This window comes from Glaciimonas sp. OK215 (genome assembly GCF_057787885.1).
The window spans coordinates 227,711-284,392 of record NZ_JBYMEG010000004.1; the positions used below are offsets into that span (position 1 = coordinate 227,711).

Annotated in this window: 55 protein-coding genes and 3 pseudogenes (2 of these 58 only partly in view); 21 read left to right on the forward strand and 37 right to left on the reverse strand. The window is 56.4% G+C overall.

From position 1 onward, the window contains the following. Positions 1-1,782: the 3' portion of an ATP-binding protein gene (locus tag AC3CHX_RS31715; RefSeq protein ID WP_488645168.1), read on the forward strand. Its footprint begins 276 nt before the window's first position; the window shows 1,782 of its 2,058 coding nt (coding positions 277-2,058); the start codon falls outside the window, past its left edge; the stop codon is at positions 1,780-1,782. A 243-nt stretch (positions 1,783-2,025) separates the two neighbouring features. Here AC3CHX_RS31715 and AC3CHX_RS31720 read toward each other — a convergent pair. Continuing rightward, positions 2,026-2,310: pseudogene (locus AC3CHX_RS31720) on the reverse strand (DDE-type integrase/transposase/recombinase); the annotation flags it as partial. A 121-nt stretch (positions 2,311-2,431) separates the two neighbouring features. On the opposite strand from AC3CHX_RS31720, the gene AC3CHX_RS31725 reads away from it, so the two are divergent. Further along, a complete protein-coding gene (locus AC3CHX_RS31725; protein ID WP_488645169.1) occupies positions 2,432-3,862 on the forward strand; it encodes an ISKra4 family transposase in 1,431 nt (476 codons plus the stop codon). On the opposite strand, the gene AC3CHX_RS31730 is transcribed toward AC3CHX_RS31725, so the two are convergent. The 10 genes from AC3CHX_RS31730 to AC3CHX_RS31775 all read right to left on the reverse strand — a co-directional run bounded on the left by AC3CHX_RS31730 (position 3,824) and on the right by AC3CHX_RS31775 (position 13,186). Beyond that, positions 3,824-4,351: an amidohydrolase family protein gene (locus AC3CHX_RS31730; RefSeq protein ID WP_488645170.1), complete on the reverse strand. Its 528-nt coding sequence runs from the start codon at positions 4,349-4,351 to the stop codon at positions 3,824-3,826. The two genes, AC3CHX_RS31725 and AC3CHX_RS31730, sit on opposite strands and share 39 nt — an antisense overlap. A 208-nt stretch (positions 4,352-4,559) precedes the next feature. Further along, positions 4,560-5,450, reverse strand: a complete 891-nt coding sequence (locus AC3CHX_RS31735; RefSeq protein WP_488645171.1) for an alpha/beta fold hydrolase — start codon at positions 5,448-5,450, stop codon at positions 4,560-4,562. A gap of 86 nt (positions 5,451-5,536) precedes the next feature. Beyond that, positions 5,537-6,421 carry an alpha/beta fold hydrolase gene (locus tag AC3CHX_RS31740; protein WP_488645172.1) on the reverse strand — a complete coding sequence of 295 codons (885 nt, stop codon included), beginning with the start codon at positions 6,419-6,421 and terminating at the stop codon, positions 5,537-5,539. A gap of 112 nt (positions 6,422-6,533) precedes the next feature. Further along, on the reverse strand, positions 6,534-7,328 hold the full coding sequence (locus tag AC3CHX_RS31745) for a substrate-binding domain-containing protein (protein ID WP_488645173.1): 795 nt from the start codon (positions 7,326-7,328) through the stop codon (positions 6,534-6,536). A 42-nt stretch (positions 7,329-7,370) separates the two neighbouring features. Then, positions 7,371-8,312, reverse strand: coding sequence for an SMP-30/gluconolactonase/LRE family protein (locus tag AC3CHX_RS31750; RefSeq protein ID WP_488645174.1), 942 nt, complete (start codon positions 8,310-8,312; stop codon positions 7,371-7,373). A 3-nt stretch (positions 8,313-8,315) separates the two neighbouring features. Then, complete coding sequence (locus tag AC3CHX_RS31755) at positions 8,316-9,608, reverse strand: MFS transporter (protein WP_488645175.1); 1,293 nt, start codon at positions 9,606-9,608, stop codon at positions 8,316-8,318. Between the two features lie 13 nt (positions 9,609-9,621). Then, a complete protein-coding gene (locus AC3CHX_RS31760; protein ID WP_488645176.1) occupies positions 9,622-10,446 on the reverse strand; it encodes an amidohydrolase family protein in 825 nt (274 codons plus the stop codon). 2 nt (positions 10,447-10,448) lie between these two features. Further along, positions 10,449-11,285 (reverse strand): SDR family NAD(P)-dependent oxidoreductase, encoded by an 837-nt coding sequence (locus AC3CHX_RS31765; protein ID WP_488645177.1) that lies wholly within the window; start codon positions 11,283-11,285, stop codon positions 10,449-10,451. A gap of 10 nt (positions 11,286-11,295) precedes the next feature. Then, positions 11,296-11,856 (reverse strand): carboxymuconolactone decarboxylase family protein, encoded by a 561-nt coding sequence (locus AC3CHX_RS31770; protein WP_488645178.1) that lies wholly within the window; start codon positions 11,854-11,856, stop codon positions 11,296-11,298. Between the two features lie 22 nt (positions 11,857-11,878). Beyond that, positions 11,879-13,186, reverse strand: a complete 1,308-nt coding sequence (locus AC3CHX_RS31775) for a cation:dicarboxylate symporter family transporter (protein WP_488645179.1) — start codon at positions 13,184-13,186, stop codon at positions 11,879-11,881. 475 nt (positions 13,187-13,661) lie between these two features. Here AC3CHX_RS31775 and AC3CHX_RS31780 point away from each other — a divergent pair, with 475 nt between their 5' ends. Further along, entirely contained in the window at positions 13,662-14,609 is a 948-nt protein-coding gene (locus AC3CHX_RS31780; protein WP_488645180.1) for a LysR family transcriptional regulator, read from the forward strand. 301 nt (positions 14,610-14,910) lie between these two features. Here AC3CHX_RS31780 and dctA read toward each other — a convergent pair whose 3' ends face one another. The 6 genes from dctA to AC3CHX_RS31810 form a co-directional block, all read right to left on the reverse strand. Beyond that, positions 14,911-16,263, reverse strand: a complete 1,353-nt coding sequence (gene dctA, locus AC3CHX_RS31785; RefSeq protein WP_488645181.1) for a C4-dicarboxylate transporter DctA — start codon at positions 16,261-16,263, stop codon at positions 14,911-14,913. Between the two features lie 201 nt (positions 16,264-16,464). Beyond that, positions 16,465-17,442, reverse strand: coding sequence for a porin (locus tag AC3CHX_RS31790; RefSeq protein WP_488645419.1), 978 nt, complete (start codon positions 17,440-17,442; stop codon positions 16,465-16,467). A gap of 199 nt (positions 17,443-17,641) precedes the next feature. Beyond that, positions 17,642-19,009, reverse strand: coding sequence for a class-II fumarase/aspartase family protein (locus AC3CHX_RS31795; RefSeq protein ID WP_488645182.1), 1,368 nt, complete (start codon positions 19,007-19,009; stop codon positions 17,642-17,644). 34 nt (positions 19,010-19,043) lie between these two features. After that, the gene (locus AC3CHX_RS31800) at positions 19,044-19,910 is read right to left on the reverse strand and encodes an HpcH/HpaI aldolase/citrate lyase family protein (RefSeq protein WP_488645183.1); all 867 of its coding nucleotides are present in this window, start codon (positions 19,908-19,910) and stop codon (positions 19,044-19,046) included. Beyond that, the gene (locus AC3CHX_RS31805) at positions 19,907-21,088 is read right to left on the reverse strand and encodes a CaiB/BaiF CoA transferase family protein (protein WP_488645184.1); all 1,182 of its coding nucleotides are present in this window, start codon (positions 21,086-21,088) and stop codon (positions 19,907-19,909) included. Before AC3CHX_RS31805 ends, AC3CHX_RS31800 begins: the two co-directional genes overlap by 4 nt. Before the next feature lie 10 nt (positions 21,089-21,098). Further along, positions 21,099-21,944: an HTD2 family dehydratase gene (locus AC3CHX_RS31810; RefSeq protein ID WP_488645185.1), complete on the reverse strand. Its 846-nt coding sequence runs from the start codon at positions 21,942-21,944 to the stop codon at positions 21,099-21,101. 151 nt (positions 21,945-22,095) lie between these two features. Here AC3CHX_RS31810 and AC3CHX_RS31815 point away from each other — a divergent pair, with 151 nt between their 5' ends. Beyond that, positions 22,096-23,004, forward strand: a complete 909-nt coding sequence (locus AC3CHX_RS31815; RefSeq protein WP_488645186.1) for a LysR family transcriptional regulator — start codon at positions 22,096-22,098, stop codon at positions 23,002-23,004. 72 nt (positions 23,005-23,076) lie between these two features. Here AC3CHX_RS31815 and AC3CHX_RS31820 read toward each other — a convergent pair whose 3' ends face one another. Beyond that, complete coding sequence (locus AC3CHX_RS31820) at positions 23,077-23,217, reverse strand: helix-turn-helix domain-containing protein (RefSeq protein ID WP_488645187.1); 141 nt, start codon at positions 23,215-23,217, stop codon at positions 23,077-23,079. A gap of 183 nt (positions 23,218-23,400) precedes the next feature. On the opposite strand from AC3CHX_RS31820, the gene AC3CHX_RS31825 reads away from it, so the two are divergent. From AC3CHX_RS31825 to AC3CHX_RS31835, 3 genes are all read left to right on the forward strand, one after another. Beyond that, the gene (locus AC3CHX_RS31825; RefSeq protein ID WP_488645420.1) at positions 23,401-24,165 is read left to right on the forward strand and encodes a substrate-binding domain-containing protein; all 765 of its coding nucleotides are present in this window, start codon (positions 23,401-23,403) and stop codon (positions 24,163-24,165) included. Positions 24,166-24,253: 88 nt separating this feature from the next. Then, positions 24,254-25,573, forward strand: coding sequence for a tricarballylate/proton symporter TcuC (gene tcuC / locus AC3CHX_RS31830; protein ID WP_488645188.1), 1,320 nt, complete (start codon positions 24,254-24,256; stop codon positions 25,571-25,573). 168 nt (positions 25,574-25,741) lie between these two features. Further along, positions 25,742-25,882 (forward strand): hypothetical protein, encoded by a 141-nt coding sequence (locus AC3CHX_RS31835; RefSeq protein ID WP_488645189.1) that lies wholly within the window; start codon positions 25,742-25,744, stop codon positions 25,880-25,882. Positions 25,883-26,395: 513 nt separating this feature from the next. Here the strand turns inward: AC3CHX_RS31835 and AC3CHX_RS31840 are convergent. The 5 genes and pseudogenes from AC3CHX_RS31840 to AC3CHX_RS31860 all read right to left on the reverse strand — a co-directional run bounded on the left by AC3CHX_RS31840 (position 26,396) and on the right by AC3CHX_RS31860 (position 29,571). Next, the gene (locus tag AC3CHX_RS31840) at positions 26,396-26,644 is read right to left on the reverse strand and encodes a hypothetical protein (protein ID WP_488645190.1); all 249 of its coding nucleotides are present in this window, start codon (positions 26,642-26,644) and stop codon (positions 26,396-26,398) included. A 308-nt stretch (positions 26,645-26,952) separates the two neighbouring features. After that, a complete protein-coding gene (locus tag AC3CHX_RS31845; RefSeq protein WP_488645191.1) occupies positions 26,953-27,210 on the reverse strand; it encodes a DUF1488 family protein in 258 nt (85 codons plus the stop codon). A gap of 488 nt (positions 27,211-27,698) precedes the next feature. Next, positions 27,699-27,821: pseudogene (locus AC3CHX_RS31850) on the reverse strand (IS5/IS1182 family transposase); the annotation flags it as partial. A 16-nt stretch (positions 27,822-27,837) separates the two neighbouring features. Further along, entirely contained in the window at positions 27,838-28,566 is a 729-nt protein-coding gene (locus AC3CHX_RS31855; protein ID WP_488645421.1) for an ROK family protein, read from the reverse strand. An 81-nt stretch (positions 28,567-28,647) separates the two neighbouring features. After that, complete coding sequence (locus AC3CHX_RS31860) at positions 28,648-29,571, reverse strand: LysR family transcriptional regulator (RefSeq protein ID WP_488645192.1); 924 nt, start codon at positions 29,569-29,571, stop codon at positions 28,648-28,650. A gap of 228 nt (positions 29,572-29,799) precedes the next feature. Here AC3CHX_RS31860 and AC3CHX_RS31865 point away from each other — a divergent pair, with 228 nt between their 5' ends. The 8 genes and pseudogenes from AC3CHX_RS31865 to AC3CHX_RS31900 form a co-directional block, all read left to right on the forward strand. Beyond that, the gene (locus AC3CHX_RS31865; protein WP_488645193.1) at positions 29,800-30,363 is read left to right on the forward strand and encodes a cytochrome b; all 564 of its coding nucleotides are present in this window, start codon (positions 29,800-29,802) and stop codon (positions 30,361-30,363) included. 34 nt (positions 30,364-30,397) lie between these two features. Next, positions 30,398-30,973 carry a YceI family protein gene (locus AC3CHX_RS31870; RefSeq protein ID WP_488645194.1) on the forward strand — a complete coding sequence of 192 codons (576 nt, stop codon included), beginning with the start codon at positions 30,398-30,400 and terminating at the stop codon, positions 30,971-30,973. Between the two features lie 45 nt (positions 30,974-31,018). Continuing rightward, positions 31,019-31,594, forward strand: coding sequence for a YceI family protein (locus tag AC3CHX_RS31875; RefSeq protein WP_488645195.1), 576 nt, complete (start codon positions 31,019-31,021; stop codon positions 31,592-31,594). Between the two features lie 145 nt (positions 31,595-31,739). Continuing rightward, the gene (locus AC3CHX_RS31880; RefSeq protein ID WP_488645196.1) at positions 31,740-32,348 is read left to right on the forward strand and encodes an FMN-dependent NADH-azoreductase; all 609 of its coding nucleotides are present in this window, start codon (positions 31,740-31,742) and stop codon (positions 32,346-32,348) included. 46 nt (positions 32,349-32,394) lie between these two features. Further along, positions 32,395-32,982 carry an NADPH-dependent F420 reductase gene (locus AC3CHX_RS31885; protein ID WP_488645197.1) on the forward strand — a complete coding sequence of 196 codons (588 nt, stop codon included), beginning with the start codon at positions 32,395-32,397 and terminating at the stop codon, positions 32,980-32,982. Between the two features lie 128 nt (positions 32,983-33,110). Further along, positions 33,111-33,701 carry an NADPH-dependent F420 reductase gene (locus AC3CHX_RS31890; RefSeq protein ID WP_488645198.1) on the forward strand — a complete coding sequence of 197 codons (591 nt, stop codon included), beginning with the start codon at positions 33,111-33,113 and terminating at the stop codon, positions 33,699-33,701. An 83-nt stretch (positions 33,702-33,784) separates the two neighbouring features. Then, on the forward strand, positions 33,785-34,798 hold the full coding sequence (locus AC3CHX_RS31895) for a pirin family protein (protein WP_488645199.1): 1,014 nt from the start codon (positions 33,785-33,787) through the stop codon (positions 34,796-34,798). A 385-nt stretch (positions 34,799-35,183) separates the two neighbouring features. Next, positions 35,184-35,396: pseudogene (locus tag AC3CHX_RS31900) on the forward strand (recombinase family protein); the annotation flags it as partial. Between the two features lie 108 nt (positions 35,397-35,504). On the opposite strand, the gene prs reads toward AC3CHX_RS31900, so the two are convergent. Together prs and AC3CHX_RS31910 are read right to left on the reverse strand one after the other, a co-directional pair. After that, complete coding sequence (gene prs, locus AC3CHX_RS31905) at positions 35,505-36,131, reverse strand: ribose-phosphate diphosphokinase (protein ID WP_488645200.1); 627 nt, start codon at positions 36,129-36,131, stop codon at positions 35,505-35,507. After that, positions 36,131-37,612, reverse strand: a complete 1,482-nt coding sequence (locus AC3CHX_RS31910) for a thymidine phosphorylase family protein (RefSeq protein ID WP_488645422.1) — start codon at positions 37,610-37,612, stop codon at positions 36,131-36,133. The genes prs and AC3CHX_RS31910 overlap by 1 nt, the downstream gene beginning before the upstream one ends. Positions 37,613-37,828: 216 nt before the next feature. Here AC3CHX_RS31910 and AC3CHX_RS31915 point away from each other — a divergent pair, with 216 nt between their 5' ends. Beyond that, entirely contained in the window at positions 37,829-38,341 is a 513-nt protein-coding gene (locus AC3CHX_RS31915; protein WP_488645201.1) for a hypothetical protein, read from the forward strand. A gap of 90 nt (positions 38,342-38,431) precedes the next feature. On the opposite strand, the gene AC3CHX_RS31920 is transcribed toward AC3CHX_RS31915, so the two are convergent. Next, positions 38,432-38,782, reverse strand: coding sequence for a DUF5335 family protein (locus AC3CHX_RS31920; protein ID WP_488645202.1), 351 nt, complete (start codon positions 38,780-38,782; stop codon positions 38,432-38,434). A 502-nt stretch (positions 38,783-39,284) separates the two neighbouring features. Here AC3CHX_RS31920 and AC3CHX_RS31925 point away from each other — a divergent pair. The 4 genes from AC3CHX_RS31925 to AC3CHX_RS31940 all read left to right on the forward strand — a co-directional run bounded on the left by AC3CHX_RS31925 (position 39,285) and on the right by AC3CHX_RS31940 (position 40,904). After that, positions 39,285-39,623 carry a metalloregulator ArsR/SmtB family transcription factor gene (locus tag AC3CHX_RS31925; RefSeq protein WP_488645203.1) on the forward strand — a complete coding sequence of 113 codons (339 nt, stop codon included), beginning with the start codon at positions 39,285-39,287 and terminating at the stop codon, positions 39,621-39,623. Further along, positions 39,617-40,051: a YeeE/YedE family protein gene (locus AC3CHX_RS31930; RefSeq protein ID WP_488645204.1), complete on the forward strand. Its 435-nt coding sequence runs from the start codon at positions 39,617-39,619 to the stop codon at positions 40,049-40,051. Before AC3CHX_RS31925 ends, AC3CHX_RS31930 begins: the two co-directional genes overlap by 7 nt. A 1-nt stretch (position 40,052) precedes the next feature. After that, the gene (locus AC3CHX_RS31935) at positions 40,053-40,484 is read left to right on the forward strand and encodes a DUF6691 family protein (RefSeq protein WP_488645205.1); all 432 of its coding nucleotides are present in this window, start codon (positions 40,053-40,055) and stop codon (positions 40,482-40,484) included. A gap of 72 nt (positions 40,485-40,556) precedes the next feature. Then, positions 40,557-40,904 (forward strand): carboxymuconolactone decarboxylase family protein, encoded by a 348-nt coding sequence (locus tag AC3CHX_RS31940; protein ID WP_488645206.1) that lies wholly within the window; start codon positions 40,557-40,559, stop codon positions 40,902-40,904. 314 nt (positions 40,905-41,218) lie between these two features. Here AC3CHX_RS31940 and AC3CHX_RS31945 read toward each other — a convergent pair whose 3' ends face one another. From AC3CHX_RS31945 to AC3CHX_RS31980, 8 genes are all read right to left on the reverse strand, one after another. Then, on the reverse strand, positions 41,219-42,916 hold the full coding sequence (locus AC3CHX_RS31945; protein WP_488645423.1) for a cation:proton antiporter domain-containing protein: 1,698 nt from the start codon (positions 42,914-42,916) through the stop codon (positions 41,219-41,221). A gap of 119 nt (positions 42,917-43,035) precedes the next feature. Further along, positions 43,036-43,476, reverse strand: coding sequence for a CBS domain-containing protein (locus AC3CHX_RS31950; RefSeq protein ID WP_488645207.1), 441 nt, complete (start codon positions 43,474-43,476; stop codon positions 43,036-43,038). Positions 43,477-43,525: 49 nt separating this feature from the next. Further along, on the reverse strand, positions 43,526-44,581 hold the full coding sequence (locus AC3CHX_RS31955) for a 2-oxoacid:ferredoxin oxidoreductase subunit beta (protein ID WP_488645208.1): 1,056 nt from the start codon (positions 44,579-44,581) through the stop codon (positions 43,526-43,528). Beyond that, the gene (locus AC3CHX_RS31960) at positions 44,578-46,419 is read right to left on the reverse strand and encodes a 2-oxoacid:acceptor oxidoreductase subunit alpha (protein WP_488645209.1); all 1,842 of its coding nucleotides are present in this window, start codon (positions 46,417-46,419) and stop codon (positions 44,578-44,580) included. The genes AC3CHX_RS31955 and AC3CHX_RS31960 overlap by 4 nt, the downstream gene beginning before the upstream one ends. Next, the gene (locus AC3CHX_RS31965; RefSeq protein ID WP_488645210.1) at positions 46,416-48,248 is read right to left on the reverse strand and encodes an FAD-dependent oxidoreductase; all 1,833 of its coding nucleotides are present in this window, start codon (positions 48,246-48,248) and stop codon (positions 46,416-46,418) included. The genes AC3CHX_RS31960 and AC3CHX_RS31965 overlap by 4 nt, the downstream gene beginning before the upstream one ends. A gap of 438 nt (positions 48,249-48,686) precedes the next feature. Beyond that, the gene (locus AC3CHX_RS31970) at positions 48,687-49,763 is read right to left on the reverse strand and encodes an alpha/beta fold hydrolase (RefSeq protein ID WP_488645211.1); all 1,077 of its coding nucleotides are present in this window, start codon (positions 49,761-49,763) and stop codon (positions 48,687-48,689) included. A 135-nt stretch (positions 49,764-49,898) separates the two neighbouring features. Further along, positions 49,899-52,472, reverse strand: a complete 2,574-nt coding sequence (gene mgtA / locus AC3CHX_RS31975) for a magnesium-translocating P-type ATPase (protein ID WP_488645212.1) — start codon at positions 52,470-52,472, stop codon at positions 49,899-49,901. A 135-nt stretch (positions 52,473-52,607) separates the two neighbouring features. Beyond that, positions 52,608-53,006, reverse strand: coding sequence for a hypothetical protein (locus AC3CHX_RS31980; protein WP_488645213.1), 399 nt, complete (start codon positions 53,004-53,006; stop codon positions 52,608-52,610). Positions 53,007-53,558: 552 nt separating this feature from the next. Between AC3CHX_RS31980 and AC3CHX_RS31985 the strand changes: the two genes are divergently transcribed. After that, positions 53,559-53,900, forward strand: coding sequence for a DUF3307 domain-containing protein (locus AC3CHX_RS31985; protein WP_488645214.1), 342 nt, complete (start codon positions 53,559-53,561; stop codon positions 53,898-53,900). Between the two features lie 281 nt (positions 53,901-54,181). On the opposite strand, the gene AC3CHX_RS31990 is transcribed toward AC3CHX_RS31985, so the two are convergent. The 3 genes in view from AC3CHX_RS31990 to AC3CHX_RS32000 are tightly spaced (each overlapping or abutting the next) and all read right to left on the reverse strand, a layout consistent with a single transcriptional unit that may run on beyond the window. Next, on the reverse strand, positions 54,182-54,694 hold the full coding sequence (locus AC3CHX_RS31990) for an NADH-quinone oxidoreductase subunit B family protein (protein ID WP_488645215.1): 513 nt from the start codon (positions 54,692-54,694) through the stop codon (positions 54,182-54,184). Beyond that, the gene (locus AC3CHX_RS31995) at positions 54,694-56,250 is read right to left on the reverse strand and encodes a hydrogenase large subunit (RefSeq protein WP_488645216.1); all 1,557 of its coding nucleotides are present in this window, start codon (positions 56,248-56,250) and stop codon (positions 54,694-54,696) included. Before AC3CHX_RS31995 ends, AC3CHX_RS31990 begins: the two co-directional genes overlap by 1 nt. Then, on the reverse strand, positions 56,251-56,682 hold the 3' end of the coding sequence (locus AC3CHX_RS32000) for a hydrogenase 4 subunit F (protein ID WP_488645217.1). Its footprint extends 1,026 nt past the window's final position; the window shows 432 of its 1,458 coding nt (coding positions 1,027-1,458); its start codon lies off the right edge, out of view; the stop codon is at positions 56,251-56,253.

Below are 56,682 nucleotides of genomic sequence, written 5' to 3' on the forward strand. Positions count from 1 at the left end.
GAAGTCGTGCAGACGCTGATCGAGGAGCAGGTGCTGCGCGGCGAACGCGGGCATTACCGTATCGAGCAGAGCCCGACCGCCCTGCACATCCCGACCACCGTGCAGGGGGTGCTCGCCGCCCGCATCGACCGGCTGGGGGCGGCCGAGAAGGCGCTGCTGCAGACCCTGTCGGTAATCGGCAAGGCATTTCCCTGGAGCTTGCTCGTGCGCGTCGCCCTGCAGCCCGAAGACACACTGAAGAGCCTGCTGACGCGGCTGCAGGCCGGGGAGTTCATCTACGAGCAACCGGCGTTTCCGGAGGTGGAGTACAGCTTCAAGCATGCGCTGACCCAGGAGGTGGCCTACGGCGCGCTGCTGAGCGAGCGGCGCTGTGCGCTGCATGAACGCACGGCGCAGGCGATCGAGGCCATGTTCAGCACCCAGCTCGATGAGCACTGCAGTGAGTTGGCGCATCATTTCAGCCGCAGCGGCAACGCGCCGAAGGCGGTGGAATACCTCCACTGCGCCGGGCGCCAGGCGGTGCAGCGCTCCGCCGATGCCGAAGCGGTCACCCATCTCACTGCGGCCCTGGCCTTGCTCAAGACACTGCCTGACACTCCCGAGCGCGCACGGCAGGAACTCGCGATCGAGATCACGCTCGGTCCGGTCTGGAGGGCCACCAAGGGGCACGCGTCCCCGGAAGTGGAGGCGACCTATACCCGGGCGTTGACGCTGGGCCGACAGCTCGGGGAAACGATTGAGCTGTTCCCCGCCCTGCTGGGCCTGCGCACGTTTTATCAGGTCCGTGGGGAACTGCCGACCGCACGCAAGCTGGGGGAGCAACTCCTTGCCGTCGCTCAAGAGGCGCGAGACCCTGCGCTGCTCGTGCAAGCCCATCGGGCGTTGGGGGCCATCTTGTTCAGTCTCGGCGAGCTGGAGCCTGCCCGCACACAACTGGAGCAGGCGTTGACCCTGTATGACCCTCAGCAGCACTCGCCTGCCTTACCCTATGGACTGGAGCCGGGCGTGCTGGGGCTAGCCTTCGTAGCCTGGGACCTGTGGTTGCTCGGCTATCCGGATCAGGCCCTCGCACGCAGCCAGGCGGCGCTCGCTCTGGCGCAGACCCTATCCCAGCCTCCTGCCTCGGCCGATGCCTTGATCTTTGCCGCCGAGCTTCATCTGCACCGCCGCGAAGCGCAGCCGACGCGCGAGCTGGTGGATGCACTCCTCGCCCTCGCGACCGAGCACGGCTTCCCGTTCTGGCTGGCTTACGGAACCATCCTCTCCGGTTGGGTGCTGGCCGAGCAGGGACACGCAGCAGAAGGCATCGAAAAGATGCAACAGGGCCTGGTCGCCTACCGTGCCACCGGGGCGGAACTTTGGCGGCCGCATTTCCTGGCGCTACTGGCCGAAGCCTACGGAAGAGCGGGACAAGCCGAGGCAGGGCTGAAGGCCTTGGCCGAGGCGCTGGTCGTGGTGGATCGAGCGGAAGATCGTGTGTACGAGGCGGAGCTGTATCGGCTCAAGGGGGAGCTGACGCTGCTGCAGCCGAGCCGCGAGGGGGAGGCTGGCGGCCGGGACGAAGCCGAAGCCTGCTTCCTGAAGGCGATCGCGATCGCCCGCCGGCAAGGCGCCCGATCGCTGGAACTGCGCGCGGTGATGGGCCTGAGCCGGCTGTGGCGACAGCAGGGCAAGCCGGGAGACGCCCGCCAGATGTTGGCCGAGACCTACGGCTGGTTCACCGAAGGTTTCGACACCGCGGACCTGCAGGAGGCCGGGGCGCTGCTCGCCGAACTGCAATGACGCGTGCGTCATTGCAGCGTATCGGACAACGCTTTCGGGTCATCACCGGTGCAGCTTGACAGGTGGCCCATTCGCAATCGCCACCTCGACGGGTACCGTCAACTTGCTGATGGAAAAAGTTCAAGACGATTTCATTGGACGAGTTTTCACCAAATCGGTCCCAATTTTATGCAATGCCAGAATTTTTGGCTCTGGTGCAAATAGCAGCATTTTGGCGAACCAATTTCATCATGCCGTAAAACTTTAGACGAAGAGCACTGCATTCCAGATGGCAGACGTGGTTTGGCCTTGAATGCGCAAACGCCCAAGCGCGAACTGCCCCTTGCGGATCCGGTGTAGCAGTTCGATGCCAGAGATCGTGACGGCTGCCCGATCAAAATCCTTAAAGCCGAGCATCGGCCCGATGCGAGATTTCACGCCACGATGATCTTGCTCAATCATGTTGTTGAAGTACTTTGACGATCGAAGTTTTGTGTTGTTCCATGCCTTGTTCTCTGCTGGCATTTCACGCACCGCTCGGTGGAGAGCGGAACAATCCGGGGGCTGGGGGACTGTTAAAAATGTGGTGGGTAATTGCCTATAATCATGATGAGCAGAGTGTTCGGGTGTTGGAAATGAGGGGTGAGTAAGCAACTCGGGGGAGAGCAGCATGAAGATCGTCGTTCGGGCTGAGCTGGTGATGGATTGGGGCGATACCACAACAATCGAAGTGGCGCGATTTGACCGCCCTGTCCACTTACTCGACCCAGAGTCGATTGGATTATCGCTTGCCGATGGAAAGCAACTGCTCTCCGGGTTGCAACAAGTAGTAATCCCGGCGCAAGCGGACGAGTACTGCGAAACCCGACGCGTGTGCAGTAATTGCCGACGACAGACGCAACTGAAGGACTATAGACGACTCAAGATTGATACCGTATTCGGTACAGTCAGCGTTCGTAGTCCGAGACTAATGTCGTGTCCATGCGAACCACCCTTCTATTTGGAGGTCCTGTTTAGCCCGTTATCGAAAATCCTACCGGAACGTGCAGCACCGGACCTGCTCCTGCTGCAGTCAAGGCTGGCCGCGAAGATGTCATACCGGCAGGTAGTCGTGATGATGAAAGAATTCTTGCCTGGGACTGAAAAGCTAAATCATGTGACAGTACGGAATAGGACATTACGGGTAGGGGCAAGGATAGACGCTATTGAATTGGCACCCGGCGAAGCACTATCACCGGACACGGAGTGGTCAATCGCGGTCGACGGCGGATTCGTGCGAGGACAAGAGGAGGTACGGCCGGCCTCGTTCGAGATACTGACGGGACGTCTTGCTGCTTCAGGGGTGAAGCCTCGCGTTTTCGCTTGCGTGCGTAGCGAAGTTCCGTCGATTGCAGACAGATTTGCCGCATTGCTTCAGACATGTGCAGGAACCACGTCTCCAAAGGTTTGTGTGATTACGGATGGTGGCAATGGCGTCCAGAGCATACATCGTCAGTTGCCGTTCCCCGTAACGCCCATCCTGGACTGGTTCCATCTCTCTATGCGCATCCGATACCTGGAACAAATCTCGAAAGGCATGCAGGCACTGTCCGAGACAGAAACGCATACAAAGAATCTCCTGCATCGACAGATGACAAAGCTGCGATGGTGCTTTTGGCATGCCAGCTTCGAGAAAGCTGAGGATAAAATCCGGCAGGCGCTTGTGTTGTGCCGAATCATCGTCGCAGAAACGCCTGCCTTTGAAGAGAGCATGCGTCATCTGGACTATCGATTGCGAGATCTTTGGGCATACATCGAAGGCAACAAGACTTCACTTGTCGCCTATGCAAAGCGACAGAAAGCAAACAAGCCGATTTCAACAGCGATGGCAGAATCTGCGGTCAACCAGATCATCAATGTCAGAATGTGCAAGCGCCAACACATGCGGTGGACAACCCGCGGAGCACATTGGCTTGTACAAGTACGGTGTGCCGTGATCAATGACGATCTTCCGGCGAAGCTTGCCGCTTATTACAAGAAAATGAGCGAATTGCCGGAGCACATAAGCCGATTCCTTGAACTTTTACGTCAGGGTGCTGAGCAAGAACCCCAGCCTTTTTAACAGTCCCACCGCATGGTCTGGATTGAACAACGAAAATCGAATGCCTCTTATACCACCATCGTGCAGCCGTTGCAGTTCTGAATCGATAACGTCCGGACCGACTACAGCAATCCCACGCGTATTTTCAGCACCCAACTGAGCTATCGCGTCTAATGTGACACGGTTATCCGTTCCGTAATTGGCCGGCTGTACGACCACTGTACGACTAGTGCCTATGCGCCGCTGGAATTTGCGATAGTCCTCGACCGTTGCCTGTATGGGTAACGAAGCCTTTGAGTCAAGGATGGGGAACTTGTTGCTGTAAATATGGATATGGGAATCACACGCCAGTGGAGGGGCTGCCCGTACTGGACTTGCGCTGCCAGAAGAATTGGGAACGCTGCCTTCTGCAGAAGCATCGGCTGCCGCAAAAGAGCCCGTAGCTCCCAACCCTATTGCCGCCAGGCCTTTCAGCAGTGCACGCCGGCCGTCGCTTGGTTCGATCGTCATTTTATCTTCCGTCATAATTAGGGCAACGCACCCGCAGCTCGGGCATCCACCTAGCGGGTCACTTGGCAACGACATTAGCATTCCGGCAGGGAGTGAGCATTATTCTCCAAGCGCGGCATAGGTCGTTACGACCACTCGAATGTCGATGCATTTGTCAAGTGGCCCACTAGTGCAAAAAGAGATATCTTTCGGTCATGCCTTTGCTGAACTACTTAGCAGCAAATACACGCCTTGCGAAAGTAGCAATCGCGTCAGCCATGGCTTGCGGCTGCTCGGGTGCCAGCGCATGACCGGCATTCGGGATCACGACTATAGTCACCCGATCGCCCAGCATGGACTTAAGTACCTTGGAAAAGCGGCGCGGTGCTACTGCGTCATGTTCAGCCTGAAGATCGAGGATGGGCGCTGTTCCTGCAGCGAAATACTCATCGACCGGCGTCGTATTCCGGGCATGTGATTCGGCTTCGTGCGTTTCTGCATGCCAGCCATCAAGCCAGACGCGAGGATCATTACCAGGCGCAAAAAACGCCTCACGCAGGTATTCGAGACGTTGTGACTCTGGAAACGTCATATCGCCGGCACCGTCGATAGCCTTGCGCATTGCGGGACCAATCGGCTTTTCGGTCGATCCCGGCGGCACCTTGCCTGCGGAAGCAGCCGCAACGACGACACCTCGCACCAGGTCTGGGCGGTCCGCTGCGAGCATGCGCGCAGCGAAGTTGCCCCATGCATGTCCGACGACTACAACCGGCCCTTTGTTCTCGTGCTCGACTACTGCGGCAACATCGGCGGCAAAATCATGAACGCTCAGGTTTTCCATGGGGCCCTTGCTACGCCCGATGCCGCGCGGCTCGGGGCGCAGCACGCGAAATCCCTCGGCCGCAAGGCGCGCTGCCACCATGTCGTAGTCACGACCTGACCGCCCTAGGGACGGTAGCATAACGATGACCGGGCCCTGTCCTTGGCGCACGACTTCGATCTGGACATTGCCGCGCGTGACCATTTCGAAATCAACTGGTGCTTTATCGTTAGCGGCAAAGGCAGGTATGGACAATGCAGCTGCAAGCAGAACGGCGCAGCCGTGTTTAAGAAATTTCATTCGGTTCTCCTTTGATTTGATTGTTTAATGCGGTGTCAAAACATGTTGGGCGGCCGTGAAAAACGCCTTGTTGCCCGATCAATCTGCTATTTGATTTGGTAGATGCGGCGAGCAAAAGCGGCAACTGCCTCGCTCATCGCAGCTGGTTGTTCAGGCGCCATCGCGTGCCCCGCATTAGGAATCACAGCGACCGTGACGCGCTCTCCTAACATCGCCTTGAACACATTGGGCACCACGACGGCATCGTGCTGCGCCTGCAGGTCGAGGATGGGCACCGATCCGGCATTGAAGTAAGTGTCGACCGGAGTGACGTTGCGCGCATGGGCCTGCGAGTCATGGGCTTCTGGAAACCATCCGGTCAGCCATGGCTTCGGGTCGTGTCCTGGGGCAAAGAATGCTTGCTGAAGGTATTTGAGCCGTTGCGACTCGGGCAGCGCCGGATTCCCCGACCCATCGATCGCCTCACGCAGCCTGCCGTAAGGCTTTTCGGTCGAGCCCGGCGGCAGCTTGCCAGCTGATGCGGCAGCCATGACCAGACCACGCACAAGATCCGGACGATCCACTGCCAGCATGCGCGCCGGCTGGCTACCCCAGGCATGGCCTACGATTACAACAGGACCCGTTTTTTCATGATCGAGCACGGATGCCACGTCTGCCGCGAACGCATGCATGTCCAGGTTTTGCATCGGCCCTTTGCTGCGTCCTATTCCGCGCGGCTCGGGCCTCAGTACCCGGAAGCCGTCAGCTGCCAATCGTGCCGCAACTTCATCGTAGTCTTCAGCAGCGCGGCCAAGCGACGGCAAAATAACAATGACCGGTCCTTTCCCCTGACTTATCGTTTCTATCTGCACCTCGCCACGTGTAACAAGCTTGCGCTCGACACCCGCACCTGAATTTGAACCTGAACGAGTAGCACAGGCAGCGGTTGCCACGGCGAGCAGAGCAACAATAGCAAACAGTTTTAATTTCATGACGTCTCCTCTTTCTGGTTATAAATGATCTTCATAAAATGTAAGCAAAAGCTATCCACGCGGCCCCCGTTATGGGGGGCTGTGAATTGATGAGGGAGCACTGTCTTGTAAGTTACCTAGGCTTGACCGGATCAAGTCCGCTCTTTACGAACTTTGCTGCAGCAGCAGGGGTTTTCAGATAGGCGATCAGGGCCTCGGCGGCCTTTCGCTCCCTGGCGTTTTTCGCAATGGCTACGGAAATGACACTTACTTTCTGCACTGCTGCCGGAAGCGGACCGACATATTGGATTCCAGGAATGGCGCGAAGCTCACTAATTTGCTGAAGCCCTAACTGCGCATCGCCGCGCTCAATAGCGGTTCCCACTAATTCCCGTCCCTTGATCTGAATACTTTTGGCTTTCATCTGCTCGGCGATACCCAGCTTTGTGAACAGGGCACCGGTAATGTAAGTGCCGCTTGCTCCTTCAGAAAAGGCTACCGACTTAGCTGCCAGTAACGCCTCGCGCAGACTATCTACTGTGCTGACATTTGGCTTGGGAAAACCTGCCATCACAGCAACTCCGATCCCCGATTCAGCTAGGTCGACGCGGGTATCGGCGACGAAATTCCCTTGCTTTATCTGATCATCGAGCGCCGCCCCGATCATGAAACAGACATCCATCGCTTCGCCGTTCTTGATACGCATGGGCAACGCGTCGGGCGAGGCACCATAGGAAGGGCCCCATGAAATAACGAGCCGATTGCCAGTTTCTCGCTCAAAGCCTGGTCCCAGTTCCCTGAACGCTGCAGATAGCGCGCCCGTCGCTAGTACGTGAATATCTGCGGCCTGCGCTGCATTTGACAGAAGAACAGCACTGGACAACGCTAGCAGCGCCGCACGGCGACAACGGTTTTTTGAAATGGCCATCGAATAATCCTCCGAGTTGTGTATTTATCTGAAGCGGCGAAATCAAACCGCGCCGCGTGTATTCACATAAAGCGAATAAAGGGATGAGGTGGCGGCCATGAAAAGACGATTACGGTGGCGTCCGCCGAAACATAAATTTGCGCACCGCTCCGGCAGCATGATGTGACCAATCGCGCCGCCATCCGGCGCAAAGATACGCACACCGTCCAGTTCCGCGTTTCCGCTACCCCATCCGCACCAGAGGTTGCCATCAACATCCACCCGAAATCCGTCTGGTACCCCGTCCGCCGCGTCGACTAGCACCTTGCCATCTTCAAGCCGGCTGCCGTCGATAACGTTAAAAGCCAGGATGGTGCGTGGGCGGGCGCGGGACGCGACAACATACAACGTGCGCTCGTCAGGAGAAAACGCAAGACCGTTGGGCCCGGACACATCATCGGCGACGCAATTCAGGCGGCCGTCGACGGGGTCTATGCGATAAATGCTTGCAGGCAGCTGCGCGTCCGCGACTTGCCCCATATAGTCACTAACCAGCCCGAACGGGGGATCGGTGAACCAGACAGCGTCATCGGACGCAACTATTACATCGTTAGGGGAGTTCAGAGGCTTACCCTGGTAGCTATCGGCCATTACGGTAATGCTGCCGTCGTACTCGGTCCGGGTAACGCGACGGCCACCGTGCTCGCAAGCGATCAGCCGACCCTGCCGGTCACGGGTAAGTCCGTTTGCCTTACCTGACGGAGCGCGATAAGGTGCGACGCCGCCGGTTTCTTCATCCCAACGCAGAATGCGGTCGTTGGGCAAGTCGGTCCATAGGAGCGCGCGGGCGTCACCCAGCCAGACCGGGCCTTCCGCCCATCGACACCCCGTCCATAAACGTTCGACGGTTGCATGCGAAAGACGATAGTGTTCAAAGCGTGGATCAAGAATACGGATCGCAGGGTCCGGCGTACGCAAGCTGGGTTGCCATGCATCGATCGTCATGAATCATGCCTCCTTAATGATAGTCTTCAGGACGAGCGTCAGCACCGTCGCGAGCACGAGCATGCTGCCCATACCGATCAGACCGGCTTGAAACGAACCTGTGAGGTCCTTAAGCCATCCCACCATATAGGGGCCGAACAAACCGCCCAGACTCCCTACCGCATTGATGAAGGCGAGGCCGCCAGCGGCCGCTTCTCGGCTGAGAAAGGTGGCAGGTATGCTGTAGAAGCAGGTCCGTACCGACGACAGTCCGATCAACGCCACTGTCAGCCCCAGCATGGCGGGTACCAAGGCGTCCGACGCAACTGAGCCGAAGAAGCCGGCAGCCGCCAAGCCGCATGTCAACGCCAGATGCTTGACATAGCGTTGCGAGCGCGCCAATACGCGGGCCCAGACCAGCATCGCAATGCTGCCTATGATGTAAGGCAGCGCAGTCACGAATCCGACCTGTGTGTTGGAAAGGTGATGTGTCTTCAGGATTGTTGGCAGCCACACCCCTATGCCGAGAATGCCGATGATGTAGCTAAACAGAATTGCGGCGAGCAACCAGACGCGCACATCCTTAAGGGACTGGCCAAAGCTGTGCTGCGACCTACCCTGCCGCTCCCGATCAAGGGCGTTCTGGAGGGCGATCCGTTCCTCCTGCGTGAGCCATGCTGCCTTGTCCGGTGTATCCGTCAGGACTTTGAGGCACAGTACGCCCAGAACGCAGGCCGGCAGCCCCTGGAGAATAAACAGCCATTGCCAGCCGTGAAGGCCCAGCCACCCGTCAATTTGCAGCATCGACACCGATAGCGGTCCGCTGAATACCGATGAAAGAGGGATGGCTGCCAGAAACCAGCCCATCATGCGGGTCCGGTAATGCGCCGGAAACCAGAGCGTCAGGTAGAAAATTACCCCAGGGAAGAAACCGGCCTCGCCGATCCCGGCCAGGAACCGGATCAACGAATAGCTGGTAGGCCCGACCGCCAAACTCGTTGCTGCGGCAAACAGACCCCAGCTGATCATGATCCTTGCCAGCCACTTGCGCGCGCCATACCGGTAAAGGGCGAGGTTGCTCGGCACCTCAAACAGGCAGTAGCCGACATAGAAAATCCCTGCCGCGAAGCCGAATTGCGATGCGCTCAGGCCGAGATCGCGGTTCATGGTCAGTGCCGCAAAGCCGACGTTGGTACGGTCCAGGTAATTGACAAAGTACGCCAGTGCCAGCAGCGGTACTAGGCGCCACGCCGCCTTACGGCAGGCAGATTGTTCTGCGTCGCATGGGACCGCCTGGTCTATCGTTGTCGCGTGCATGGAAAGCTCACAGTCAAAAGTAAAGACGCAGCGGGTTATGCACGAGCACTGCTTCGGCGGTTGCGGCGTCACCGCAAACCCCGCAAATAAATTCGAGCAGGCGGGCGTCGTCTGGAGTGTCGCCCTGGATGTTAGGATGCGGCCAGTCGGTGCCCCAGATGGCACGCTCGGGTGCCGCTTCCAGCAGGCGTTTCGCCACCGGCACCGCTGCGCTCCATGGCGCGGCTGCGCCCTGCATCATGCGATCAACACCCGACAGCTTGATCCAGCGCTTGTCATGCCCAAGGTGCCGTTCAAGTTCCGTCAGGCAAGGTTCATTTAGTTCACGCGTGGCATCCTGTCGCGCCATATGGTCTATCACTAGCGGGATATCAAGATCATGCCACGCGTCCAGAACTGGCAGCAGTTGCTCTAAATGACCGTGCAGCAGGACATGCCATCCAAAAGTTCGCACGCGATCGGCAAGCAGGCGCAACTGATCCAAATCTCGCATGCCGGGCAGGTGTCCCATGAAGTTAAAGCGGATGCCACGCACGCCACCGTCATGCAATGCCTGCAACGCTGCGTCATCTGTGGTGCCATCGACGAGCGCCACGCCGCGGTAGCGTCCCGCGGTCATCGCAAGCGCAGCCAGCAGCGCACGATGGTCCGACTTATAACAGGCCGCCTGGACCAATACACCGTGTGCGATGTCGAGCAGCTGGTGCCGCTCCAACAAGCTCGCCATGGGAGCGGCGGTTGGCCGGTAGGCTGCGTCGGCTGGAAGTGGGAATGTTTCCCATGGGCCGTAAATATGGGTATGGCAGTCCCACAGAGCGCCGGTGATCGCGGAGCGCATGGTCAGTCGCACCGTGCGGTCATGCCGCCGTCTACGATGATCTCAGTGCCGGTGATGAACTGCGCCTCGTCCGACGCCAGGAACAAGGCCGCGTTGGCGGTGTCTCGTCCATCGCCCATAAAGCCGAGGGGAATGCGTGCGACCCGGCTTTCAAGCAGTTTGTCGACATCGCCCCCGGAGCGCTGACCGGCTAACCGTGCCTCGACCATGGGCGTGTGCAGTTGCCCCGGCACGACCGTATTCACGCGTATGCCTTTTTTTGCATATTCGACAGCTACCACCTTGGAGAGCTGGATCACGCCAGCCTTGCAGGCCGCATAAGCAACCTGGGCAGAGCCGGTCCAGCGAATGCCGGAGGTCGATGCCGTGTTAACAATTGCACCGCTTCCCTGGCTTTCCATCACCGGCAAGACATGCTTGCAAGTGAGGTAAACACTCTTGAGATTAAAAGCAACCTGGGCATCCCACTTATCCTCTGACAGCGCCACGGGGCCGCCAGCGGCTGAACCACCAACGTTATTCACCAGGATGTCGACGCGACCGTATTCAGCCTTGCATGCAGCCACCATTGCTTCGACTGCTGCACTATCGGTGACATCACAGGTATAAGCCGTTACTTTGCCGCCAGCTTCGGTCACGCGCCGCACGGTCTCGTCCATTGCCTCCATGTTCTTGTCCACAGCGAATATAGTGGCTCCAGCCTGTGCAAACAGAACGGCGACAGCGCGACCGTTGCCCCAGCCCGGGCCTATGCAGCCGGCGCCGGTGACGATTGCGATCTTGCCTTGCAGGCGCCCATGCGTTGCGGCGGAAGGATTACTGTTGAATGAAGTTTCCAAAATACGGTCCTCAGTTAAATTTGGTGGGAAGTTCCGGTGCGACGCCTTCCGGCGGTGGCACCTCAAATACTTTGATGGTCATCGAGATCAAGGTGTAATAGCCGGCAATGCCGACCAGATCCACTAGTCCCCCTTCGCCTATCTCTTGGGCCAGGTCGGCATAGAGCGCGTCGTCGATCGTGCGACGCTCGTGCAGCTGCCTCATGAAAGCGTAGATCAGTGCTTCATCGCGATTGACAAAGGCCGGTTCTTGTCCATCGCGGATGGCGTTGATGACGTCCATCGACAGGCCTGCTTCCAGGGCGAAAGGCTTGTGTGCAGCCCATTCATATTCGGCCAGCCAGAAGCGTCCCATCAACAGGATGGCCAGCTCGGACAATCTTGGCGGGATACTGCTGTCATACCGGCAGTAGCGTCCCAGGGCTTGAGCGCGGTCGGCTAACTGCGGGCGATGCAGCCAAACCGCAAGCGGTCCCCGGACGCCTTTGCGCGGACCGCTTGCAATAGCGTCGTAGACGGCGCGCTGCTCGGCATCGAGGCGGTCAGGGTCAATCGGCGATATGCGCGGCATACTATTTCCTTTCTTAACAGGTTCAGTTCGATTGCGCTGTGGTCGTCTGCGCCGAGGGTTGTTCAAGTTTTAGGCAAGAGCTGCGGGTCTGGCCGCCGGTTTCCCGGGTAAAGGCTTCGGCGTCGAAGGCACCTTCCCAGCGAGCGATCGCAAACACCGCCATGGTGTTACCCACCACGTTGACCAAGGCGGTAGCGGTCGCCATTACGCGGTCAATGCCAAACAGAAGGCCTAGACCACCCAAGGGCAGCGTGTGCACCGACTGCAAAGTGGCCGCGAGCTTGACAAAGGCGCCGCCTGCCACCGTTGTGCCGCCCTTGGAGGTCAGGCTGAGAATGGCGAGCAATCCGAGCTGTTGCCATAAGGAGAACGGTGTATCCGTAGCTTGGGCAATAAAGCCGATCGCAATAGCCATGTAGATCGAGGTGCCGTCCAGGTTAAAGCTGTAGCCAGCCGGAAGTACGAAGCCGACAACGACTTCGTCGCAGCCAGCCCGCTGCAATTTTTCTATTAGCCGTGGGAAGGCCACTTCGCTTGACGCGGTCCCGAAAATCAGCAGTATCTCGTCGCGGATCAGCTTCAGGATGCTAAAGAATGGCAGGCCGATAGCCCAGCTGATGGAGCTAAGGACGCCGAACACAAAAATCAGTGATGCTGCGTAGTACAGCACTATGACCTTTAACAGGTACACCAGCGTCATGCCGCCGTAGCTGCCGATTGCCGCTGCCATGGCACCGAACGCGCCGATTGGTGCCAGTTTCATGATGAATGCCAGCATGCGGAACAGCACGGTCTGCGCCTCATCGATACCGCGCAGAATGACGGAATCAGCACCGACCGACATGTTGAGCGCGAGCCCCGCCAGGATAGAAATAATGAGTACCTGTACGATGTCGCCCTTGGCGAAAGCATCTACGAGCGTATGGGGTATCAGGCTGAGAAGGTAATTAACTGCCGAGATTCCTCCGGCGCTCGAAGTAGCTTTAAGCGCTTCTGCACTTTCAACCATGTTCGTAGCGTGAAGACCTGCCCCTGGTTGGAACACATTAACCATCACGAAGCCCAGCACCATGCCCAGCGTGCTGATGACTTCAAAATACACCAGTGACTTCACCCCCATGCGACCTAGCTTGCGCAGGTCCTTTACATGAGCTAGTCCTTGTACCAGCGTACAGAAGATGATCGGTGCCAGCATCATCTTCAATAGCGCAATGAAGCCCATCCCAAGCGGCTTCATCGCAATTGCCCATTGAGGCGCCACTAGACCAAGTACTACGGCGCATGCCAGCCCGATCAATACCTGAATATGCAATTTTTTTAGCTGTTTCATTACGTCTCCTACGCCCGTCGAGCGGATCTAATACTGTTATGGGATTTTGTACGCCGCAAGGCTCTGGCTCGAAAAGGAGCGGCCTCGTCGAGGTTTTCGGGTTTTCCTATCCGGATTTACTTGCAAGGCGGAAAGAAGGATGGATGGCCGCTGGAGTCTGGCAAATTCTGAACCTTTAGCAAACGTAAACGCGGGTGAGCGGCCGCAGAGAAACAAAGCTAACCTAAGCATCCAACTGGCACGGCCATTGCGCGCGTGGCAAATGCCAATGCGGACGCATTGGTGCGGCGCACCTGAATGCATGGCGCCATAGGGCACTGGGCGAGAGGATAGGTGGAAGCGATTCACTGATGTCTCCTGCATATTCATTCAATTGATTTTCTTATTTGTTCAAAGCATAGGTGACGGCAAAACTTTTGACAAAGACCGTCTAAATATATAATCTTATGCTTTTACGGCATAGCTCATCACTAACATGGACATACGCGAACTGCGAAGTTTCATCCATGTGGCACGCGCCGGAAGTTTTAGCCGGGCCGCTTCCGAACTCTATATTGCGCAGCCGGCACTCAGCAGACAAATTGCCAAGTTGGAGGCAGAGATTGGCGTGCCACTGCTTGTCCGATATGGGCGAGGTGTGCGACTGACGGCAGCGGGGTCACGGCTGCTGGAACGAGCCGAAATGATTACTCACATGGTCAGTGAAACAGGCGAGCAGGTGCGTGCCAGCGCTGACGAGGAAAGGGGCCATCTCGCGGTCGGGTTGCCGCCAACAATTGGAATGCTGATAGGCGCGGAGCTAATCCGAGATTTTAGAGCCCAGTGGCCGCGAGTCTCATTGCACCTGCGCGAAGGACTCAGCAGCTCCCTGCAGGAATGGGTGTTGGATAGGCGGGTCGACCTGGCTGTGGTGTACAACCAGCCTCTTCTTGATTCGTTTGATGTCCAGCCTTTGTTCAGCGAACCCATGATTCTCGTAGGGCCGCCGGGCATAGAGTCGACAAAGCGCGAGTTCCAGATCCGGGACCTGGCGGACATACCTTTAATTCTGCCCGGACTGCCGCATAGCAACCGACGCCTGGTCGAGCAGGCGGCCATCCAACATGGGGTCAGACTTAGAATCGAGCTTGAAGTGGATAGTGTTGCAATCACCAAGCAACTCGTGAAATCGGGGGCAGGTTATTCGATCCTTACTTATATTGCGATTCAAGAAGAAATTGCGCGTGGTGAGCTTATTGCGCACAGTATTGAGCGTCCGGCAATTCGCTCAACTGTTGCGATCACGACATTACGAGAGAGTCGGCCATCGCGACTAGTCAATGCATGGTCGACGATGCTGCGGGAAAAGCTGGTCCAGTTTACGACTAGCGAGGCCTGGCAAACAAATGTTGTGTGGTTTGACGAAGCTCATGTTCTTAGTTGAGTTCGGACTTGAAACCGCCCAGTTATTGGCCGATACACGAGCGTCGGGCGGAAACGGTATCTCAGATGCTGCTTTGATCCGTAATTCGTCATTTTATGGGTACATCACCGCCGACCGGCAAATTCCATCAGGGGCAGAGGTTACAACCTCACCGAAAGTCCGGATGTATAGCTGCAATCCTCACCTAGATCACGCTGTTACGAACTGAGAACCTTGCAAACTGGGGCGTTCATGTATGTGTCCTGATTTTGTGGGGTATGGGGTCATTGCGCTCAGCAGTTTATTTGCGCAACAAAGCCCCTTAATGTCTACCTGAGGAATTTAGATGGTCCACGGCGGTCTGTTCAAACCGTTTCTGGATATCTTGATTAAGCGCCAACTCTTCAACCACAATGTAACCTTGATTCAGTTCGAAATTCAGCGTACTCCGGTCGCATGCTCCCTCCCACAATGATACGACTACGGTCGCAACCGCATTACTGACCACGCTGGTAAGCGCACGCGCTTCTGACATGAAGCGGTCGATGCCGACGATCAATGCGACGCCGGCAACTGGAATCTCCGGCATCACAGTCAACGTGGCCACTAACGCGACAAATCCGCTTCCGGTCACCCCGGCAGCACCTTTGGAAGTCAGCAGCATCACGGCGAGCATCGCGAGAATCCGGCCAATCGATAAGTGGATATTGCACGCCTGCGCAATGAAGACCGTAGCAAGCGTCAGATAGATCGCACTGCCGTCAAGGTTGAACGAATACCCCATCGGCAGAACCAGACCCGAGACGCCTTTTTTACAACCTAGCTGTTCCAGCTTCATCAGCATGCGCGGCAACACAGGCTCGGTAGACGAGGTACCAAGCACCACCATCAATTCTTCCTTAAAATAGCGGAGCATATTCCACAGACTGAATCCGTGTAGCCGCGCCAAAGTGCCAAGAACGACAAACACGAAGAACATGCACGCGGCATAAAAAGTGCCTATCAGCATACCAAGGGAACTGATGGATTGGACCCCATATTTCCCTATGGTAAAAGCCATGGCGCCGAATGCACCCAACGGCGCCAGCCTCATCAGAAAGCCGAACGCGGTAAATAGAACGTGCGAAAAGGACTCGATCCCCTCCAGCATAAGTTTTCCGCTCGGCCCAGTGCGTGAAATCCCGAATCCGATCAGGATTGCCAGCAGCAGTACAGGCAAGACTTCGCCTTCGGCAAATGCGCCGAAAAATGAATGAGGGATGATATGCATGACGAATTCGACGAATCCTTTCGGCGCACCGGTCTTGACGAAATTTGCCGCTACCGATGGGTCAAGAAGCGCTGGATTTACATTCATGCCGACTCCGGGTTGAAGCAGGTAGACAGCCGCCAGACCAGTTCCCAGTGCGATGAAAGTCAAGATGTAAAACAGCCCCATGGCTTTGACCAGCGTTTTACCGACTGTTTTCAAATCGCTTATTTTTGCAATGCCGAGGACGATGGTGCAAAATACGATCGGTGCAATCATCATTTTGACGAACTTGACAAACGCATCGCCGAGCGGCTTCAGCGAGGCTCCGAACTCGGGCCAGAAATGGCCGACTGCGATACCTGCGGTAACCGCAATCAATACTTGAAAATACAACGATTTGTAGTACGGGGTCTTCGGTTTCATTCTTGTCTCCTGGGACAAATTTTCGGATCTGAAGCCCGATCATGGTTAACGCTGTGTATCCTTGGTCCTATTGGCTACACCTAGAGTGTCCTGCCAGCGTGTTGATTTGCATATTGAAGATATTGATTTTATTGATGTGCATGGACTCAAAAAGACCGCATCGCTGGGAAGGCGGCCTAAAGACAATCATTGAAAAGCTACTCAAAACGTGTGGCGAATTCCGATATCAAGTTCCTTGTCGCCGGTACCAAACTTCGTTGTCGTAAAATGCGTGTTGCTAAGTTTGGTATAGGCTGTGTAAACACTGGTCCGCGCAGACAAGGCATAGTTATAGGCGGCCGCGACCTGGTGCACATCAAAAGTATTGGCGGCGGATCTGTCGTCCTTGCGGATGTACGTCGCCATAACGGTGTGAGCGCCAAATGGGACACTGACACCTAATAGCAGATCCCTGCTGTCGATCTTGCCGAGACCTTTGTTAATTCCATAGCCAAGGCTCGCGGCGAGCATACCGAAATCATATCTACCGACCACCAGCGTGTTCTTGGCACTATCTGTCGCAGTGGCATTATTCGTCTGGTTGTAAGCGACTTTAATGGTTGCCGGACCTTTAGCGTAACCAGCCGCGAAGCCGATCTGGCGTGACTTCTCGCTATCGCCGGCGACTTCACCAAATCCATAGGCGGCTTGGGCGTTAAACCCGTTTAAGTCCGGAGATGCATACATGACAGTATTGTTCATTCGCGTGCCGGCTTTTTCACCCGACATCAGCTGGCCCGATGCGCCGCCGTAATTGTTACCGAATGGATCTGCAATCAGCAAAGTAGAATAGATTGGCGTGTATTGACGGCCCATGGTTATCGTGCCCATCGGGCCTTTCAAACCGACGAAAGATTGGCGATTGAAAAGCACATTTCCGGTGTTGTCCAATGCGCCGGTATCGGCCAAAAAGCCCATCTCCAGCGTGAAAATCGCAGACAAGCCACTGCCAAGATCTTCGCTGCCGCGAAAACCAAGCCGACTGCTGGTCGACACGCCGCTTTCGAGTTTAATGGCCGATCCTTTTGGACCACCGCTTTCAGATACAAGTCCCGTGTCGACAATCCCGTACATCGTGACCGATGTTTGCGCGGATGCGGCAGCGGAAAAAACGCCTAATACAAATATTATTTTTTTCATTTGTGTCCCTTTAATTGGTTGTAAATTGCGATTACTACTATCTGAAGCGAAAGCCGTCGTCCAGAAAACTGTTGGACGAATGAATCCCTGTTCATCAAGAACGAAGACTTGGAGCCTTATGTTTGCTTTCAGTGCGGAGACGAGCACGTCGATACATTGACGCGGACCGCTTTTTCAAACGATCCGAAGCAGTCGGAATTTACCTGTAGACCTTTTGCTGTTCATCCCTCTTGCGCAGTACACGATCGACCATTTCCCCTGACAGACCGAGGTAGTTCGCCGGATCGCACAATTTGCTTAGTGCAGCCCGGTCCATATGCTTGGCTATCTCCGTATTTTCTACGAGCAAATCAAGCAGCACGCGGTCTTCTTTGATGGCTACACGGCAGATGTCATAGACCAGGTCATGCGCATATTCGCGACCCAGGTGCGGCCCTAGACCCATCATCACCGCCTCCGACACCACCAAGCCATTGGTCATGTCCAGGTTGGCGCGCATGCGCTTTTCGTCGACTTCGAGCCCTTCCAGCACAAATCGGGATTGCGCCAATGCGCCAGCTGTCAGGCAGAACGCTTCCGGCAGTACGATCCATTCGATTTCCCAAGGGCCGGTCGACCTTTCATGATCGGCGACATTGGCGTCCAGCAGCGCTGCTACGTGCTGACGAACGACACTGGTGCAGGCGTGGATGTAGCAAGATGAGATAGGGTTGCGTTTCTGCGGCATGGTGCTGCTGGATCCACGGCCGTGTGCAAAAGGTTCGTACACTTCACCGACTTCAGTTTGCATCATGAGCTTTACATCGGTTGAGAACTTGCCTAGTGTGCTCGTGACAAGACCAAGGAAGCATCCGACTTCTGCAATGTTGTCCCGAATCGTGTGCCAGGCGATATCGGGCTGTCCGAGTCCGAGTTCCTGCATAAGTCCTGCTTGCGTTTCGAGGCCGCCGACTTCGATAGACGCCAGTGTTCCTGATGCGCCGGCGAATTCACCAACCAGAATGCGAGGACGCAGCTCTGACAGACGTTGACGATGGCGTTCTATTGCGCTCAGCAGCCCGGCAATCTTGTAACCAAAGGTAATCGGTACGGCCTGCTGCAGATTGCTGCGCCCGATCATCGGCGTATCGCGATGACGTTTGGCTAAATCTGCCATCGCTGCCGAAATGGCGGTTAATTCGCTATCGACGATCTCCAGTGCTTCACGGATTTGCAGCACGGTGGCCGTATCGGTGATGTCCTGGGTCGTGGCGCCCCAGTGACAGAATTCACCCAGCTTGTCGCGGCATAATGCGTTGATCTGGGACACCACGCCAAGTATCGGATAGCCGATACGTTGCGTTTGTTCGGCCAGCTTGGACATATCGATTTTATCGAGCACGCAGTTACGTACGATTTCTTCAGCCGCGTCTGCCGGAATAATACCAAGTCGTCCCTGTACCCGCGCCAACGCCGCTTCGATCTCCAGGTATTTTTGCGTGCGGTTCTCGTCAGACCATACTTTGCGCATGGCTTCTGTACTAAAAATATTGCCGAATATAAGTGAATCGATGATCGTTGCAGCCATGATTGTTATCTCCAAATGTTGAAATGCGTTTAATTTAAATTTCAGTTGCCGGAACCGAGTCGACAGCACGTGCGAGAATCGCTCTTGCTCTCAGAATAACGGGACGATCGACCATTTTTCCGTCGACCTGAACCGCTCCCTGACTCGTTTCCGCTGCCGCGATGACACGTCGTGCCCAATCGAGCTCGCCGGTTGTCGGCGCTAACGCGCGATGAATGGATGCCACTTGCTTGGGATGAATACACAGCTTCGCGCCGAAACCACAGGCCCGCGCGAACGCCAAGTCTGCCAGTAAGGTCTCTTCATTGCCCAGGTCAGCAGTGACGCCGGCAATTGGGGACGCCAACCCGGCGACTTTGGAAGCAAGTGCCATTCGGCAGGCGGGGTAAATCAGCCCGCGTTCATCGCCCGACAAATCAAGATTGACTGCGTAGTCCAGGGTGCCAAACGCCAGCCGCTGTACGCCGCTAGCTCCGGCGATGGCATCCACGTTCAACACACCACACGCCGTTTCGATGAGAGGAATAAGGAAACCCGCTTCCGGCATGACTGCCTTGACGCGCGCAATCTGGCTGACGAGTTCAACCTTCGGCAGCATCACGCGGAGAATTCCTGCCGCGTGAATGAAATCCAGATCCCCTTCGAACCACTCAGTGGATTCGTCATTGATGCGAACAACAATACGGTCGGCGAAACTCTTTCGTGCGCTGCACCAATTGCCAAGCTCGGCACGAGCGGCAAGCTTGTCTTGTGGCGCTACCGCATCCTCCAGATCAACGATTACGGCATCAGCACCGGCACCTAGTGCCTTGTCGAATCGGTCAGGTCGATTGCCGGGAACAAACAGGTAAGTGAGCGGCAGTCTTGTGGCGTCAGATAGGTGAGTTCGAAGTGTGCTCATATCACGTTCGCCGCGCGCAGGTCCGCGATCTGCCCTGTCGAATATCCGAGTTCGCTCAATATTTGTTCAGTGTGCTGGCCCAGAGCGGGAACGGCGTCCATCCGCGGCGCTCCTTCCTCCCATGAGCCCGGCGGCAACAGCGCGGGAATTTTTCCTGCCGGGGAATCGATTTCCCGCCAGCGGTTCCGCGCACGCAATTGGGGATGTTCCCAGACGTCGTGCATGTTGTTCACATTGGCATTGGCGATTTGCGCATCATCCAGCCGAGCGACAACTTCTTCGGACGAAAGTGTTGCGAATGCCGCGACGATCATGCTACGTAATTCTTCCCGAGCCGCACTGCGTTTGGAATTACTGGTAAAGCGCGGATCAGTCGCAAGTTCCGGGGAGAGAAGTACCTTATTGCAAAACAGTACCCATTCGCGGTCATTCTGCAGGCCCAGCATGACCGTTTTGCCATCGCCCGCCGGGAACGGCCCATAAGGATAAATCGTCGCATGGCTGGCACCGGTGCGCGGCGGCGGTGCCGCGCCGTCCATTGCGTAATACAGCGGGTAGCTGGTCCATTCAACCAACGATTCGAGCATGGAAATATCCAGATGCTGCCCATGGCCGGTATGGTTTCGTTGCAGAAGGGCTGCAAGGATGTTGCTGTATGCGTACATGCCGGCAGAAATATCGGCGATCGAAGGTCCTGCTTTCGATGCTTCCGCAGCCGTCCCGGTCACCGACAGGAAACCTGATTCGCTCTGGATCAGCAGGTCGTAGGCTTTCTTGTCGCGGTAGGGGCCATCGTTACCATAGCCGGAAATATCGCAGACGATGAGGCCGGGTTTGACCGCGGAGAGCGCCTCATACGACAGGCCAAGGCGCGCCGCTGCACCGGGCGCCAGATTCTGAACCACGACGTCGGCTTCTTCGATGATGAGACGCTTGAGGATGGTTTGCGCTTCCGGATGCTTGACATCGAGCGTCAGGCTTTCCTTGGAGCGGTTGGTCCAGACGAAGTGGGAGGCGAGTCCCCGTACCCTTTCATCGTATCCTCGCGCGAAGTCGCCGACGCCTGGACGCTCGATCTTGATGACACGCGCGCCTAGATCGGCCAGTTGGCGGGTCGCGAACGGCGCGGCGATCGCGTGTTCCAGCGTGATGACGGTAATGCCTTTAAGGGGTCTCATGGATTTTCTCTCATTTGATAACGGCAATGGCATCCATCGTCAGCCAGCCTTCGTGATCCTTGGCCCACAGGCGAAAACCCTTGCCATCAGCCGTCGGTTCGCCGCACACGAAAAAATGATTGATGTCGAACGTCGGGCGCACGGCACGGAACTCGTATCGAACAACTTCGGCATCCGGTAACTCCCATCGCAACAGGTCAAGCAGCAAAGTAGCGATCAGCGGCCCATGTACGACCAGGCCCGGATAACCTTCAACCTCGGTCACATAGCGGCGGTCGTAGTGAATGCGATGCCCGTTGAATGTCAACGCCGAATAGCGAAACAGCAACACGTCATCCGGGACGATCTTGCGTTCCCACTGCGACGTAGCAGGCGCCGCCTTCGGCGGTGGCGCCACCTCGCCCGGCTTTGCGGCTTCGCGATAGACGATGTCGTGGAATTCGGTCAGCGCGATCGCTGCTGCATCGTTGCGACGGATTTCGTGGCGTACCTTGACGAATACCAGCGGGCCGGTGCGGCCGGTTTTTTCCGTAACATCGTCAATCGTGGAGGTACGGATGACCTTGTCGCCAACGCGCAACTGCTGATGGAACGCAAACTGGCTGCCGGCCCACATACGGCGAGGCAAGGGAACCGGTGGTAAAAATCCGCCGCGTTTCGCGTGGCCATCGGCACCAATTTCTGATTGTCTATACAGAGGCAGAAAATACATCCAGTGCCACAAGGCAGGCAATACCGTTCCGGCTTGTGGACGCTCTGCCGGCCGATCAAGAGTTGCCGATAACGCCGCATAGGGCGTAGCGGTAACGACGTCTGAAACAGACTCGCTTTTTCCGATCCACTGATTAAGGTTCATGCTGTTATCCATGTTGTTTATCGAGGCCGCTTTCAGCAAGGGTCCATCCATGCTCTTGCAGCAATTCCTCGCGGGAGTGACTTGTCATGGATAGAGTTTCCCGTTATCGTATCTATTTGTATATTGCAAAATTTCTTACGATTGATGCGCCATGAACATGAATTTTGATTTGGGCGATCTGCGCGCCTTCGTCGCTGTAGCGGAGCTAAGCAGCTTTCGCGCGGCGGCTGATTCGATACATCTGTCGCAGCCGGCTCTCAGCCGACGCGTGGAAAAGCTTGAAATCGCACTGGGAGTAAGGTTGTTTGACCGGACTACACGCAGCGTCAGCCTGACCGCGGTAGGAAAAGATTTTTCCCGCAAGGCGCGCACCGTGCTCGACGACCTTGAAAACTCCCTGCTCAGCATGCATGAAGTGGCCGCATCGCAAGTTGGCGAAGTAGTCATTGCTTGCGTTCCGTCGGCCGTCTACTATTTTTTGCCTAACGTGCTGCGGGCTTACCACGAGCAGTATCCGAAAATTCGCGTGCGCATCATCGACGACAGTGCCAACGCGGTGCTGGAAAGCGTGGCGCGCGGTGAGGCGGATTTCGGCATCAATATCATTGGCACACAGGAACCGGCGATCGATTTTCAGGCAATTTTGAAAGAGTCTTTTGTTGCTGCTTGCCGACGCGATCATCCGCTTGCGAAAAAGCGCAAAGTGACGTGGGCAGAACTGGGGCAATATGACTTTATGACGGTCGACAAGAGCAGCGGCAATCGATTGCTGATGGATCTGGCATTGGCGAATTCCAATGTACGACTGAGTTGGTGTTATGAAGCCAAGCATGTGTCGACCTTGCTGGGCATGGTGGAAGCCGGACTGGGTGTTGCGGTCGTGCCTCGACTATCCATGCCGCAAGGCGAGCATGCCACACTCACATCGGTGCAGTTAGTGGAGCCGACTGTAGATCGGACCGTTGGCCTGATTCAACGACGCGGACGTGAGCTGCCGCCTTCAGCACGCCAGTTGTACCAGATGATCGAAAAAACCTGGCCGCGACGATTGCGACAATAGTTCAGCGACATTTCGCGGCCATCCAGGTTCTCGACCGCGTTGGCGAAGAATTCGGCCCGACCAGAGGCAACGTCACGGCCGCATGGTGCACTCAAACAGTTTGACATTCAAAGTCTCCTCCAGCTTGCCGATGCGGCGCGACAGTGCCGACTGCGAGCTATTCAGCGCCACTGCCAGCGCCCGGCAGGCGCCTTGTTCCGCGACTGTCGCCATGGCTTGCAGGCCGTTTAAATCAAAACGCAGCCGGTTATTTTTTTATTGATGCTTGTGACGCATTAAAAGTAAGAAATTCTGCATTTTACTTTATCAATTACGTTCGTGATAATGACTCGCCAAACTCGGCAGTTGTCAAGTTAAGAAAAGCAGGAGACAAAGATCGTGCGTATCAAACATAAAATGCCCCGGCTGTTCACCCTCGGCGCGCTCAGCCTTGCCTTGTGCTCTGGCGCGACGCAAGCGGATGAAATCAATGTGATGAATTCGGGCGGCTTTACCGCAGCCTACAAAGCATTGAGGCCCAAATTTGAAGCGGCTACCGGCCATACGCTGTCCACCGCCTGGGGGCCGTCGATGGGTAAGGCGCCCGAAGCCATCCCCAACCGCCTGGCGCGGGGCGAGCCGGCCGACGTCGTGATCATGGTCGGTTATGCATTGGGCGACCTGATCAAGCAGGGCAAAGTGACGGCCGACAGCCGCGTCGACCTGGCCGACTCCCGCATCGGCATGGCGGTCAAGGCCGGCAGTGCCAAGCCGGACATTCGCACGGTGGAGGAGTTGAAGTCGGCCATGCTCCACGCGAAATCGATCGCCTACTCCGACAGCGCAAGCGGCGTCTACATCGAGCGCGAACTGTTCAAGAAACTGGGCATTGAAGAACAGGTCAAGCCCAAAGCGTACATGATCCAGAAAACCCCGGTCGCTGCGCTGGTGGCCAGCGGTGAATACGAACTGGGCTTCCAGCAGGTAAGCGAAATTCTGCCGCAGCCGGGCGTCGATTTTGTCGCCAGGATTCCGGAGCAGGTCCAAAGCGTCACCACCTTCTCGGCCGGGATCCCGGTCGGCGCCAAACATCCGGACGCCGCCCGCGCACTGATCCGTTACCTGGCGTCGCCTGAGGCGCGTGCCGATGTAATCAACAGCGGACTCGATCCGAAGCAATAACCCCCTGCGCTATGAGCAATAGTATTCGTAGAAGCCCGGGCCATGTCCTTGCGTACGGCGCAGGGCTCCAATCGTTTGTGAGATCAAAATGACAGCCATCGCAGCAGCAACTCCGTCGAAGTTCGGCACGGTCCTCCGTGTCACCAGCGGCAATTTCATGGAAATGTTTGACTTTTTCCTGTTCGGTTTTTACGCGACATACATTTCCAAAACCTTCTTCCCGTCAGGTGACGAATTCGCGTCCCTGATGCTCACCTTCATGACCTTCGGCGCCGGCTTTTTGATGCGTCCGCTTGGCGCCATCCTGCTCGGTGCCTACGTCGACCGCGTCGGCCGCCGGCAGGGCTTGATCGTGACCCTGGCCCTGATGGCGCTTGGCACCGTTCTGATTGCTTTCGTGCCGGGTTTTGCGACCATCGGTTATCTGGCGCCATTCCTGGTACTGATCGGCCGCTTGCTGCAAGGCTTTTCCGCCGGCGTCGAACTGGGCGGCGTTTCGGTCTATCTGGCTGAGATGGCGACACCCGGCAACAAGGGTTTCTACGTCAGCTGGCAATCGGCCAGCCAGCAGGTGGCCATCATCGTCGCGGCGGCATTGGGTTATGCACTTAACGTATGGCTGACCCCGCTGCAAATCGGTTCCTGGGGCTGGCGTGTTCCGTTCTTCATCGGTTGCATGATCGTGCCTGTACTGTTCATGATCCGCCGCTCCCTGCAGGAAACGGAAGAATTCATGAAGCGCAAGCACCGCCCCAATGCGCGTGCCATTTTCCGCTCGATGCTCGATAACTGGGGCCTGGTGATCACCGGGATGATGCTGGTCGCGATGACGACCGTCTCGTTCTACCTGATCACGATCTACACTCCTACCTTCGGCAAGAACGTACTCAAGCTCAGCACTACCGACAGCCTGATCGTGACCCTGTGCGTGGGCATTTCCAACTTTATCTGGCTGCCGATCATGGGCGCGCTGTCGGACCGGCTCGGTCGCCGCCCTATCCTGATTTTTTTCACCGCGCTAACCATCCTGAGCGCCTATCCGGCCATGACCTGGCTAACCAGTGCCCCCAGCTTCGAGAAGATGCTGGTCGTCGAGCTGTGGTTGTCGTTCCTGTATGCCAGCTACAACGGGGCCATGGTGGTTGCACTCACTGAGGTGATGCCGGTCGAGGTGCGCACTGCCGGTTTTTCCCTGGCTTACAGTCTGGCGACAGCGATATTTGGCGGCTTCACGCCAGCCATTGCCACCGCGTTGATCCAGGCGACAGGTGATAAGGCCGCGCCGGGCTTGTGGATGACTTTTGCCGCTGTTTGTGGCCTGATCGCAACGCTGGTGCTGTACCGCAAACGTAGCATTAAATGCCGGGCAGACGCTGGCGGCAAAAGTTCCCTCCAAACCTTGCCTTGAATGAAGGGCACAGGCTTCTTCAATATATGCAAATACTGCCAGCGTGGCTGTAAACACTAGCACGGCCGCCGGCGTGGGTATAAGCCGCATACATCTTTGCAGCCACTTCTGGATTAAAGTAGCTATCGTTGGCACCATAAAGCCAGATACTAAGCGCCTTGGTCTATCGTGTCCGAATCAAACACGCACCCGCAACTCTTCGGCGGCCACACAGACACGATCCCGAACGAATGCGGCGTCGGACGGCATGCGCTTGCGGACAGTGGCGATGGCGTTGTGTACATCAAGCGTCCACTCTCGTTGCCGTGATGCGCATCTTCATCGACACTGAGTTCACCGATCTCGTTGATATGGACTTGATCTCGATCGGTCTCGTGGCTGATGACGGCTGCTGAGACTGCTGACGTGCGCGAAGTCATCGCTAAGTACCACCCGGTCGCAAACGAGGACGCACAATGCATCACGCTTATGATGGCCTGGGCGACGCTGCAGACACTTAGACATTTTCTCGGTCGCGTTTCTGCTTATCGCTAACGTAGCTGGTCGGTTGCGTGTGTTTGCGCATCCGTTTTGTCGTCGATTCCGGAGCTGTTTCGCCGCCGTCAGTTGGGTCGTTAGCGAAAACAATTCTGCTGCGTCAAAAATAAATCAACACCCCCGTGTTACTGCACATTTTTTTGAGTTGTTACTGCACAGATTTTCTTCGTGCGTTACTGGACATAAAAAAATACGCCTGACCGCCGTTTTTTGCTACGAATTGATCATCCACAACTTGGCGCATGAGCGCGAGATTGTGAGGCCGGTGTGAAAGCCTTGCTACTTCTAACCGAAATACTTGTTTCGCAGATCGGCATCAAATTCTACGAGCCAAGCAGTTTCGTGCCCAGCATCGTAATTTTTAATGTGACCGTAGCGCGCGACGGTGACCGTTCGAACCAACCTACCACGTTCATAGGCTTCGACGCCGAAAACTTCAAATTCTTTTCGGTTGTAATTATGATGCTCGCAGGAGTGCTGAAAACCTTCTTGCTCGTCATACGGAAAACTTTCAAATACTTGCTTTTGGTTCATATATTCGACCAAAACGATGCGACTGTACGTATTGGAGTCGGAAACCAGGGCCGGCGCGTGCATCGAGATCAACCGCTGGTGGTGGACCGATTGCCAGCGTAGAGAATGCCATACGGACCGAATCTGCGGCCGCATTATTGCGCACTGGAAAGGCGACATGACCGAGGGGATCAAGGTGTTATGAGATGACGGGAAAGAGTATCTAACCGACACGATAGATTGTCTCGCGGAGGTGGTCGCAGATGATGCGCCGCCAACCAACTTCGCGCATGAGCGTGAGATTGTGGGGGGGCAACGTGAATAAAAACTTAATGGAAATTTTTTGTTCCCAAAACCATCGGGGATCCAGATACACCAGCCGCAACCATGCGCCTAGCCACGCCATTAATTTGGGCCTCGTGTGCTCGATATGTGTCAAGCAAATCAAGTTTAGGCTCTTGCGATCGGTAGAGGTCTTCAAGTACCTCTCGCGAAACAAGGCACGGATGGTCTACCTGTTCAACTCTCACTGTAAATTTTACGCCTTCGCCTGTTGAGCAAGGGCCTACAAAGGTATTGCCCATCATAATCTCCAAGATATCAAATCAAGAACACTCACAAAGAAAACGTCAAATCCTGTTCTCTCCCCCATAGTACGCTCTCTGCTGGATGGTAGTAAAACGCAGACGTTGCGCATCGCTAAGCCGATTTAAGCAAGCTAGAGCGCTGATCGGAGCCAACTTCGCGCACGTCGAGGAAAGCAAATTTAGAGCGCCAGCACAAGCTGGCAAGAGGTAGTCGATGAAAGTTCGATACAGGAAAGAAATAGCAAATCATCCTGACCCCGAGTCATGCGGAGCGCGTCGTGAGGCGCAATTCGGTCAGACAAACACCGTCCAGTGAATGGGCAGCCAAGGAGATATACTACCAGATGCTCGGTGTGGTGAACTTCGTATTGCCATCAAATGCGGATTAGCGCTTCATCGGTGGCTTTGACTGCTGGCAAGAGAATCGCATTGCCAGATTCATGCGGTTCCACAACGCATCGCTAGGACTTGCTTTTTGATGCATTTCTTCAACACACACAGCGAACGGATTTCGGGCGTCCAGCTTCCAACATCCGATTGAGGACCGCCACGCCGATGGCGGCTTCAGTGCGCTGACCGCTTAGGCAACGCGCCCGCAGTCGCGGACCGATATTGTTGCGATCATTATTAGTTGTCCAGTTTGAGAAATAAGTCGTGATCGGGCGCAAAATTGGCATACAGCGGTAACAAGGCGCCACCTATTGCGCGGGCGTCCGAGCCGATCGTACCGGCTAGTATTGCCGGGCGCGTAACACCTTCCCAATTGTAGTAAGCCAGCGCGGTTTCCACTTCGGCCAGCAGCTTTTCGAGCAATGTGCGATCGCAGGAGCCATCGATAATGACCTGATCCAGATCCAGCAGGCAGGTTGCGCTATTGATCGCCAGTGCGATCGCGCGGGCGGCATCGTCCAGCCAGGCGCTGGTGTGCGTCAGCCACGGTGCTTGCAGTGCGCGCTCGTCAAATGACGCGGCCTCGTCCAGGCCCGCCGCGCTAAACAGTTGCTCCAGCTTGAACAGCGACGCGTCGCTCAACAGTTGCTCGGGCGCGCTGTTACTGCCGTTTTTTGCCAGTCCCAACGGGATCGAGGCAAGTGCGCCGGCATTGCCGTGAATACCGCCGCGCAAGTGACTGTCGATGACCAGTCCGCCGCCGATAAAGGTGTCGACGAACACATACAAGAAACTCTTGATGCTGCGTCCCCTGCCGGCCACCAGTTCAGCAACACAGGCGGCGGCCGTGTCTTTGGCGAACTCCACCGGCAGCTCGGTCATGCCTTGTACGCGCGCGCGGATGTCGATCAGGCTCCATTTGTCGGCCTGTTCGGGGGCGAAGCCAAGCAGGGGGGCACACAGGATTCGGAAAAAATCGGGCGCTAAGCTATTTCATTCGTCTTTGGGGTTTCTAACCCCAAACCGGCGGAATTTGTCCACCCGGAATCAGAGGCATTCGCCATCTGGAAAAGCGTCCCCAGACCAAGCCTTTAAGTGGTCGACGAACCATCTGCCCGCAGGCCCAGGCGGCGCAGATGCCGGATGAAAAGCAGACATCGTCAACATGAAGCCTGTGCGTGGCATGTCATCGACGTCCAGAACTACTAGTGTGCCTGCAGCAATGTCCTGCTCCACCATGTGAAGGGGCATGCTGCCCCACCCAACGCAGTCCTTGAGAAATGCATATTTGGTTGAGAGATCCGCCAGCCGCCAGGTCGATGGGGACAAAACTCCATAGTCCCGGCCAGTCATCAGCTCTGACCGGTCGGTGAGAACGAGCTGCACGTGTTTCGCCAACTCGCGCCTTGGGATCCGGCGGCCAAAACTCGCGAGGGGATGACTCGGTGCCGCCACCATGACCAAGGGAATCTCTCCAAGACGTTCGCTGACCAGCGATGGAAATGCGACTGGTAACGCACCCAAAATGCCCAAGCTGCAACGTCCGTCCAACACGGGCTGGTAACCCGCTCCCAATCCCTCCACAAAAAGCCGCAGCGGGGTCAGGGGAAACCGGCTCACGAACGCCTTCGCTGCTTCCGTGATCGCGGCTGTCGGGAAGAACACGTCGACGACAACCGATAGCTCGGTCTCAAGTCCTGAGGCCATGAGCTTTGCACGTGCTTTCAGCGTGTCCACGCCGGAAACAATGTTGCGGGCGTCGGCGAGTAACAGCACGCCCTCCTGTGTGAGCTTCGGGAAGCGACCCGTGCGGTCGAAGAGCACGACGCCAATCTGAGCTTCCAGGCTATTCACCCAGCCGCTCACGGCCGACTGCACACGGTTGAGCTTCCTGGCCGCGGCCGAGAAGCTGCCCTCATCGACAGCCGCAATGAAAGTTCTGAGTTGATCGAGTGAAACGCCGTCCAGCATAAAGAGTCCTTCCATCCCAAAAACAGATAGGTCACATCGCAATATACCGTCTTTTCAGATTGTAAGGAAGGGGGCAACATGCCAGCACCTACCAACTACTTTCTAACGGATCGGACATGCAACCCCTCCATCTTGACGCCAGCGCCCTCAGCGCAACAAAACGGTAAGCCACCTATCCTCCATCCCGGCATTCACTGTCTGACGACCGATCCCCACCAAGTTACGACCATGGCAACATTCAAAACCAACTCTTCCCGCTACAGCCTCACGGCGATTTTTCTGCATTGGGTACTGGCCCTAGCAATCCTGGGGTTATTTGGCGTCGGCCTGTACATGGCCGACTTGCCTTTCTCCCCTATGCGCCTGAAGCTTTATAACTGGCACAAGTGGGCGGGTGTCATCCTTTTGCTCCTGTCGTTGCTGCGCCTAATGTGGCGTATCACGCACCGTCGCCCAGCATTGCCTGCGCATATAGCCAACGCTATGCCCGCATGGCAGCACTGGTTGCATAACGCCACCCACCACGGGTTGTACGCCCTGTTCTTTGCGGTGCCTCTGATTGGCTGGGCCTACAGCTCGGCGGCGGGGTTTCCCATCGTGGTGTTTGGCGTCTTGCCTTTGCCTGACCTGATGCCAGCAGACAAAGCTTTGTCCCTGCTCATCAAACCTTGGCACGAGATCAGCGCCTTTGCCCTGGTGAGTTTGGCGTTCTTGCATGTCGCTGCAGCTTTCAAACACCAGTGGTTTGACCGCGATGGCCTGATCGGCCGCATGTGGCCCGGCCGTGGCTAAGCCTTCTTTCTTTCCTCTTAATTTTGGAACCGCTATGAATACTTTCCGTTTGCTGATTTCTGTCGCACTGGCCGTCTTCGCCTTGGGCGCTGCGTCGGGTGCCTTCGCCCAGCAAAAGCTGGTAACTGCGCGCAGTGAAATCGTGTTTGTGAGCAAGCAAATGGGCGTGCCGGTAGAAGGCCGCTTCAAAAAGTTTGACGCGCAAATGGCCTTTGACCCCGCCAAGCCCGAGGCCAGCAAGATTGCCTTCACCGTGGACATTGCCAGCGCTACGTTGGGGGTGCCCGAAACCGATGTCGAGTTGCCAAAGGCTACTTGGTTCAACACGGCCAAGTTCCCGCAAGCCACTTTTCAATCCACTGCCATCAAATGCCTGGGCAGCGGCAAGTTTGAAGTACGCGGCAAGCTCAGCATCAAAGGTGCCAGCCGTGATGTTGTCGTGCCGGTGGTATTGGCACAAGCCGGCGCCACCGCCACCGCCACGGGTACGTTTGTGCTGAAACGCCTAGCCTTCAAGATCGGCGAGAACGAGTGGTCTGACACCGCCATGTTAGCTGACGACGTGCAGGTCAAGTTCAAGCTCGTGCTGATCGGCATGAGCAGTTTGTAAATTATTCGGTTTCCCTTCCCACCCAAACCTATCAGGAGTTTTTCTATGCGTACTACCCTCATTGCCGCTGCTTTGGCTGCCACCACTTTTGCAGGCGTTGCCCACGCCGAAGTCGCCACTTATAGCATCGACCCTACTCATACCTTTGTGACGTTCGAGGTCGTTCACTTCGGCACTTCTACCAACCGCGGTCGTTTTGACAAAACAGAAGGCACCGTGCAACTGGACCAAGCTGCCAAGACCGGCAAGGTAGACCTGACCCTGGAAACCGCGTCCATCAATACTGGCACGCCCGCCTTTGACAAACACCTGCAAAGTGGCGACTTCTTTAATTCCGCCAAATTCCCCACCGTGAAATTCGTGGCTGACAAGTTCAGCTTCGGTGGCGACAAGGTCAGCGAAGTGACTGGTCAGCTGACTATGTTGGGCAAGACCAACCCGGTCATGCTCAAAGCCACTAACTTCAACTGCTACGTCAACCCACTGCTTAAGCGTGAAGTGTGCGGCGGCGATTTCGAGACCACCATCCAGCGCACCCAATGGGGCATTGGTTGGGGCTTGAACTATGGCATCTCCGATGCCGTGAAGCTAGTGATCCAGGTCGAAGCGGTCAAGCAGTAAGCCTGACCACTGCCTGAAATACCGCCCCGCATAAAGAACCATATATCCCTAAAACAGATGGTTCACATCTCAATATGCCGTCTTTTCATAAGCTGCTGAAGCGCCCATCATTAAATACACCTCACACCACATTAAAGGTACTGACATGCAACTCCTCCATCTCAATTCCAGCGTCCTCGGCACCGCATCGGTAAGCCGCCAACTGTCTTCCGAAATCGTCGTGCGCCACCAAGTCTTGCACCCCGGCATCCGCGTGTTCTCCCGCGATCTTGCAGCCGATCCGGCCTTGCACCTGTCAGGCGCCCACTTGGCCGCTTTCCAGGGCGCAGTCAGCGAGGACGCAACCATCAACGCGGACATCGTCAAAGGTAACGCCTATATGGATGAGCTCATCGCTGCGGACATTCTGGTCATCGGTACGCCCATGTACAACCTGTCGATCCCAACGCCGCTCAAAGCGTGGATCGACCGCATTGCGGTGGCAGGCAAGACGTTCCGCTATACGGAGAAGGGGCCAGAAGGCTTGCTGACGAACAAGAAGGCCTTCATCGCATCGTCGCGCGGCAGCGTGTATGTGGCGGGAAGCCCGGCGGCAGCGCTGGAGCACCAGGAAAGCTACCTCATCGGCCTGCTGGCCTTCCTGGGCATTTCCGACGTGACGGTCGTGCGCGCAGAAGGCATCGCGTTTGGCCCGGACGCCAAAGAAGCCGCTATAGCACAGGCGCTTGAAGACATCGCGGCCATCACGGCCTGACGACCGCACCCCATCCATACCCATCCACCATTCAAAGGAAATCATCATGACCTATTCCATCATTGGCTCCGGCAACGTCGGTACAGCCCTGGCCCGCCAGTTCGCCCGCAGCGGCATTGCCGTCGTTATCGCGAATACACGGGGACCCGACTCCATCGCAGCGCTGACCGCTGAACTTGGCGATAAAGTCACTGCCATGACGTTGCAAGAAGCACTCAAGGCCGATGTCGTCATCCTGGCTGTGCCGTTCCGTGCGCACCAAGCGGTCGCTGGTGCAGCACCAGACTGGACCGGCAAGATTGTTATCGATGCGATGAACACCTATGGCGTTACGCTCGAGGAGCTCAAAGGCCTAGCCTCCAGCGATGTGGTGGCTTCCGCGTTCCCTGGCGCGAAAGTGGTCAAGACACTCAACCAACTACCCGCGAAGCTGCTGGCGATGAACCCGGCCGAAAACGGTGGACGCCGCGTCATGTTCGTGTCGAGCAACGATGAAGCCGCCTCCGCATCGATCGCCAAATTGGTCGAAGAACTTGGATTCGCGTCCATCGCCCTCGGAAAGATTAATGAAGGCGGCGCCCTGCTGGGAATGGGTGGGCCGTTGATTCTGCAGAACCTCATCAAGCAGAAATAAATCGTTAGCCCTGCGACCGGATGCTTGAGGCCAACGATGGCACCCGGCCACTCGGATCGGCCTGACGCCTCGGAAGGCGCAAACGCTTTCGCATCAGAGCAATTGCTCGCAACCTATTGGGATACAACATGACCTACTCCATTATCGGCTCCGGCAACGTCGGAGCAGCGCTCGCTCGCCAGTTCGCCCGCAGCGGCATCGCTGTCCGCATCGCCAACACGCGGGGCCCCGAGTCCATCGTTGATCTCGCGAAGGAGCTGGGAGAACTGGTTACCGCCACGGCATTGAACGAGGCCCTGGACGCCGACGTGGTGATCTTCGCGGTTCCGTTTGCGGCGCACCGAGCGCTTGCGCAGGCCAGAGCGACCTGGCACGGCAAGATCGTCATTGATGCGATGAACGCACGTGAGGCGACGCCCGAGGAGCTTGGCGGTCTCCAGTCGACCGACGCGGTGGCCCTGTTGCTGCCCGGTGCCAAAGTCGTCAAGACGTTCAACCAGCTTCCTGCGGCGCTCCTGGCCAGCGAGCCGACTCAGGACGGTGGGCGGCGCGTAATGTTCGTGGCGGGTAACGACGAGGGTGCGAATATTGCAATCGCGGCCTTGCTTGAATCGCTCGGCTTCGCACCGATTATCCTCGGGAAAATTGCCGAGGGCGGTAGCCTGCTGCGCTACCGCGGACCCCTGGTTCTGCAGAAGCTCATCAAGCAAAACAGCTGAGCGTCGGGCTACGGCCTACGCATACTGCCAAGACCCGCGCGCACGTCGCTGCGGCTCACTTTCCCCACCTAACCAGAGGAGCAATGATGTCTCCATCCATCATTAAAACCATCATCAAGATTGATCCACTTGGATCTCCCTGGGAGACCATTGATCCTTTTCTCGTCTGCGCGCACCACATTGACGACTACCCCCGGGGAAATGCCGACTTGGGGCCAAATGCATCCATGTCAGGTCATGCGCTGGGGCGTGACATGGAGAGCAAAGACGGCTGGCGCATGTATTTTGGTCGCACCGTACCCGGATTCCCCGCCCATCCGCATCGAGGCTTCGAGACCATCACCATCCTTCGAAAAGGGGTGGTAGACCACTCAGACTCGCTGGGCGCCAGCGCCCGTTTCGGAGAGGGGGATGTGCAGTGGCTTACTGCGGGCCGGGGCATTGTCCACGCCGAAATGTTTCCGTTGCTGGAGCCCGACAGCCCCAATCCCTTTGAGTTGTTTCAGATATGGCTGAACCTGCCTGCGCGCAACAAGATGGTCGAGCCGGATTTTACGATGTTCTGGGCGGAAGACATTCCACGGCACGTGACACGCGGCGGTGACGGGTCCACCGAGGTCTTGTGCATTGTGGGTACGCCGGCCGAAGCTGACGTAAACCTTCCTCCTGCGCCCCCTCCGAATTCGTGGGCCGCTGAACCGACCGCTGACGTAGCCATCTGGACGATCAAGATGGCCCCTGGTGCGCGGTGGACGTTACCGCCTGCCTCTGGGCGCGAGACGCGCAGACAACTGTTCTTCTTCAAGGGGAGCACATTGACCCTCGATGACCAGATCGTCACTCAACAATCAGCGATCGAGGTTCAGTGCACACGGCCCTTCGAGATAGTCAATGGTTCAGAGCCTAGCGAGATTTTGATGCTACAGGGGCGCCCGATTGGAGAGCCCATAGCGCAGGACGGTCCATTTGTCATGAATTCGGCCGACGAAATTCGTCAAGCCTATGCCGATTACCGCCAGACACAGTTTGGAGATTGGGCTTGGCCCAGTAACGCTCCCGTCCACGGACTTGAGAGAAGAAAATTCGCATCGCGTTGAACACAAGTTGCCCACGTCATTGGTCTTAGACAACTCTTCATCGGCAGAGAGCCAAGTATCGCGCTCCCAAGTCGCAGCGAAATCGAATAAAAATAGGTGGCGACTTGGAATCGGAAGCACTCGCGTGGACGAAGTGGGGTAGGCGGTGTATTTGATTGCGCTCCTGATGTGAATGTCATGGACACGAAGTCCGATTTGACGATCCGGAAAACAGCTATCCACGATGGACAGCCGCAGACCACCTTTTGCCTGTCGGAAAACAGGTGTTTTGCAACAGATCGACTGGCGACACCTGGAGCTTACCCGCAAAGGCATGAAAAGTGTACGGAAAACTATGTCGTCATGGTGTAGCATACGACAATCACACTTCATTGGTTTTCCGTACATGCTTGTCGGGTACATGCGGGTTTCGTCCGAGTCGGACCGCCAAAACACCAACTTGCAGCGCGACGCGCTGCAGGCAGTGGGCGTCGATGCCCGGCACCTGTATGAGGATCGTGCGTCCGGTGCCAAGGATGATCGGCCTGGCTTGGCCCAGGCGCTTGAATTCTTGCGACCTGGTGATGTGCTTGTCGTCTGGAAGCTCGATCGCCTCGGCTGTTGGCGCCGATGAATTTTTGACCCACACCGCCGATTTCCACTGACCCATCTCAAAACCTGAGGAATCCTTACCGCATGAAGGTTTGCGAGGCACGGACATGGGGCACTAAATATTGGCAGCCTGGGTCAAAAAGCCATCAGCGGCAACACCGCTGCGCACCTTTTGCAGCACCATATATGGACAGGCTGCTGCTTTAGCCACCTCAGTCACCCACTGTTCGCTTCCCGAGTCCGGACCGAAAATGACCGGCCGATTCACGTTACCGGCAATCCATTTCGCGATTTCCGGCGCTGCATGCACAGCCTTGGTCGCAACAGTGTAGATATCGGATAAAGCATGGTGCCGGTGCAAGTGTGGATCGACGGTAACCAACCAGTCGCAGCAACTGGAAATCAGTCTGGCGAAATGCATTGAGGTTACCCCTTCGCCCTCCTGGAAGCGCGCGTCTTGCCGCATATACGGTAGGTACGGAATGACCAGACCGACACTTCCTGCGCCCAGTTCGCGTGCGATGCAAGCGGCAAAATACAACGCTATGGCCTTCTCATCAGGACGGTCTAGCGCGCATGCAAAAATAACATCACGCCCTTCCACTGGTGACAACAAACGCAGGTAGGATTCACCGTCCGGGAAGCGGCGCATTTGCATGTCGCCGGCATCGCACGGCAGAAACGGCCGCAACTGGGCGACGAATTTCTCATTGCCGGGCAGTGTGAACAGTATCGGGGTCATTACAACTCCTGCAACGAAATCAGATTTTCCTGTGCCTCGGCATAAGCGCGCGCATAAGCCAACTCCCCCGGGGATTCTGCGTGTATTGTGAGATATGGCTGCCCTACCTCTACAGAAACCCCAAGCGGCGTGTGGAACGTGATGCCGGCTGCCGGTGCTTTCGGCGCACCCGCCAGTTTGGCGATACTTGCCAACCGTTGGTTGTCGATTGCGACCACTTCCCCACGATGTAATGCAGTAACCACATGGGTGTACGCCGCCTTTGGCGGCACGCGCAAGCCCCCTTGCGCTTCGCAGATCGCCTGAAATTTATGCCACGCCATGCCGCTCTCCAGCATGCTCAAAGCCAGCGCAAAACCCTGGCCAGGTTGCGCTTTACCACCCAGTTCAAGTACGCCGGCTGCGAGCACTAATGCGCGCTGCCGCAAATCGTCCGGCGCTCCGGCCTCATTTTGCAGCACCGCGAGCACGTCCCACGCTTCCAGCGCCGGTCCGATGCCACGCCCGACCGGCTGTGCGCCGTCGGTCACCATAGTCCGCACCGAAATGCCCAGCGCCGCTCCGACTGCGACCAACCGGCAACTGATTGCATCGGCAGTCTCAACAGATCGGACTTTCGCGGTGCTGCCGACCGGGATATCGATCACAACATGCGTGGAACCGGCTGCGATTTTTTTTGACAAAACAGAAGCGACCAGCAATCCGTCGCTATCCAGTCCAAGCGGGCGCTCCACCCTGATCAACAGATCGTCGGCCGGACTAAGAGATACTGCGCCCCCCCATGCAATGCATCCGCTTTCCCGTTCAACCACCTGCCGAATGCGCGCGATATCCAGCGTGACGGGCGCCAGCGTTTCCATCGTATCCGCAGTGCCGGCAGGCGAGGTAATTGCACGCGATGAAGTCTTCGGAATCAACAGGCCGCATGCTGCCACGATTGGCACAATGAGCAATGTGGTGCGATTGCCGGGCAAACCGCCGACGCAGTGCTTGTCGACCACGATATCGGCATCCCAGTGCAGGCGTTGGCCGGACTCAACCATCGCACGCGTCAGTGAGATCGTCTCCGCCACATCCATGCGATTGCCCGAGCAGGCCGTGATCAATGCCGCCATTTCAATATCGGAGTAACGGCCATCCGCAATATCAAGTATGATCGCGCCTGCACAATCTGCGGAGATCGGTCGTCCGTAAATCTTGGCGCGCACCGATGAGAACGACTGAACCGGCACCGGATGCGTTACCCGCACCTTGTCTCCATCGGAACCGCCAAGCGCATGCCACGCTACCTCCGACAATCCGACATCGTGCAATGCGATCATGGAAAAATGTACAACATTCAACGTCGCGATGATATGCTTATCACCGCGCCACACCTCGACGCGAGACTGCGCTTCGAACCCTTCCGATTTACAAATATGGCAGTCGCTGCGCATGTAAACGACCATTTCCTGATAGGTGTCGATTCCCAGGCGCCGCATACGCAAATCATTGATGACATTGCTGCCTGATTTGTGTTCAGTGATGTGCTTGTCGCGGTCAGAGCGGTTGTTTTTCACAGTAGTTCTGCGTTTTCAAAATAGTCTGGCGGGCGCCAACACTAGCGCGGTATTTCTTGAACGGACTTAATAACGGATTGCACCGGCAATAGGAGGCTCGCCAAGCGCTATAAACGTCCACTTAGGCGGAGCCAAAAAATGCAACAGTCGGGAATGCATATTCTATCTATCGGTATGAGGCGAGAAGGCAGCGAAACGATCCGGCCTACTGCGTCTTTGAATACCCCCACTTCAGAACAGTGTGACTCCTTGAATAGCTTAGCTAATTGTTCCGGATTAAAAATTGCAATGTCAGAAGATGCTGTAACAGAAAGCAGACAACAAACCATTTTTGAACTGAGCTCTTTGTTATGCCTTCGCCTTCTTCTTATTGTGGTGATCTACCCCGCGCCCTGCCCCGACGGCTTTGCCGTGGCATATGCGGCCTGGCGCAAATTTGGCGGCAGTGCGAGCTATCTGCCAGCGCATGGCCAGAACTTCGGCAGGTACATCTACGAGAAAAACGGAACGCTCGCGCTTTTGTGGCGCATCAAGGGCGGGCTGCTGTATGCCAGCATGCGCTCGGCCAACGACGTGGCCTTAGGGGCACTCGCGAAACAGCATGGCGGCGGCCATCAAAACGCCGCAGTGTTCCAGCTCGACATCAAGTAACCTGAGGCGCAGGAGTTCATGCAGCGGTACCTTTTCAGCTAAACGTTATTCGACTGCGCTTTTTTTAGAGGCTGTTTTTCCTTTGAAATATCAAGACCTGGCAGGTACCGATAGTACAAGCGGATCTCGTAGACGAATGATGTGCTGTACGTCATCCTCATCGGTGACGCTGATGCTGAGCAACTCAACACCCCTCTCATCCACATGTATCGTCTTTGGCCGGTGAATCATGTGGTTGAGACCTTCCAGCCCGACCTCGAGGATATTGCTTCTGGGCTCGTAGACCACGCCGAGCATAGGAACCCATTCTGCAGCTATTTGATCGCCGAGATTCAAGCTGGTCACCTCGATCTCGGCGCGTTTCCGATCCAGCCCTCCAAATTTTGAAACACCGTCAAAAAATGATTTCCATTCTTCTTTTTTTATGGCGCGAGTAGTCATGATTCATACTCCATAAAGTAAAAAACGTGTGCAGGCGGCAATAACATCGACGAACGCCGGGCGCTGCAAGCGATGGAATCGCCCTTTGGACACCGACATATGATAAGACTCCGCAAATACTTCTTGCCTTGATGCCAATCAAAAATCTCATTGCTAGTGGTCCACGGTACGTCTTCAAGTTAGTCATCCAAGTAAGCAATTGATGAATACGGTTACTTTTCATTGGATCCCATGCCGACAATCCAGCGACTCATTTTCATGATAATCCGGGCACGTCTGCCGCTTTTGATATAGATCAAAGTTGGCGAAATAGGCAATGCTAGGCTGAAAAAATGACGATGCACGAGATGATGCAGGACGTGCGCGGCATGGACACGTCGCGGTGTAGAAGAACGCTTGAATGGTGGGCGGCATCAAAGGTCTCCGTGGATATAAAAAAATTCTGTTCGCATTTAATATATAATATTATATATTATAAATAAATGAATTGTAGTCACGATATATGAACGAAAGCCCTTCCACCATTGACCCTGAGACCATGCGGGCCGCTGCGACGCAAGCCTGCGCGCTGCTCAAGGTGCTGGCAAATCCAGACCGGCTGCTACTGATGTGCCAGCTGTCCCAAGGCGAGTTATGTGTGAATGAACTGGAGGAGCGACTCGGCATACGGCAGCCAACTCTTTCCCAGCAACTCGGCGTGCTTCGTGAAACCGGCCTGGTCGCAACGCGGCGGGATGGCAGGAGCATCTTCTATTCCATTGCGAGCAAGGAAGCGATTGCCGTGATGGGGGTTCTATATGAGCAGTTCTGCGCCAATGTCAAACAGGAGGCGACATGTTGATGGACCTAGGGAGTTTCACGCCCGGCTTATCGCTGGCCGGTGGACTCGTTATTGGCGCGGCGGCGGCCGTGCTCTTTCTCTTCAACGGCCGTATCGCCGGGATTAGCGGCATCCTCGGAGGACTGCTGAGCTTGCCGCGCAATGACATGGCATGGCGCATAACCTTCCTCGCCGGACTAGTCGGCGCCCCAATCCTCGCGAGCGCGTTCGGCAATCCGGCGACTCCCGAGATTCAGGCCGGCTGGGGTGAAACCCTCATCGCGGGCTTTCTCGTTGGCCTCGGGACCCGCTATGCCAGTGGATGTACGAGCGGGCATGGTGTCTGCGGCATCTCTCGCGGCGCCATTCGGTCGCTGGTCGCCACGGCGACCTTCATGGCGGCGGGCTTCGTGACCGTCTTCGTGCGACGACACCTGATTGGAGGCTGAAATGAGCGCCGTCACTGCATTGCTGGCTGGCCTGCTCTTCGGCATCGGCCTTATGGTTTCCGGCATGGCCAACCCGGCAAAGGTCCTTGGCTTCCTCGACCTGGCAGGTCGCTGGGACCCGTCACTGGCGTTCGTGATGGCCGGTGCGATCGCCATTGGCTCGCTCGCGTTCTTCATTGCCAAACACCGCAAGCGCTCGCTCCTGGGATTGCCCGTCCAGCTCCCCGCCAATGCCGAGGTAACGCCGAGGCTGGTTCTGGGAAGCGCAGCATTCGGCATCGGGTGGGGCCTTGCAGGCTTCTGTCCAGGTCCTGCGCTGGTTGCCTTGGGCGCTGGCTATCCGAAGGCGTGGGGCTTTGTTGCCGCCATGGTGGGCGGTATGTTCGTCTTCGAGATGGTCGAGCGGGTGAAATCGAGTTGGCAGCAGGCTTAACTCGCCGGGCAAGACAACCGGCAGTGCAGGCAGCACTGGATAATTTTTGACTTACCAACCAAAGGAGCGGACATGAGCAGCATTCCAGACTACAAAGAGCTGACCAAAGAGGTCGCGGCCAAGATGCGCGGCTTGCGGCAATCACAGCCAGACTTGATGGCGGCATTTAGCCAGTTGGCTGCAGCTGGCACTCAAGAGGGGGCGCTGAGCAAGAAGACGCGGGAATTGGTGGCGTTAGGCATTGCGGTAGCCTGCCGTTGCGATGACTGCATCGGCTTTCACGTGCAGACTATTGTCAAATTAGGGACAACGCGAGCTGAGATAGAAGAAGTGCTGGGAACGGCCGTATATATGGGGGGAGGCCCCTCCATGATGTATGCCGCGCATGCGTTGAAAGCATTCGAAGAGTTCTCGGAGTAGCGTTCGCATCAGGGAGAAGAATCGACACTCGCGCATTCCCTTGCTCATCGCCACAAGACGCCATCAGCTTGGGCTGGCGCTGAACTATCGCAGCCGTACTCTGACCTACCATTTTCACGCATCAATAACACAGCGGATTGGAAGCAGAGATAGCTAATATTTCGGTTTTTGCCATAATATTGACGAGTCCGTTTGACTGTTTCTTTGCGGGTATTGCGCCGTCCGCCTGACCGTCGGCCAGCACCCTATATTACGCATTATTGCCACATGATCGGGTATCCGCCACCGCCATCATCAGTGATTCGGTACCGGGGTCATCCCTGTGGGGTAAAGCGTTCCAGAACATGGCTTGCCATGCCCTTGGCCAACTCTTCCTCGCCATAGAAGACTGTGCCGATTCCCTCATTGCGCAGCAATAGTGATTCGTTCTCGCTATGCGTGCGCAGCACGATCTCAATGTCTGGGTTGACGGTGCGCGCGGTGTCGGCGATTTGTCGAACGTTGAGTGTATCGGGCGTGGCAACAACCAGCATAGCCGCGTCAGCAATATGCGCCTGGATCAATACCGCCGGATCGGCGGCATTCCCTGAAACAGCGACCATCCCTTTCTTACGCAAGTCTTCGACCAGTTCACGGTTCTGTTCCGCGACCACATACGGGATGCTACGTGCATCCAGCGCCTTCGCAATGCGGCGTCCAACCCGGCCATAACCCACAAGGACAACTTGTCCTTCGAGGTACTTGCGCTCGGTGCTCATGGGCAGCTCGGCATAAGGGTCTTGCCGCTGTTCCAGACGGCGGGCCAGTTCAGAGTGTTTGAGCACCGAACGCCGGAATGGCTCAATCGCTGCAAACAGAAATGAGTTCATTGCAATCGAGATCAGCACACCAGCAAGCACCAGACTCATGCCCTCGGCGGGCAACAATCCGAGTGACAAACCTAAACCAGCCAGAATGATAGAGAACTCCCCGATCTGCCCCAAACTCGCAGCAACCGTCAATGCAGTGTTGAGCGGATAGCGAAACGCGATTACTAGCAATACCGCAGCGAGTGAGTTGCCGAAAATGATGATGGCGACCACGCCCAGCACATGGATGGGCTCCTGGACCAGAATCATGGGGTCAAACAACATGCCCACCGACACAAAAAACAGCACCGAAAAGGCATCGCGCAGTGGCAAAGACTCTTCCGCTGCGCGGTGGCTGAACTCGGATTCGCGCATTACCGTGCCGGCGAAGAATGCGCCGAGCGCAAACGACACGCTGAACAGGGCCGCCGCACCGTAGGCAATACCGATCGCTGTCGCGACCACGGATAGGGTGAACAGCTCGCGTGAGCCGGTGCGCTCCACCTGCCACAACATCCAGGGCAACACGCGACGCCCGACAATCAGCATCAGGGCGATGAAGGCCGAAACCTGTAACAGTGTTTGCCCGATGGTCGCCCAAAGAGGTTTAGCGTCTGCGACGTGGGCCGTTGTGCCGCCAAGGACACCCGCGAGCGGGGGCAGCAGCACCAAAACCAGCACAGTGGCCAGATCCTGAACAACCAGCCAACCAACGGCGATGCGTCCATTCATCGTGTCGAGCAGACTCCGGGCTTCAAGCGACTTGAGCAACACCACGGTACTGGCGCAGGACAGCGACAACCCGAGAATCAGCGCACTCCCAAAACGCCAGCCCCACCACCAGGCCATGAACGTGCCCAGCAGCGTTGCCGCTCCCATTTGCGCCACCGCACCGGGCACGACAATGCGCTTGACCGCGAACAGATCATTAGGCGAGAAATGAAGCCCGACACCAAACATCAGCAACATGATGCCAATCCCCGACAACTGGGAGGCGATATGTACGTCGGCCACAAAGCCAGGCGACGCCGGGCCGATAATGATGCCCGCAACGAGGTAGCCTACCAGCGCCGGCACCTTAATCCGTTCAGCAATGAAACCAAGGATCAAAGCAACGCCGAAACCGGCGGCAATGGTGGTGATCAGAGAAATGTTGTGATCCATCCAGTCGATAGGTTCTTTTTCTGCCATGTTTCGCTCAAAAACGGAGAGCCGCAGATTGCCTACCGCCATGCGGTTTCCATCCGCAACCTCCGTGCACCCAGGATCTTGAAACGCCTTCTTTAACCCAACGCGTCATTCACCTGATCGTTAAACTCGGCCAAGTTTATCGCGTTGCCAACTTCGCGTGGCAACGCGTCGCGCACCGAGAATACACCCAAAATCTTGGATGCAGGCGAGATAATGGGCAGGTGTCTGAAACCGTGCTCAATCATGATCAGAACGGCGTCGGACACTTTCATGTCGGGCCCCACGCATTGCGGGTCGTGCGTCATCACGTCGGACACGCAGGTCGTTTGCGGATTGAGTGCCTTGGCCAGCACGCGCGTCATCAGATCACGTTCGGTCAGAATCCCCAATAGGGTCCCCGCGGTGTCAATAATGAGCACGCTACCGCAATTGGCCTTGGTCATGACGCAGGCGGCCTCCCACACGCTGGCATGGGATGACAGACTCACCACGTGGCGCTGGGACATGGATTGAAAAACAGTACGTTCAACCATGCTGAAAATCCTCCCTCAAATCGTGCCAAAAAACGCAAACTTCCCCTGCCTACCGCAGCGACGCGTTAACCTCTTCCAGAACCCCCGAGCCGGGACAAAGCTCACTTTCGTTCAGAGCATGGAGAGGCGTATCAGTGGTATTGAGCGACGTGTGCAAATCGGTCGCAACCGGATCGATATACAACAGCCCCGTCACCACTTCGCCGCGCGCCTGGTGGGCGTTGATGTAGCTCAGCGCGGCGTACCGATCGGTAGGGTCGTAGTCCGTGTGCAGCTTACGCAGGCGCAGCCTGGAGCCATCATGCTGCTGTACTTCGATCACTTCCCCTGCGACGTAATCGGCGGTGATCTCGCTGTGCTCCGTCATGAAATCGATGCGGCTCACCGCCTCATTGTGCTCGCGTACATAGTCGTAACTCTTGGTGCTGCCACCATGGTTATTGAAGGTGACACAAGGGCTGATGATATCAATGAAAGCGGCCCCGCCATGTTCGATTGCACCCTTGATGAGTGGCACGAGTTGCGCCTTGTCTCCCGAGAAACTGCGTGCAACATAGGTGGCACCCAGCTGCAGGGCTAGCCCAACCAGATCAATGGGGTTATCGCGGTTCACGACACCCTTCTTGCTTTTGGATCCCCTGTCTGCCGTGGCGGAAAACTGTCCCTTGGTCAGGCCATAGACCCCGTTATTCTCGACTATATAGGCCATACATACGCCCCGCCGCATGGCATTGGCAAATTGCCCGAGCCCGATCGATGCTGAATCGCCGTCACCGGAGATACCAAGGTACAACAGATCGCGGTTAGCAAGATTGGCGCCTGTCAGTACCGAGGGCATGCGCCCATGTACCGTGTTGAAACCGTGCGATGCGCCCAAAAAATAATCCGGTGTCTTGGAGCTGCAACCAATGCCAGAGAGCTTGGCAACGCGGTGCGGCTCAATGTCAAGCTCCCAGCAGGCTTGGATGATAGCCGCCGAGATGGAGTCGTGGCCGCAGCCCGCGCACAAGGTCGAGATGCGCCCCTCGTAATCACGCCGGGTGTAACCGACCTTATTGGTGGTGAGCGAGGGATGGTGCAGTTTCGGCTTGACGAGATAGGTCATGCTGCCTCCTTTTGCACGGGAGTTATTCCAGCCGCGGCCCTCAGGTTCTTGTTGATGACATCGGTGATGAAGCGCGCGGTAATGGGTGTGCCGTCATAGTGCAGCACCTTGACCAACTGCGCCGGGTCGATGGCAAGCTCGTTGACGAGCAGAGAGTGCATCTGAGCGTCGCGGTTTTGTTCCACCAAGAACACCTTGTCATGTTCGGCGATGAATTGGTTGACTGACTCGGGAAACGGAAATGCACGCAAGCGCAAGGCATCCAGATCAATCCCATCTTTCGTGAGCACGTCGAGCGCTTCGTTCATGGCCGGGCTCGTCGAGCCAAAGTAAATCACGCCCAAGCGTGTGCCGCGCGCGGCTTTTCGCAACACCGGCTGCGGCACGAGGTCGGCCGCCGTTTTGAACTTCCTGAGTAACCGCTCCATGTTGTAGATGTAGTCTGGCCCGCGCTCGGAATAGCGCGCATAGGGGTCGCGCGTCGTGCCGCGCGTGAAAAAACTGCCCTTGGTAGGGTGCGCGCCGGGCAGCGTGCGCCATGGGATACCATCGCCGTCCACGTCCTTGTAACGACCGAAATCCTTGCCCGCTTCGAGTTCTGCCGTCGTCATGACCTTGCCGCGGTCGTATTGCCGCGCGTCGTCCCACACAAAGGGCTTACACAGGCGCTGATTCATGCCGATGTCGAGGTCGGTCATCACGAAGATGGGCGTTTGCAGGCGGTCAGCCAGGTCCAGCGCTGCAGCCGCATGCTCAAAACACTCATGGGGGTCTTCCGGGAATAGGAGGACGTGCTTGGTGTCGCCATGCGAGGCATAGGCGCATGCGAGCAAATCCGATTGTTGCGTGCGCGTTGGCATGCCGGTGGATGGTCCGCCACGCTGTACATCGATAATAGTGACCGGTATTTCGGCGAAATAAGCCAGACCGATGAATTCGGTCATCAACGAGATGCCGGGTCCTGACGTGGCGGTGAAGGCCCGCGCACCGTTCCATCCCGCGCCGACCACCATGCCAATGGAGGCCAATTCGTCTTCGGCTTGCACGATGGCGAACTTATGCTGCCCGGTCCCGGGCTCTACCCGGTACTTGTCACAATACTTCTGGAAGGCCTCGGGTACCGACGACGACGGCGTAATCGGATACCAGGCCGCCACCGTCGCACCGCCGTACACACAACCGAGCGCTGCCGCACTGTTGCCGTCGGTGAAAATCTGATTGCCCACCTTATCGGCGCGCCGCACTCGGATGCCCAGCGGCGCGCGAAGGTGGGTCTTGACGTAATCGCTTCCCAGATGCAGCGCGCGCACGTTGGATTCGAGCAGCATCTCCTTGCCCAGGTACTGCTCGGCAAAGAGCTTCTCGAACACTTCAGCGTCGACATCGAGCAGCACGGACAATGCGCCCACGTAAATGATGTTCTTGAACAGCTGCCGCTGGCGCGGGTCGGAATAGGCCGCATTGCTGATTTCTGTCAGTGGCATGCCAATGACCTCGATATCCTTGCGGAACTTGGACTCAGGAATGGGCCGGGTGCTGTCATAGAACAGGTATCCTCCGCTCTCGATCTCGGCGACATCTGCATCCCAGGTCTGCGGGTTCATGGCGACCATCATGTCCACGCCGCCACGCCGGCCCAGGTAGCCTTTCTCGCAAACGCGCGCCTCATACCAGGTGGGCATGCCCTGGATGTTGCTAGGGAAGATATTGCGCGGACTCACGGGCACGCCCATACGCAAGATGGCCTTGGCGAACAATTCGTTGGCGGAGGCAGAACCTGAACCGTTGACGTTGGCGAACTTGATGACAAAGTCATTGACAGCTTCAATGCGTTTCATTCGGCCTCCGTTGTATGGTGAACCGTTTTTCCGTCACGGCACTTCGGTCCGGCCTGTGTGATGTCCAACAAGTATTTTTGCATATCCCACGCCCCAGTGGGGCAGCGCTCTGCACACAGACCACAGTGCAGACAGACGTCTTCATCCTTGACCATCACATGACCCGTTTTCAACTCGGCAGACACGTAGAGGTCTTGCGTCACATTCCTTGCGGGTGCCTTCAGGCGCATTCGCAAGTTCTCCTCATCGCCGTTGGTGGTGAAAGTGATGCAATCCATGGGACAGATATCCACGCATGCATCGCATTCAATGCAGGTTTGTCGGTTGAATACTGTCTGGACATCGCAGTTCAGGCAGCGGCTCGCTTCCTTGAAAGCGGTCGCGGCATCAAAGCCCAGTTCCACTTCCACCCGTATGCTCGCCAGCGCCAGTTCGGCCTTGGCCCATGGCACCCTGAAGCGGGTGTCCGCCGACACGTCGTTCTTATAGCTCCACTCATGGATACCCATCTTGGTCGACATCAGGTTGGTCGTTGGCGGCGGACGATGACGAATGTCTTCTCCATGCAGAAAACGGTCAATCGACACTGCCGCCTCATGGCCATGTGCCACCGCGGTGATGATGTTCTTGGGGCCGTAGGCCGAGTCGCCGCCAAAAAACACCTGGGCAAGCGTGGACTGAAACGTGTCCTTCACCAGAACTGGCAAGCCACGCTTGTCAAATTCGATGCCTGCATCGCGCTCGATCCAGGGAAAGACGTTTTCCTGACCCACAGCGATCAAGACCGTGTCGCATTCGACCAGCACATTCGCGTCGCCAGTCGGCACCAGGCTGCGTTTGCCTTTGTCGTCATAGACCGCCATGACGATCTCAAAGCGCATGCCGGTGAGCTTGCCGTCCACATGTTCGAAGGACTTGGGCGCATGGAAGTTCAGAATGGGAATACCTTCATGCAGCGCGTCCTCCTTTTCCCAGGGCGACGCTTTCATTTCATCAAAGCCACTGCGCACGATCACCTTCACATCCGTGCTGCCGAGGCGTCGGGCCGAGCGGCAGCAGTCCATTGCCGTGTTGCCTCCACCTAAAACAATGACCCGCTTGCCGATACCTGTGAGATGGCCAAAGGACACCGATGCCAGCCAGTCGATGCCGATGTGGATGTTCTCGCTGATCTCCTTGCGTCCAGGAATATCCAGGTCACGCCCGCGGGGCGCGCCGCAGCCTACAAAAACAGCGTCATACCCTTGCGCCAACAGGCGACGCATGGAATCGATCCGCTGGCCGCTCTTGAAATCGACACCCAGATCCAGGATGTAACCCGTTTCCTCGTCGATTACTGACTCCGGCAAGCGAAACCGTGGAATCTGCGTGCGGATAAATCCGCCGGCCTTGGCCTCGCCATCGAATACAGTCACCTGATAGCCGAGGGGGGCGAGATCGCGCGCCACCGTAAGCGAGGCTGGCCCCGCGCCCACGCAGGCGATGCGCTTCCCGTTTTTCGCTGCAACGACGGGCATGCGGCTCTTTACGTCTTCCTTATTGTCAGCGGCCACTCGCTTGAGGCGGCAGATCGCCACCGGTTCAGGATGCTCACCGTTGCTCTCCTCTGCCCTACCCCGACGGCAGGCAGGCTCGCAGGGGCGGTCACAGGTGCGTCCGAGTATGCCAGGAAAAACGTTCGACACCCAGTTGACCATGTAAGCGTCATCGTAGCGGCCCTGCCCTATCAGGCGGATGTACTCTGGGACCGGGGTGTGGGCCGGACAGGCCCATTGGCAATCGACGACTTTGTGAAAATAGGCCGGATCGGTGGTATTGGTAGGTTGCAACGCTATCTCCCGTTACTCCTGCCGACTGCGGCAGCGGCAGTAGATACACAAACGGCGCCCCATCGGTGGGGAAACAAATTTCTCGCGCCGCTCTGGCCCAAGGCAAGCGAGTGATATCTCGCTTATGCTTTCTTGGAATTACCCACACATTCTAGTCCTTCCAAATCCGAAATTACCTTTCATTTTTTTGCGCGTCTGAATTTCCAGAGCACCTCTGTTATCTCTTGTTGCGAGCAGCGGTATCGTCATATTGAGTGGCTCGAATTTCTACGGCAAATCGACGGTGAAACACCGCAAGACATATCGCTTCATCTGATATGCGACAACTATGCTACCCAAAAGCATTCGAAGGTCAAGGAGTGGCTTGACAAGCATCCCCCGTGAGCGGTGAAAGCACAAGCAAAACGTCTCCTCTACGTGCCGCTTTCCAGTTCACGGTCAGGCGCTAGCCTTGCCGCCTGACCGGATCCAGTATGCAATATCAGGCCAACACTCGGACAACGTCTTGGAGCCCATGAACAGTCCAATGTGCCCGCCTGCAGCGAGCTTCTTGACAATTCCCGCCTTTGGCGTCCCGAGATATTTTTCTGCGTCGAACACCTGTTCCTTAGTGGTTATATCGTCTTCCGATCCAGCCAGCAGATAAACGGGGCAGACGATATCTTTCATCGACAGGCGCTTTCCAAGACCGATGAATTGCCCCTTTGCCAAAAGGTTTTCCTTGAAGATCTGCTGAATTGCTTGCAGATAATAGGCGCCGGGAAGATCAATCGGATTTTCATACCACCGTTCAAATTTCTCCGTACGATTGATATAGTTCTTATCCTCGATATGCTGATAAAGTTCGAGGTATTTTCCGAGGTATTGCTCTTCGGCATTCATGCTTTTCCATCCGGCCAGCATCGTTTGACCACGCATGCAGCCGCCGCCTGCGGCCACCATTTCTTCATACAAGCTGAGAGGCACGGTATGGGCAAGTTTTTTGATTGAACCATTCCCAGCATCGGTATCGATGGGGGCGCCTGCCAGCACGAGACTGCGTACTTTATCCGGGAAACGCGCAGCGTACATTGTGCTCATCCAACCACCCTGACACAAGCCGACCAGGTCAACCTTTCCGCCGAGGTGGTCGACCACTGTATTGATGTCAGTCAAATACTTGTCGATGTCAAAGTTCTTCATCGAGTCGGTGGCGCTCTTCCAGTCCGTCACTAGCGCATGCTCCAGGCCACCCGCCTGTAGGGTTCCGACCAGACTCTGCCCGATGGCGTAGTCGGCGATAGTCGAGCTGTGACCTGCATAAGGTGCATCGATCAAAACCGGTGTCTGCGTATGCTTGTGACCAACTGGTGAAAAATCCCGCAGCAGCATGGTGTCGAGATCCAATAGGATGCGGTTCGATGTTGCCCACTCTGGCGCGGGTGGTGCAGCGATATTTTCAGCTTCTGCAACGTAACGCAGGTTATTTTGGAACAGCGTTAGATCTTCCTCTCCGAGTTCGATTGCAGCGGCCATGGGCCAGAACCACGGGACGCTATGCTCATGGCGAGGGCGGTGAGTAACATGCGGGAGGGTGGTCAAGGTTCGCTTTCGATGAAGGTCGATAAAAGGAATATTCAATAGCGTACGCCGCCTGTAAAGGCAAGTGGACTAAGCCCGGGCGGCAACTCTGCGCGGCCGCCTTCGCGCCGTTGACCATCGGTAGAAGCGCCGCTTGGCCAGTTCAACAACGAAGAGATAGACAAGCACCATGGCCCCGAGGATGAAATAGAATTTGGCAGGCGGCGGCACAAAACCGAAATAGGTACCCAGCGGCGTAAACGGCAACAGCACGGCGACAGCCACAACGGCCAGGGAGGTAACCGTCAGCAGCGGATGAGCGCGGCTTTTCAGGAAGTTTCCACGGGTGCGGATGATGAAGATCACCAGCACCTGGGTGCATAGCGACTCAACGAACCAGCCAGTCTGAAACAGTTTCGCGTCCGCGTTCAGAACGACCAGCATGACGTAGAAGGTCAAGAAGTCGAACAAGGAACTGATCGGTCCAATCACGAGCATGAAATTGCGGACGAAATCCATGTCGAGCACACGGGGGGCGAGAATTTCCTCGGCATCCACTTCGTCGAGTGGAATTGGCAATTCCGATATGTCGTAGAGAATGTTGTTGAGCAGTATCTGTGTCGGCAACATCGGCAGGAAGGGCAAGAACAGCGAGGCGCCGGCCATGCTGAACATGTTGCCGAAATTAGAGCTGGTACCCATCATGATGTACTTCATGATGTTGCCAAAGGTTCGTCGTCCCTCCAGCACGCCCGCGTGAAGCACGTGCAAGTCATGTTTTAGCAGGATCATGTCGGCTGCTTCCTTGGCCACGTCCACGGCCGAGTCCACCGACAGACCGATGTCCGCGGAGTGCAGGGACGGCGCATCGTTGATGCCATCGCCCAGGTAGCCGACTACATGGCCTCGTGCCTTGAGCGCCAGAATCACACGGTCCTTCTGTGACGGATTGACTCGACAAAACAGGTTCACCGTTTCCACCCGGGCGCGCAGTGCGTGGTCGTCCATTTGCGCGATCTCCTTGCCGGTCAGGAGTCCCGTGACCGGAATCTTCAGCTGGGCGCAGACATGCCGGGTGACCAGATCACTGTCACCGGTAACGATCTTGATCGCAACGCCGACCTTTTTAAGCGCGTCAAGCGCGGAGCCCGCGCTCTCCTTCGGAGGGTCGAGGAAGGCGGCAAACCCGGCCAGCACAAGCGCCGTCTCGTCGCTCACGACAGCATGCGGATGGTCCAGCGGAACCTGGCGCCAGGCAATGCCCAACGCACGGAAACCTTCTTCCTCCAGCGCGTGGTACTGGGCGTGAATCGCTGCGAAAGCCGCTTCATCCATGGGCCGCTGGAGCTCGGCACCTTCCGCTTCGTAATGGGTGCACAGCCCCACGATCTCGTCGGGCGCGCCTTTCACGATCAGCCATCGCGTCTGTCCGTTATCCAGAAGTACGGACACCCGGCGGCGCTCGAAGTCGAATGGCACTTCATCGATTTTCTTCCAGCCATCGATCTGAACGTGCTCGTGGTTGAGAATCGCCTCATCCAGCGGACTCTTCAACCCCGTTTCGAAAAAGCTGTTGAGATAGGCCAACTTCAGTACCCACTCGCTGGACTGGCCTCCTGCATCCACGTGTTGTTCGAGTTGAATTTTCGCCTCGGTCAATGTGCCGGTCTTGTCCGTGCACAGGACATCCATCGACCCCAGGTCCTGAATGGCGGACAGTCGCTTGACGATCATATGCTGCTTCGCCATGCGCAGCGCACCCCGCGACAGCGTGACCGACACCACCATCGGTAACAACTCCGGCGTCAGGCCGACGGCGAGCGCCACGGCAAACAGGAAAGACTCTAGCAAAGGCTTGTGGAAAAGGGTGTTGACGAGCAGCACGAACATCACCATCAAGACCGTCAGCCGCATGATTAGCATGCCGAAGCGGCGGGTACCAATATCAAAAGACGTCGGTGGCGACTGGCGGGATACGCTGTCGGCGATTTCTCCGATGGCGGTGGCGGCCCCGGTCTTGACTACCTGCATTCTGGCACTGCCGCTGACGACCGATGTGCCCATGAACACCGCGTTAGTCGCCTCCTGAAGATCAGCAGCGGTATCGGGTAACGCGCCCGGTCGCTTTTCCACCGGGTAGGATTCACCCGTCAGCAGCGCCTGCTTGACGAAGAAATCACGCGCCTCAAGCACTCTTCCGTCGGCAGGAATCAGAGCGCCGGCCGAAAGCAGCACGACGTCGCCAGGCACCACCTGGGCCACCGCGACCTCCAGGGGCTTGCCATCGCGCATAACGATGGTTCGCACGGATACTGATTGGCGCAATTTCTCCGCAGCGGCGTTGGCGCGGTACTCCTGGACAAAATCCAGCGTGACGCTTAGCAGAACGATGACGCTGATGATGAGGAAGTTGGTGACCTCCCCGGTAAACGCCGAAACCGCACTGGCGACGAGGAGGATAATGACGAGAGGATTCTTGAAACGGGTGAGATACTGTAGCAGCAGCGGCCTGTCCTGCCCTTCCCGGAACAGGTTGGGACCGAATCTGCCAAGCCGGGCTTTCGCCTCGGCGCCCGACAAGCCTGTAGCCTCGGTCGCAAGCTCAGCCGCTTCTCCCGACGGCGGCTCAAGCCACCAAGGTCGGAGCGTCGAGCTTATCGGCATTTCACTTGCCTAGGGCACTCCGGCGGGGAATGGTAGTGGTGAATTGGAAACTGCAGTCGATTGTTCATTTTCCCCCCATGTCTTAGTTCTGACCGCTCCATTAAGCGATGGCCGTTGTCGGTGGTACGCAGCGAATCACTTGTCTCGCGCGGGCGGTCCCATTCGATCCATCATCATTTGCATCATTACCTGCATCATTTCCATTTGTTTCTGCATCATTTGCGAAGACATGGGTTGCATTTTCGACGCTTTCCCGCCCATCATGCCGTTCATCATCGACATGGAATCCTGCATCCCTTTCATGTGCTCGGCCATTAGCGCATTACGCTCTTCGGGCGTTTTTGCCGCCATCATTTTGTCGTGCATTTCGCGCATGGTTTTCATTTTCGCATCCATATTCTCCATTTGCTCGTTGCTGGCGCCTGGTGCTTTCGCAGTTTTATTAGGGGCCGCTTTTGCGAGTGGAGTGGCGGGATGGTGCTCTTCATGCCGGGCCAGATCGGCTGCATAGCTGAAGGGGGCTGCGGCCAGCATGACCGCAAATGCGAGTGTAAATATCGTTTTCATGAACCTCTCCTATTAATGGCGAACTGTGAGTGCAATTGCACTGACAACACAATAACCGGCGTACGCCGCAGCTCGTTCCCTTACGGCACTTGAATCCATACTATGAAGCGCGGCATAAAAAAAGATTGATATACATCAAAATATCCGAAAATCGGAGTGCGCATTCCATCTTTCTGCGCTGCTGACTCCTGGAAAATATTGAACGCTGTTTGACAGCGCTGGCGCAGGAACCCATACGCAAACAGCAGCAAGGCCTGTGGCGTAAGCTGCGCACAAATTCCCTCGGCATACCAATAAAAAAAGCAATAAACATGCTGGAAGTCTCAAGACTGGAGCGGTATTCTTGAAATCCAAAGAGCTCGCGCTAAATTCTGAATCCTTTTTTTGGCACGATTGAAGGTGATGGACTTTGTTACTCGAAGGACGATAACGAGCCCGGAAAGCTGACTTAGAAGACACTCTTGGAATGCGTCTGAAACGTCACAGCCTGTAAAAGGTTAAGGTCAACAAGGGGGGTGTATGTTTAATCTTCAACCGTTTGAAATGTTCGTGGCTTTACTGGTTTTGCATTCTCTTGCCGATTACCCGCTGCAAGGCGATTTCTTAGCGCAAGGCAAAAATCCTAATACAGCGTTTGGCGCAGACTATTGGCCTTATTGCCTGTCATCGCATGCACTGATTCATGGTGGGGCTGTATTCCTCATTACGGGAAGCGTTTGGCTTTGTCTGGCCGAGGCGGTAATTCACGCACTAACTGACCTGAAGAAATGCGACAAAAAGATAAACATGTTTTTCGACCAGCTTATTCACTATGCGTGCAAGGCGGCTTGGGTGGCTATATTTTTTATCTACATAAAATAGTTTCGGATTTATAACCAAGGGGAAGAACAATGAGCGAAGCGCCGGATTGGAATGTAAAGCAGGTTCACTCTGGGTAAATGCCTGAATTCAATTCGTGCAAGGGCAATGACGGCGTTGTCCAAGTGGCATAGTGGCGACTCGGAACCTTTGCTCCAGCGTTCTAGCCGTGACGCGCTATATTGTGCCGCAGCTCGATTTGCACGTTGAAGCCTAGTCAGCCATAGGAAGGAAACCGCTCTGTCGAATGAAATCTATGGCGTCGGATTATTGCGGTGGTTTATCTATGCTCGTGTCGATACCGCCGTCAATATACCCTGGAGAATGTCGATCGGCGCTGGCGGGCACCCTGGCACGGTCACATCAACCGGGATCACGTTCGAGACGCGACCGCAAGTCGCGTAATTCTCACCGAAAATCCCCCCACTACAAGCGCATTCCCCGATGGCGACGACAAGTTTCGGATAGGGCGTGGCGTCATAAGCATGCAGTAATGCGGCTTCCATGTTCTTCGTCACCGGACCGGTGACTAACAGCATATCGGCATGGCGCGGACTGGCGACAAATTTAATACCCAGCCCCTCGATGTTGTAGTAAGGGTTGCTCAAGGCGTGTATTTCCAGTTCACAGCCATTGCATGAGCCGGCATCGACGGCACGAATGCATAGCGCGCGGCCCAGAATATGGAGAATGTCCGTTTGCAGTTGTTCACGCTGTGTTCGCCAGGCATCGTTTGTGGTGGGTGCCGCTTCTGTCGGAATACCGACGCGCGCGATTTGTTTGAGAAGTAGCCACATCAGCGGTCATGTCCTGAATAGCTGAGGTTGAAGGATTTATTGATGAGAGGGAAATCCGGGACGATATTGCCCATGATGGCATGTTCCAGCACGGGCCAGTTCTGCCAGGAGGGATCGTGACAGTGACAGCGGAGAATGTTTCCTTGCGCATCATGTTCCAATGCTATGAAGATTGCACCGCGCCAACCCTCTACCCAACCGGCCCCTACACCATCGGCCTCGGGCGCAGGTAATGGCACGTAGGTAGGCCCATGCGGTAATTGATGCATAATTTCCCGCAGCAGTCGCATCGACTCGACCATCTCTTCGAACCGCACATATACGCGTGCGGCGACATCTCCATCGCGGTGTGTCGCCATGTGATGATTCAACTCCGCGTAGGGTGGAATGGCATGATCGGACCGCACGTCCCATGCCTGACCGCTGGCCCGCCCGGCCAATCCGCACAAGCCGAGTTCCGCCGCCAGTTTCGGCGACACGCGACCAGCGGAAATAAAACGATCCTGCAAGCCGGCATGCTCTTCATAGATAAGCCGAAGCGCCTGGACTTTCGTCTCAATGTGGTCGCATTGCGCCATCATTAAATTTATACCAGAAGCATCAAGATCAACCGCGGTGCCACCAGGAATAATGCGGTCCATCATGAAACGGTGGCCAAACAGTTGACCACTCAAACGGACCCAGTCCTCTTTCAGCATCGTAAACTGGGCTTGACCCAGCACAAAACCCGCATCGTTGCCAATCCCTCCCAAATCGCCCAAGTGATTAGCAATGCGTTCACGCTCCAACAACAGCGCACGCAACCATTGCGCGCGCGGTGGGATCTGGCATGCCGTAGCGGCCTCGACCGCCATGCAATAGGCCCAGGCAAAGGCCACAGTCGAATCACCTGAGATTCGACCGGCAAGCTGATGTCCATTCGCGAGTTGGCGCTGTGTAAAAAGTTTATCCACGCCTTTGTGCGCATAACCAAAGCGTTGTTCCAGGCGCAATACCTTTTCGCCGACGACCGAGAATCGAAAATGACCGGGCTCGATGATGCCCGCATGAATTGGCCCCACGGCAATCTCATGGACGCCATCGCCGGCTACTGACACAAACGGATAGTTTTCCAGCGGAGTGTCGAATTGTTCCTGGCCAGAGAATTGTCGGCGCAACGGGAAGTAATCTTTGGGCCAGCGACCATGCTGAACCCAGGGTCGAAGATCGTCTGCCCCATTCGAGCGTAGGCCCAACAGATCGAACGCGGTGCGTTGCATGCGCACCGCGCTGGGAAACACGACAGAGAGGTCCGGATATCCTTCCTGTTCGCTCACCGGTAGCCGAAGCCAAAGCACTCCCTCTGCGACGCAATAAGCGGCCGACATGATCCATTGATCGGCTGGCGGTCGCTTGTCGGTACCCCACAGCGAGATAAGGCGCCCTCCTTCTGCACGAATGATCTGTGCAATCCGCAGCCAATCCTGCGCGCTGACCTCCGCCTTGCACACCGGCGCCATTCCCGGTAGTGCTGTAACGGGAACCGCATATCGTGCGGCAAGTGCTTGAATGTCCATTCATCGCTCCACAATCATATTGACTGCCTGCCGAAACCATCCGTTTAGGTAGGGGGGAATATACAAGCCAAGCATCAATGCCAGTCCAAGGTGGATGAATACCGGAAACAACGCCGGCGGGTGTGGCAGCGGTTTTGCGGTCGTTTCACCAAAGACCATTTCCTTGACCCGAGAAAAAATCGCGGCAAACGCGACGCCCAGCGCCAATAGGAGTATCGGTGTCGCCCATGGTAATTCGCGCATGGCGGTGGTTACGATCAGAAATTCGCTGGCGAACACGCCAAACGGCGGCATGCCGAGGATCGCGAGCGCGCCCATCAGCATGCCCCAGCCTACGGTCGGACTGATTTTTACCAGGCCGCGGATGTTTTCCATGACCTGGGTACCGGCTTTCTGTGTTGCATGGCCGACCGTGAAAAAGATGGCAGATTT

Bases quoted from the DNA above. Each gene is read 5' to 3' on its own strand.
- AC3CHX_RS31960 (WP_488645209.1), bottom strand. From the start codon at position 46,419: ATGAAACGCATTGAAGCTGTCAATGACTTTGTCATCAAGTTCGCCAAC.
- AC3CHX_RS31995 (WP_488645216.1), bottom strand. From the start codon at position 56,250: ATGGACATTCAAGCACTTGCCGCACGATATGCGGTTCCCGTTACAGCA.
- AC3CHX_RS31760 (WP_488645176.1), bottom strand. From the start codon at position 10,446: ATGCGCTCCGCGATCACCGGCGCTCTGTGGGACTGCCATACCCATATT.
- AC3CHX_RS31955 (WP_488645208.1), bottom strand. From the start codon at position 44,581: ATGACCTATCTCGTCAAGCCGAAACTGCACCATCCCTCGCTCACCACC.
- AC3CHX_RS31980 (WP_488645213.1), bottom strand. From the start codon at position 53,006: ATGCTGGCCGCAGCCCCCTTCAGCTATGCAGCCGATCTGGCCCGGCAT.
- AC3CHX_RS31745 (WP_488645173.1), bottom strand. From the start codon at position 7,328: ATGGCCATTTCAAAAAACCGTTGTCGCCGTGCGGCGCTGCTAGCGTTG.
- AC3CHX_RS31895 (WP_488645199.1), top strand. From the start codon at position 33,785: ATGATGTCTCCATCCATCATTAAAACCATCATCAAGATTGATCCACTT.
- AC3CHX_RS31875 (WP_488645195.1), top strand. From the start codon at position 31,019: ATGCGTACTACCCTCATTGCCGCTGCTTTGGCTGCCACCACTTTTGCA.
- AC3CHX_RS31890 (WP_488645198.1), top strand. From the start codon at position 33,111: ATGACCTACTCCATTATCGGCTCCGGCAACGTCGGAGCAGCGCTCGCT.
- AC3CHX_RS31735 (WP_488645171.1), bottom strand. From the start codon at position 5,450: ATGAAATTTCTTAAACACGGCTGCGCCGTTCTGCTTGCAGCTGCATTG.
- dctA (WP_488645181.1), bottom strand. From the start codon at position 16,263: ATGAAACCGAAGACCCCGTACTACAAATCGTTGTATTTTCAAGTATTG.
- AC3CHX_RS31985 (WP_488645214.1), top strand. From the start codon at position 53,559: ATGTTTAATCTTCAACCGTTTGAAATGTTCGTGGCTTTACTGGTTTTG.
- AC3CHX_RS31990 (WP_488645215.1), bottom strand. From the start codon at position 54,694: ATGTGGCTACTTCTCAAACAAATCGCGCGCGTCGGTATTCCGACAGAA.
- AC3CHX_RS31740 (WP_488645172.1), bottom strand. From the start codon at position 6,421: ATGAAATTAAAACTGTTTGCTATTGTTGCTCTGCTCGCCGTGGCAACC.
- AC3CHX_RS31930 (WP_488645204.1), top strand. From the start codon at position 39,617: ATGTTGATGGACCTAGGGAGTTTCACGCCCGGCTTATCGCTGGCCGGT.
- AC3CHX_RS31790 (WP_488645419.1), bottom strand. From the start codon at position 17,442: ATGAAAAAAATAATATTTGTATTAGGCGTTTTTTCCGCTGCCGCATCC.
- AC3CHX_RS31775 (WP_488645179.1), bottom strand. From the start codon at position 13,186: ATGAAACAGCTAAAAAAATTGCATATTCAGGTATTGATCGGGCTGGCA.
- AC3CHX_RS31755 (WP_488645175.1), bottom strand. From the start codon at position 9,608: ATGCACGCGACAACGATAGACCAGGCGGTCCCATGCGACGCAGAACAA.
- AC3CHX_RS31815 (WP_488645186.1), top strand. From the start codon at position 22,096: ATGAACATGAATTTTGATTTGGGCGATCTGCGCGCCTTCGTCGCTGTA.
- AC3CHX_RS31910 (WP_488645422.1), bottom strand. From the start codon at position 37,612: ATGCGGCGCCTGGGAATCGACACCTATCAGGAAATGGTCGTTTACATG.
- AC3CHX_RS31810 (WP_488645185.1), bottom strand. From the start codon at position 21,944: ATGAACCTTAATCAGTGGATCGGAAAAAGCGAGTCTGTTTCAGACGTC.
- AC3CHX_RS31870 (WP_488645194.1), top strand. From the start codon at position 30,398: ATGAATACTTTCCGTTTGCTGATTTCTGTCGCACTGGCCGTCTTCGCC.
- AC3CHX_RS31865 (WP_488645193.1), top strand. From the start codon at position 29,800: ATGGCAACATTCAAAACCAACTCTTCCCGCTACAGCCTCACGGCGATT.
- AC3CHX_RS31970 (WP_488645211.1), bottom strand. From the start codon at position 49,763: ATGGCCGCTGCAATCGAACTCGGAGAGGAAGATCTAACGCTGTTCCAA.
- AC3CHX_RS31880 (WP_488645196.1), top strand. From the start codon at position 31,740: ATGCAACTCCTCCATCTCAATTCCAGCGTCCTCGGCACCGCATCGGTA.
- AC3CHX_RS31730 (WP_488645170.1), bottom strand. From the start codon at position 4,351: ATGACGATCGAACCAAGCGACGGCCGGCGTGCACTGCTGAAAGGCCTG.
- AC3CHX_RS31950 (WP_488645207.1), bottom strand. From the start codon at position 43,476: ATGGTTGAACGTACTGTTTTTCAATCCATGTCCCAGCGCCACGTGGTG.
- AC3CHX_RS31860 (WP_488645192.1), bottom strand. From the start codon at position 29,571: ATGCTGGACGGCGTTTCACTCGATCAACTCAGAACTTTCATTGCGGCT.
- AC3CHX_RS31750 (WP_488645174.1), bottom strand. From the start codon at position 8,312: ATGACGATCGATGCATGGCAACCCAGCTTGCGTACGCCGGACCCTGCG.
- AC3CHX_RS31840 (WP_488645190.1), bottom strand. From the start codon at position 26,644: ATGAACCAAAAGCAAGTATTTGAAAGTTTTCCGTATGACGAGCAAGAA.
- AC3CHX_RS31885 (WP_488645197.1), top strand. From the start codon at position 32,395: ATGACCTATTCCATCATTGGCTCCGGCAACGTCGGTACAGCCCTGGCC.
- AC3CHX_RS31780 (WP_488645180.1), top strand. From the start codon at position 13,662: ATGGACATACGCGAACTGCGAAGTTTCATCCATGTGGCACGCGCCGGA.
- AC3CHX_RS31845 (WP_488645191.1), bottom strand. From the start codon at position 27,210: ATGATGGGCAATACCTTTGTAGGCCCTTGCTCAACAGGCGAAGGCGTA.
- mgtA (WP_488645212.1), bottom strand. From the start codon at position 52,472: ATGCCGATAAGCTCGACGCTCCGACCTTGGTGGCTTGAGCCGCCGTCG.
- AC3CHX_RS31820 (WP_488645187.1), bottom strand. From the start codon at position 23,217: ATGGCGACAGTCGCGGAACAAGGCGCCTGCCGGGCGCTGGCAGTGGCG.
- AC3CHX_RS31945 (WP_488645423.1), bottom strand. From the start codon at position 42,916: ATGGATCACAACATTTCTCTGATCACCACCATTGCCGCCGGTTTCGGC.
- AC3CHX_RS31825 (WP_488645420.1), top strand. From the start codon at position 23,401: ATGCCCCGGCTGTTCACCCTCGGCGCGCTCAGCCTTGCCTTGTGCTCT.
- tcuC (WP_488645188.1), top strand. From the start codon at position 24,254: ATGACAGCCATCGCAGCAGCAACTCCGTCGAAGTTCGGCACGGTCCTC.
- AC3CHX_RS31795 (WP_488645182.1), bottom strand. From the start codon at position 19,009: ATGGCTGCAACGATCATCGATTCACTTATATTCGGCAATATTTTTAGT.
- AC3CHX_RS31920 (WP_488645202.1), bottom strand. From the start codon at position 38,782: ATGACTACTCGCGCCATAAAAAAAGAAGAATGGAAATCATTTTTTGAC.
- AC3CHX_RS31925 (WP_488645203.1), top strand. From the start codon at position 39,285: ATGAACGAAAGCCCTTCCACCATTGACCCTGAGACCATGCGGGCCGCT.
- AC3CHX_RS31935 (WP_488645205.1), top strand. From the start codon at position 40,053: ATGAGCGCCGTCACTGCATTGCTGGCTGGCCTGCTCTTCGGCATCGGC.
- AC3CHX_RS31800 (WP_488645183.1), bottom strand. From the start codon at position 19,910: ATGAGCACACTTCGAACTCACCTATCTGACGCCACAAGACTGCCGCTC.
- AC3CHX_RS31725 (WP_488645169.1), top strand. From the start codon at position 2,432: ATGAAGATCGTCGTTCGGGCTGAGCTGGTGATGGATTGGGGCGATACC.
- prs (WP_488645200.1), bottom strand. From the start codon at position 36,131: ATGACCCCGATACTGTTCACACTGCCCGGCAATGAGAAATTCGTCGCC.
- AC3CHX_RS31940 (WP_488645206.1), top strand. From the start codon at position 40,557: ATGAGCAGCATTCCAGACTACAAAGAGCTGACCAAAGAGGTCGCGGCC.
- AC3CHX_RS31770 (WP_488645178.1), bottom strand. From the start codon at position 11,856: ATGCCGCGCATATCGCCGATTGACCCTGACCGCCTCGATGCCGAGCAG.
- AC3CHX_RS31805 (WP_488645184.1), bottom strand. From the start codon at position 21,088: ATGAGACCCCTTAAAGGCATTACCGTCATCACGCTGGAACACGCGATC.
- AC3CHX_RS31915 (WP_488645201.1), top strand. From the start codon at position 37,829: ATGCAACAGTCGGGAATGCATATTCTATCTATCGGTATGAGGCGAGAA.